We start from the raw sequence: 56,269 nt of genomic DNA on the forward strand, positions 1-56,269 counted from the left end.
GTATTGCCAGCCCTTGGCTTCGCCGAACATTTGCAGCCAGGCGGTGACATCGAGGTAGCCGGTGCCGCTGGAAGCGGGGTGGGGCATGACGATCTGGCCCTTGTAGACCGGCTTGGCCAGGTCGGCCCAGCTGGTGGGCTTGGGCAGGTTCAGCTTCTTCGCTTCTATCGTGTTGAAGCAGACGGTTGCGCCCCAGACATCCATGCCGATCCAGCTTGGTGGCCGGGCGCTGTCTACGTAGGCGGGATTGAGCTGTTTCATGCCGCTCGGCTCATACGGCAGCAGCATGCCTTCCTGGCCCAGCAGCGCCAGGCTGGTGGCGGCCAGGCCGACTACCACGTCGGCTTGCGGATTGTTCTTTTCGGCCAGCAATTTGGCGGTGACGACGCCGGTCGAATCGCGCACCCAGCGGATCTCCACCGTCGGGTTGGCTTTTTCGAAACCGTCCTTGTACTGTTTCATGGCGTCGGTTTCCAGCGCGGTATATACCAGCAGCGCGGTCCTGGACTGGGCATGGCTGCTGGCAGCGGTCAGGGCAAAGGCAGTGCCTAACAGGGCCGTTGCAGCCCCGGCTGCCGCGCTTGCGCGCAGGATTCGTGCAAATTGCTGTTTCATTGTCATCTCCTCAGATGGTGAGCAAATCTTCCACTGCTGCCGATATTGAAACCTGGTCAAGCTTTTACGCCCTGCCGCTTTTTGCCGCGGCTTTTTATTGCATCATGTTTTATGTATTTTGTTGACAATCTACACGTTGTTCAATTAAAGTGCAATCACCAACTCGAAAAAAGATCAGCCATGACTACCAACCGCACCATGAACACCATCGCCCTGGTCCAGAAAAACTCGCTGCCTTCGCTGGTGCAGAAAGAGCTGGAGCGCATGATCCTGACGGGCGACCTGGTCGCCGGCGACAAGCTCAACGAAGTCTCGCTGGCGGAAATGATGGGTGTGTCGCGCGGCCCGGTGCGCGAGGCATTTCGGGCGCTGGAAGAGGCGGGGCTGGTGCAGCAGGAAAAAAACTGCGGCGTGTTCGTGCGCCAGATCTCGGTTGAAGAAGCCGATGAAATCTACGAAGTGCGCGCCGCGCTGGACGAACTGATCGGCCGCAAGCTGGCTGCCACCATCAAGCCGGCTCAGGTGCAGGAACTGCGCACGCTGCTCGATCGCATGGACGGCATGGTGGCGCTGGGCGATGTCGACGGCTACCTGAAGCTGAACCTGGCCTTCCACGATGCGCTGGTGCAGTTCACCGCCAACAAGAAGCTGCTGCATACCTACCGCCGCCTGGTCAACGAGCTCAACCTGTTCCGCCGCTCGGCGCTGGCGCAAAAGGGCAGCCTGCCGACTTCGACTACCGAACATCACAAGATCGTCGACGCCATCGCCGCCGGCGATCCGCAAGCCGCCGGCGACATCATGCGCGAACACGCGGTGGCCGGCCGCAACCGCATGCACAAGGCGCAGGAAAAAGCTGCCTCGGCCGCAGCAATCACCTTGAAGTAAACCTATAAGCCAGTCTGACTCACAGCGAAGGCAATCTCATGTCCAATACCAAAACTCTCAGCGGATCTTTCAACATCAACGGTCGCACATATCAATCGATGCAGCAGCCGCTGGTCGTGGTCTGCGTCGACGGCTGTGAGCAGGAATACATCAACCAGGCGATCCAGGCCGGCGTCGCGCCGTTCCTGAAAAAGATGACGGAACAGGGCACGGTGCTGAGCGCCGATTGCGTGGTGCCGAGCTTCACCAATCCGAACAACCTGTCGATCGTGACCGGGGCGCCGCCATCGGTGCACGGCATTTGCGGCAACTATTTCTACGACCTGGAAACCAAGCAGGAAGTCATGATGAACGACGCCAAGTACCTGCGCGCCGCCACCATCCTGGCGACCTTGGCCGATGCCGGCGCCAAGGTCGCGGTGGTGACCGCCAAGGACAAGCTGCGCGGCCTGCTCGGCCACAAGATGCGCGGCATCTGCTTCTCGGCGGAAAAGGCCGACCAGGCGACGCTGGAACAGAACGGCATAGAAAACCTGCTGGAACTGGTCGGCATGCCCTTGCCGTCGGTGTACAGCGCCGAACTGTCCGAGTTCGTGTTCGCCGCCGGCGTCAAGCTGCTGGCCAGCGAACGGCCTGACATCATGTATCTTTCCACCACCGACTACATCCAGCATAAATATGCGCCAGGCACGCCGGGCGCCAACGCGTTCTACGCCATGATGGACCATTACCTGACCCAGCTCGACGCCTTGGGCGCGGTGATCGGCCTTACCGCCGACCACGGCATGAACGCCAAGACCGACAGCGCCGGCAAGCCGAACGTGATCTATCTGCAAGACGTGCTGGATGCCCGCGTGGGCGTAGAAAAGACCCGCGTCATCCTGCCGATTACCGATCCTTACGTAGTGCACCACGGCGCGCTCGGTTCCTACGCTACCGTGTACCTTGGCGCCGGCGCCGATAGTGCGGCCATCGCCGACAAGATCCGCGCCATCCCCGGCATCGAGCTGGTGCTGACGCGCGAACAGGCGGCGCAGCGCTTCGAGCTGCCGCCGGACCGCATCGGCGACCTGGTGGTGGTCAGCGAACGCCTGACCGTGATCGGCACCGCGGCCAGCCGCCATGACCTGTCAGAACTGAAGCTGCCGCTGCGTTCGCACGGCGGCATCTCCGAACAGCGGGTGCCGCTGATGTTCAACCGCAAACTGTGCGCCATCCCTGCGGACCACCGGCTGCGCAATTTCGATGTGTTCTTCCTCGCTATGAACTGCATTCATCAACACATGCAATAGATTTTCTCCACTCTGACCAACAGACCTGAGGACATGATGCTGACCGAACTGAGCAAGCTCAAGCAAGGCGAGCCTTTACACCAAGACATGCGGATTGCCGGCAAGCTGGTCGGCAACCAGCGCCGCATGGAAATCCGCAATCCTTTCAACGGCGCGCTGGTCGGTTCGGTGCCGAAAGCCACGGTGGAAGACATTCGCCACGCGTTCCAGGTTGCACGCGCATTCCGTTCGCCGCTTACGCGTTACGAACGGTCGCGCATCATGCTGCGGACTGCGGAACTGCTGCGCGCCAATACCGATGCGATTTCCGACCTCATCACAGCAGAAGCCGGGCTGTGCAAGAAAGACAGCCTGTATGAGGTTGGCCGCGCCTGCGATGTGTTCGTGTTCGCCGCCAACCAGGCGCTGGTGGACGACGGCCAGGTGTTTTCCTGCGACCTGACGCCGCACGGCAAGCAGCGCAAGGTCTACACCTTGAAAGAACCGCTGCTGGGAGCGATTTCGGCAATCACGCCGTTCAATCATCCGCTGAATCAAGTCGCGCACAAGGTCGCGCCGTCGATCGCCACCAATAACCGCATGGTGCTCAAGCCGACCGAAAAGACACCGCTGTCGGCCCTGCTGCTGGCCGACATCCTGTATGAAGCCGGCTTGCCGCCGGAAATGTTTTCGGTGGTCACCGGCGACCCGGCCGAAATCGCAGACGAGATGCTGACCAATCCCGATGTCGACCTGGTGACGTTTACCGGCGGCGTGCCTATCGGCAAATACATCGCCGGCAAGGCAGTGTACAAACGCCAGGTGCTGGAACTGGGCGGCAACGATCCGATCATCGTGATGGAAGACGCCGACCTGGAAGAAGCGGCGACGCTGGCGGTGTCCGGTTCGTACAAGAATTCCGGCCAGCGCTGCACGGCGATCAAGCGCATGATCGTGCATCAGGCCGTGGCCGACGAGTTTGTCGATCTGCTGGTGAACAAAACCAAGGCGATCAAATACGGCGATCCGATGGATCCGCACAACGACATGGGGACCGTGATCGACGCCCGTTCGGCGAGCGCCTTCGAAGCCAAGGTCAAGGACGCCCAGCAGCACGGCGCCAAGCTTTTGTTCGGTAACCTGCGCGACGGCGCGCTGTATTCGCCGACCGTGCTCGACCACGTGCCGGCCGATTGCCAGCTGGTGGCCGAAGAAACCTTCGGCCCGGTATCGCCGGTGATCCGCTGCACCGATATCGCCGACGCCATCCGCATCTCGAATTCGACGCCCTACGGCCTGTCGTCCTCGGTTTGCACCAACCGCCTCGACTACATCACCCGCTTTGTGCGCGAACTGCAGGTCGGCAGCATCAACGTCCGCGAAGTGCCCGGCTACCGGCTGGAGCTGACGCCGTTCGGCGGCATCAAGGATTCCGGCCTCGGCTACAAGGAAGGCGTGCAGGAAGCGATGAAGAGTTTCTGCAACACCAAAACCTATTCTCTGCCCTGGAACTAAGTTGGAACTGAATTGGAGTTGAATATATGCTGACCATCCCGCAAATCTGCGAACTGTTCGAACGCGGCGGCCACCAGATGTACAGCGGCGAGCCGGTCAACCAGCTCGAGCACGCGCTGCAATCGGCCACCCTGGCCGAACAGGCCGGCGCCCAGCCGGAACTGGTCTGCGCCGCCTTGCTGCACGATCTCGGGCATTTGCTGAACCCGCAAGGCGAGACGCCGTCGGCGCGCGGCGTCGACGATACCCATCAATATTTTGCAATACCGTATCTGCGCGGCTTATTCAGCCCGGCAGTGCTGGAGCCGATCAGGCTGCATGTCGACGCCAAGCGTTACCTGTGCGCGACCGATGCTGGCTATTGGAGCCGCCTGTCCGAGGATTCCAAGCGCAGCCTCGAATTGCAGGGCGGTGTGTTTTCCGCCGCCGAGGCGGCGCAGTTCATCGCCCGTCCTTATGCTGCCGATGCCGTCAGCCTGCGCCTGTGGGACGACCAGGCCAAGATGGAAGGCATGGCGACTCCCGGCCTGCCGCATTTTTCTACGCTGATGTCCGCCTGCGCGCTGGTCACCGCGTAATCGATAAAACACTGAGCGATAGGATACTGAGCCATGCGCCCATTCTGGCTGGAAGATGCATTGTTCGCCGACGGTGAGTTGGCCCCCGCCTTGCAAGGCCGGCAGAAAGCCGACGTCGGCATCGTCGGCGGCGGCTTCACCGGCTTGTGGACCGCAATCCAGCTCAAACAGCAGGACCCGGCGCTGGACATCGCCATCATCGAAAGCGACCTGTGCGGCGCCGGCGCCAGCGGCCGCAACGGCGGCTGCCTGCTGACCTGGTCGACCAAATTCTTCACCCTGCGCCGGCTGTTCGGCGAGGTCGAAGCCGTACGCCTGGTCAAGGCTTCGGAAGCGGTGGTCGACCATATCGGCAATTTTTGTCGAGAGCACAAGATCAATGCCGAATTCCGCCAGGACGGCACCCTGTATACCGCCACCACCAAGGCGCAACTGGGGGTGCTGGACCCGGTGCTGCAAGAATTGCAGCGGCAGGGCATCAGTTCCTATCATGAATTGCCGGACGCTGAAGTGCAGCGCCGCTCCGGTTCCGCGCGCAATCTCGCCGGCGTATTTTCGCCGATGGCGGCGACCGTACATCCGGGCAAGCTGGTGCGCGGCTTGCGCCGCGTAGCGCTGGAAATGGGCATACGGATCTACGAAAGAACGCCGATGCTGTCGTTCACGCCGGGAACCACAGTCACCTTGCAAACGCCGGCCGGCAGCCTGCAGGCCGGCAAGGTGGTATTGGCCATCAACGCCTGGATGGCCAGCCGTTTCCCGCAGTTCGAACGGACCCTGGCGGTGGTCTCCAGCGATATGGTGATCACGGAAAAATGTCCCGAGCTATTGCAGCGCATCGGCCTGACCGATGGCGTCTCGGTGCTCGATTCGCGCACTTTCGTGTTCTATTACCGCACCACCGAAGACGGCCGCCTGATGCTCGGCAAGGGCGGCAACACCTTTGCCTGGCGCGGCCGCATCCTGCCGGTGTTCGACCAGCGTTCGCCCTACGAGCAGCAGCTAAAACAGAGCCTGCACGAATTTTTCCCGGCGCTGGCCGGCGTGCCGATCACCGCCAGCTGGAACGGTCCGTCCGACCGTTCGGTCACCGGCTTCCCGTTTTTCGGGCGCCTGGATGACATGCCGAACGTATTCTACGGCTTCGGTTATTCCGGCAACGGCGTCGGCCCCAGCTACATGGGCGGCCAGCTGCTGTCGTCGCTGGTGCTGGGCCTCGACAACGCCTGGAGCCGCAGCCCGCTGGCAGCCGGCCCGCGCGGCCAGTTCCCGCCGGAGCCGCTGCGCTATATCGGTTCGCTGGTGGTACGCAACGCTATCCGGCGCAAGGAACTGGCGGAAGACCAGGACCGCAAGCCCTGGCTGATGGACCAGATGCTGAGCAAGCTGGCCAATGCTGCGGGCAAGGCTGACAAGGCTTAGTTGCCCGGGTGTCATGTGCCGTTGGCGCAGGTCGCCGAAAAATATCTTGTAGATTATTTGGCAAGCTGAGCATGCGCCGGCCGGACTTGTATAATGTAAGTCTGCCAAAACAAGCTTGCCCACCATGACCAACACCACGCATTTCGGTTACGAAACCGTCTCCGAGGACGATAAAGTCCACAAAGTCGCCGAGGTTTTCCATTCGGTCGCGCCTAAATACGATGTCATGAACGATCTGATGTCGGCCGGCCTGCATCGTGTCTGGAAGATTTTCACCATCGCCCAAGCGGCGATACGCCCCGGTTTCAAGGTGCTCGATATCGCCGGCGGCACCGGCGACCTGGCCAAGGCTTTCGCCAAGCGCGCCGGGCCCACCGGCGAAGTCTGGCTGACCGACATCAACGAATCGATGCTGCGCGTCGGCCGCGACCGTCTCTTGAATAAAGGCTTGTCCACCCCCACCTTGCTGTGTGACGCGGAGAAATTGCCGTTTCCGGACAACTACTTCGACCGGGTGTCGGTGGCTTTCGGTTTGCGCAACATGACGCACAAGGATGCGGCGCTGGCGGAGATGCGGCGCGTATTGAAGCCGGGCGGCAAGTTGCTGGTGCTGGAGTTCTCGAAAGTGTGGGAACCGCTGAAAAAGCCTTACGACGTTTATTCGTTTTCCGTGTTGCCGTGGCTGGGCAAGAAAATTGCCAATGATTCTGAAAGCTATCGTTATCTGGCCGAGTCGATCCGCATGCATCCCGATCAGGACACCCTGAAGCAGATGATGACGGATGCCGGCCTGGCGCGGGTGGAGTATTTCAATTTAACTGCCGGTGTGGCAGCCTTGCATACCGGCATAAAACTGTAGGAGCTCGCATGAAGAGATTTTTGCTGGTATTGCTGATGGTTGCAACTACCTTGTCGTTGACCATGTTGACAATATCGAACGCCGACGCGCGCCGCCTGGGCGGCGGCGGTTCTTTCGGCAAGCAGTCGTCGGGAATTTCGCGCCAGGCGCCAAGCCAGCCGACCCAGAATTTCGGCAATGCCAACCAGGCCCGTCCGGCCACGCCGGCCGCCACGCCGCAAGGCGTTCCGCCTAAGCCGGCCAGTCCATGGAAGGGCATCCTCGGCGGCGCCTTGCTGGGTCTCGGCCTGGGGGCGCTGATGTCGCATTTCGGCATGGGCGGCGCTTTCGGTTCTTTCCTGATGATGGCGTTGCTGGCAGTCGCGGTGATTTTTGTTGTGCGATTGCTAATGCGCAAGAGCAGCAATACCCCGGCGCCGGCCGCTTATTCCGGCGCGAATTCTCCTGCCGCCAGTTTTGACAGCAACTCTTCCGGTTTCACGCCGGAAATCGGCTCGCGCATCAATTCCGGCCCGTCGTTCCAGTCTTCGGCGCCGGCGGGGCATAGCGCGCCCTGGGGCATTCCCGACGATTTCGACGTGCCGGGCTTCGTGCGCAGCGCCAAGACTTACTTCATCCGCCTGCAAGCCGCCTGGGACAAGGCCGATATCAACGATATCCGCGAATTCACCACGCCCGAAATGTTCGGTGAGCTGCGCCTGCAACTGCAGGAACGCGGCGCATCGCCTAACAATACCGACGTGGTGCAGCTGGACGGCGAGCTGATGGGCATCGAAACCATAGGCAGCGATTACCTGGCCAGCGTCAAGTTCACCGGCCTGATCAAGGAAGTGCCGGAAGCGTCGGCGGAACCGTTCACCGAAGTCTGGAACCTGTCCAAGCCGCAAACCGGACAGGGCGGCTGGGTTTTGGCGGGGATCCAGCAGATCAATACATAAATGCCAAGGCTGTAGCAGGCTTTAAGCCTGACAAACTGATAAACTTGGGACCGCCCGTGAATAATCACGGGCGGTTTTATTTTATGACGATGACTCCTTCAATCAATTTCACGCCGATCACCGCCGCCGTCAACCATCTGCTGGCGCAAGAACCGTGGGCGCAGCGCATCCTGGCCGCGCATGCGGAGAAGGTCGCGTGCTTCGACGGCGGCGCCGTCAAGCTGGCCTGGCAGGTCAGCGCTGACGGCCTGCTGCAGGCGCCGCCGCCGGACACGGCGGTGAACGTCACGATCCGCGTCAACCTGGCCGACCTGCCGCTGATTGCGCAGAACCGCGAACGCGCTTTTTCCTACGTGAAGATCGAGGGCGACGCCGATTTCGCCAACGCCATTTCGCAAGTCAGCCAAGGAATACGCTGGGATGCCGAGCACGACCTGAGCAAGCTGGTGGGCGACATCGCCGCCGTGCGCATCGTCGGCGGCGGCAAGACGCTGGTCGCCGGCGCGCTGGCGACCCACAAGAAGCTGGCGGAAAACGTCGCCGAATATTTCCTGGAAGAGCAGCCGATGCTGGTGCGGCCGCAGGCGGTATCCGATTTTACGAATGATGTCACCAGGCTGCGCGACGACCTGGAACGGCTCGCCAAACGCATCAACAAACTGAAGACTCCATGATCCTGAAATTCCTGCGCCTGTTCAAAATTGTCCGCGTCGCCGTGCGTTACGGCCTGGACGATATCGCCATGTCGGGCTTCGACACGCCGCGCATTTCCAAGCTGATCGATACCCTGATTTTCTGGCGCGACATTTCGGCGCCGCGCGGCGAACGCTTGCGCATGGCGCTGGAAGAACTGGGACCGATCTTCGTCAAGTTCGGCCAGGTGCTGTCGACCCGCCGCGACCTGCTGCCGGGCGACATGGTCGACGAACTGGCGCGCCTGCAGGACCGGGTGCCGCCCTTCAGTTCCGACCTGGCGATCGCGCAGATCGAAAAATCGCTGAAAGCCCATCCGGACCAGCTGTTCGCCAGCTTCGAGCGGGTGCCGGTGGCTTCCGCCTCGATCGCCCAGGTGCATTTCGCCACGCTGAAGAACGGCAAGGAAGTGGCGGTCAAGGTGCTGCGTCCCGGCATGAAGAAGTCGATAGACGAAGACGTCGCGCTGATGCATATCGCCGCCGGCCTGGTGGAAAAACTGTGGGCCGACGGCCGCCGCCTGAAGGCGCGCGAAGTGGTCGGCGAATTCGACAAATACCTGCACGACGAACTGGACCTGATGCGCGAGGCCGCCAACGGCAGCCAGCTGCGCCGCAATTTTGCCAATTCCGATCTGCTGGTGGTGCCGGAAATGTACTGGGATTACTGCTCGTCGTCGGTGATCGTGATGGAGCGCATGCACGGTATCCCGATCTCGCAGCTGGACCGCCTGCGCGATGCCGGCGTCGATCTCGGCAAGCTGTCGCGCGACGGCGTCGAGATCTTTTTCACCCAGGTGTTCCGCGACGGTTTTTTCCATGCCGACATGCATCCCGGGAACATACTGGTGTCGGTGGCGCCGGCTACCTTCGGCCGCTACATCGCGCTCGATTTCGGCATTGTCGGCACCCTCAACGATTTCGATAAAGACTATCTGTCGCAAAACTTCCTGGCGTTTTTCCAGCGCGACTACAAACGCGTGGCCGAAGCCCACATCGAATCCGGCTGGGCGCCCAAGGAAACCCGGGTCGACGAGCTGGAATCGGCGGTGCGCGCCTGCTGCGAACCGATCTTCGACCGGCCGCTGAAAGACATTTCCTTCGGCCAGGTGCTGCTGCGCCTGTTCCAGACTTCGCGCCGCTTCAATGTCGAGGTGCAGCCGCAGCTGGTGCTGCTGCAAAAGACCTTGCTTAACGTCGAGGGCCTGGGCCGCCAGCTCGATCCCGACCTCGACCTGTGGAAAACCGCCAAGCCGCACCTGGAACGCTGGATGAGCGAGCAGATGGGCTGGCGCGGCCTGATCCAGCAGCTGAAGATCGAGATGCCGCGCTACAGCAAGCTGCTGCCGCAGCTGCCGCGCCTGGCGCACCAGGCGCTGACGCAAGCGGTCGAACCCAAAAACGAGCAAAACAATGAACTGATGTGGAAGCTGATCGCGGAACAGCGCCAGACCAACCACTTCCTCGGCGTGCTGGTATACGTCGGCGGCGGCCTGGCGGCAGGCGTGCTGCTGACGCTCCTGTACCTGCGCTTTGCACACAGGATCTGGTGGTAAGCCGTGGCGACGCCGGATAAGGCTCCCAAGTTCGCCAGCCGCGATCCCTCGCACCCCGATTTCTGGAGCGATCGCTTCGAGCAGGACTTCATGCCCTGGGACATGGGCGGCGTGCCGCAGGCGCTGCAGCAGTACCTGACGCGCAGCCGGCCGGTCGCGACCCTGATTCCCGGCTGCGGCAGCGGCTACGAAGTGGCTTTATTGTCGGAAGCCGGCTGGGACGTGACCGCCATCGATTTTTCCGGCGCCGCCGTGAACGCCGCCCGCACTGTGCTGGGCAAATGGTCGGAACGGGTGCTGCAGGCCGATTTCTTCACCTACCGGCCGCCGCGGCCGCTCGGGCTGATTTATGAGCGCGCCTTCTTGTGCGCGCTGCCGCCGGCCAAACGTGCCGATATCGTCAGCCGCTGGGCCGAGCTGTTGCCGGCGGGGGCCACATTGGCCGGTTTCTTCTTTTTCGACGATAATCCGAAGGGACCGCCGTTCGGCATCGGCCGGGCCGAACTGGAACGCTTATTGCATGCCGGTTTCGAACTGGCCGACGAGCGCGAGGTAGACGATTCGATCCCGGTGTTTGCCGGCAAAGAGCGCTGGATGGAGTGGCGGCGGCGTGCGTAGGGTGGGCACCCGTGCCCACGCGTAACCGTGATGGCCGGAGTACGGACTCGAGGCTCCAAATAGGCATGTGCGTGGAGTGAATGCCCGCGTGGGCACGGGGGTGCCCACCCTACATGGCTCGGACCGTTGTTTTTACCGAAGCTATAGGCCGGCTTTTTTCACATAAATGACGGACGCCTTGCTACAATTGGCGGTTTTTCGCACCCCCTGGACCTGAAGACATATGGCGCTGCTCGAAATCCGTAATGTCAGTCGTCGTTTTGGCGACTTTGCCGCAGTTGACAACATCAGCCTGTCGATTGAAGCCGGCGAATTCTTTACTTTGCTGGGACCTTCCGGCTGCGGCAAAACCACTTTGCTGCGCATGATCGCCGGTTTCGACCTGCCGGATTCCGGCCAGATCCTGCTGGACGGCGTCGACCTGGTAGGCATTCCACCGGAACAGCGGCCGGTCTGCACCGTGTTCCAGAATTATGCGCTGTTTCCGCACATGACGGTCTCGGCCAATATCGCGTTCCCCCTGAAAATGGCCAAAGTGCCGGCCGACCAGATCCGCAGCCGGGTCGAAGAGGCCCTGGAAGACGTGCGCCTGACCGGTTTCGCCGCGCGCTTCCCGCATGAATTGTCTGGCGGCCAGCGGCAGCGGGTGGCGGTCGCGCGGGCGCTGGTGTCGCGCCCCAAGCTGCTGCTGCTGGATGAACCCCTGTCGGCGCTGGACGCCAAGCTGCGCGAGCAGATGCAGATCGAGTTGATCAATTTGCAAAAAGAAGTCGACATCACCTTTATCTACGTCACCCACGACCAGGGCGAAGCGCTGGCGCTGTCGCACCGGATCGCCGTCATGAACCGCGGCAACGTCGAGCAGCTGGACGAACCTTCGCGCATCTACAGCTATCCGCGCACCCGTTTCGTGGCCGATTTCATCGGCACCTGCAACCTGCTGGACGGCGCCATCGCCAGCGTCGACGGCGCCTCCATGAAACTGGATGTGCCCGGCCTGGGCCTGGTCAAGAGCGCTTTGCCGGCAGACGCCGCGGTCGGCCGCAAGGGCACGCTGGCCTTGCGCCCTGAAAAAATCCACATCAGCGCCGAGATCAGCACCGACACCGCGGAAAACCACTTCAAGGGTTTCGTCAAGGAGCTGTTGTACCTGGGCGACGTTACCGTCTATATCGTACAGACCGAGGGCGGCACCACTATCGAGGCCTTGCTGGCCAATTCGGCGGCCGGCCGCGCCAAGTTCTTCGAAGTCGGCGACACGGTCGACATTGCCTGGCAATTCGACGCAGGGCATTTCTTGTATGAGTAAGTCGCCCAACGTCGCAGCCAAACGCGGCCGCATGGCGCGTTGGCTGATCAGCGGCCCGCCGCTGTTCTACCTGCTGCTGTTCTTCGCCATCCCGAGCCTGATCATGGTGTTCGCCTCTGTGCGTTATGCTGGCGATTACGGCGGCCTGGCGCCGGTGTTCGACGAGGCCGGCAAGCTCAACCTGACGCTGGAGAATTTCCAGCGCTTCACTTCCGATTTCATCTACACCGCGATCTTCCTGAAATCGTTGATGTACGCGTTGATCACCACTTTCTGCTGCCTGCTGATGGCTTATCCGTTGGCGCTGCTGATCGCGCGCAGCCCCAAAAAATACCGCGACCTGCTGATCCTGCTGGTGATCCTGCCGTTCTGGAGCAACTTCCTGATCCGCGTCTATGCCTGGATGATCATCCTCGGCCCGCAATCGGGCCTGACGCAAGCGGTCAACTATATATTGGGGCTGGCCGGGATTGAACCGGTGCGCCTGTTGTTTACCGGATTTTCGGTGATCGTCGGCCTGGTCTATGTACACTTGCCGTTCATGGTTCTGCCCTTGTACGCCAACCTGGAAAAACACGATCCGGCCCTGGTCGACGCCGCCCAGGACCTGGGCGCCTCTGCCTGGCAGCGCTTCTGGCGCATCACGTTTCCGCTGTCTTTGCCTGGCGTCTACGCCGGCGCCGCACTGGTATTCATCCCGGCGCTAGGAATTTTTGCGGTGTCCGACATCCTGGGCGGCACCGGCAGCGACATGATCGGCAACGTCATCAAACAGCAGTTCCTGGAAACCCGCGACTGGCCGTTCGGCAGCGTGCTCTCCATCGTGCTCACGGTGGCGGCCCTGATCGCCGCCGGCATCGCGGTGCTGGTGGCACGGCCGAAGAGGGAAGCATGACCAACGTAATCCGCCGCCCTCTGGGCCTGTGGCTGGTGGCGCTGGCCGTCTACGCCTTCCTGTATGTGCCGCTGATCATCGTGGTGGTGTATTCCTTCAACGACTCGCAGCTCAACGCCGAGTGGGTGGGCTTCACGCTGGACTGGTATCGCAAGCTGTTCCATAACGACGAGATGCTGCGCGCCGCCGGCAACTCCTTGCTGATCGCGCTAGTTGCCAGCGCCGCCTCGACCTTGCTGGGCACCATGGCCGGTTTTGCCATGCACCGCTACAAGCTCAAGCTGCTGCCCTTGCTGGTGCTGACGCCGATCGCCATTCCGGAAATCCTGGTCGGCGTTTCGCTGCTGATTTTCTTCGTGATGCTCAACATCACCCTGGGACTGGTATCGATCGCCCTGGCGCATATCGCTTTCTGCATAGGTTTCGTGGCGATCGTGGTGCGTTCGCGCCTGTCCGGCATGGATGAGAGCCTGACCGAAGCGGCGCGCGACTGCGGCGCGACGCCGATGCAGGCGTTCCGCCTGGTGACGCTGCCGCTGATCATGCCGGGCGTGGTGGCAGGGGCCCTGATGGCGTTTACCTTGTCGATCGACGATTTCGTGATCACCTTCTTCACCGCCGGCGCCAATGCCTCCACCTTGCCGCTGCAGATCTATTCGATGATCAAGATTGCCGTCACGCCGGAAGTCAATGCCGTTTCGACCTTGTTGATGGGCTTGACCTTGCTGCTTATAATCATCGCGTCCAAGCTTGCGCCCAACGCCCTCCGTTCTTCCTAATCGCCTATCAGGACAGCCATGAAAAAACTGCTCGCCATCGCATCGCTGCTGCTTGCCAGCTTCTCTGCCCACGCCGCCGACGAACTGCGCCTGTATAACTGGAACAACTACATTGCGCCGGAAACCGTGCAGCGCTTCGAGGCTTTCTGCAAGTGCAAGGTGGTGCAGACCTATTACGGCGACAACGAGGAAATGCTGGCCAAGCTGGCCGCCGGCGCCAAGGGTTACGACATCATCGTGCCGACCGGCAATGCGCTGGATGCGCTGATCAAGCAGCAAGCCTTGCTGCCGCTCGACAAGAGCCAGCTGCCGAACCTGAAAAACGTTAACCCGGCCTACCTCAACACCGATTTCGACAAGGGCAACAAATATTCCGTGCCTTACGCCTACACCGTGACGGTGATGGGCTACAACGACCAGAAGATGAAGGAACTGGGCATCGCGGTGGACAGCTGGGCGGCGATTTTCGATCCGAAGATCCTGGCCAAGATCAAAGGCAAGGTGACCGTGCTCGACTCCGCCAATGAACTGATGGCCGCGGCCCTCAAATACCTCGGTTATTCCGCCAACGATACCGACGAACAGCACTGGCAGCAGGCCAAGGACGTGATCATCAAAGCCAAGCCTTACTGGGCAGCGTTCAACGGCAGCAGCTATATCAAGGAACTGACTGTCGGCAATATCTGGCTGGCCCACGGTTATTCGAATGACATCTTCCAGGCCGACGTCGATGCGCAAAAGGCCGGCCGCAAATTCCATATCCGCCACGGCATGCCGAAAGAGGGCGCAGTGCTGGCGCTGGACAGCATGGTGATCCACAAAGCCGCGCCACGTCCCGACCTGGCGCTCAAGTTCATCAATTTCATGCTGGACGGCAAGAATGCCGCCGAGCTGAGCAACCTGATCGGCTCGGGTAACCCGAATGCCGACGCCGCCAAGTACATCAAGCCTGAAATCGCCAACAACCCGGTGATTTTCCCGGACAAGGCCGGTTTCGCCAAGCTGGAGATGCTGAAAGACCTGAACAGCAAGCAAAGGCGCGCCATCAACCGCATCTGGACCGAGATCCGGGCACGCTGAGCCTGTCGGCTTGCTGTTTTGATATGATGCGAATGTGGCGCCGCGGGCAATTCTGTGCTGCGCCGCCACAAGCTATTGCCGAAGCCGGTGTACACTGCAAAAAAACCTTTATAATTCAGGGTTTTGTACTGTTTTTGTACTGATTTTTGCGGAGTTTCACCATGCCGATTTATGCGTATCGCTGCGAAGCCTGTGGTTTCGCCAAAGATGTGCTGCAAAAGATGTCCGACGAGCCGCTGACGGTCTGTCCGACCTGCAGCAAAGCCGCGTTCAAGAAGCAAGTCACTGCGGCTGGTTTCCAGCTCAAGGGCACGGGCTGGTATGTAACCGATTTCCGTGGCGGCGCAGGCGCGACAGTGCCGCCGGCAAATGCGGCCGAACCGGCAGCAGCCGGCAGTACCGCTGCCGCCGCACCTGCGGCCACCGTCACTACCGCGGCGCCGGCCGCCAGTACGGCAGCTCCGGCCACCGCCAGCAGCACCAGCGGTGGCGGCAGCACGCCGGCCGCGGCGACATAATGTCATCCATGTAACCTGCAGGCGCGCGTACCCGGTACGCGTCGTCCGACAAAGAAAGCCATGCGTAAATATTTCATTACCGGTCTACTGGTTCTCGTGCCCCTGGCAATCACGCTGTGGGTGCTGAACCTGGTCATTGGCACGATGGACCAGTCGCTCTTGCTGCTGCCCGAACAATGGCGGCCGAAAGCATTGCTGGGGCATGACATTCCCGGCCTCGGCACCATCCTGACCTTGCTGGTGATTTTCCTGACCGGCCTGGCGACGCGCAATTTCATCGGCCGCCAGATCGTCTCGGTATGGGAAGGCGTGCTGACTCGGATTCCGGTCGTCAGCTCGATCTATTCCAGCGTCAAGCAAGTCTCGGACACCCTGTTTTCCTCGTCCGGCAACGCCTTCCGCAAGGCCCTGCTGGTGCAGTACCCGCGCGAAGGATCGTGGACCATCGCCTTCCTGACAGGGGTTCCCGGCGGCGACGTCAAGAACCACCTGTCCGGCGATTACGTCAGCGTCTACGTGCCGACCACGCCGAATCCGACTTCCGGTTTTTTCCTGATGCTGCCGCGCGCAGACACCATCGAGCTCGACATGAGCGTCGACGAAGCTTTGAAGTACATCGTGTCCATGGGCGTGGTCGCGCCCGAGCAGCAGTCCGGCAGGAAACTGGTGATCGATTCGCCGCCCGGCAGCAATTGAGGCTGATCCTCTGCACGACCGCCTGCTTATAATTAATTCATACCTACAACATCTGAACTGCGAAAACCTGAACATGTCCATGCGAACCCAATACTGCGGCCTCACTACTGAGGTACTTCTCGGCCAAACCGTCAGCCTGTGCGGCTGGGTCCATCGTCGTCGCGACCATGGCGGCGTCATCTTCATCGACCTGCGCGACCGCGAAGGCCTGGTGCAGGTAGTGTGCGATCCGGACCGCGCCGAGGTATTCAAGAACGCGGAAGCGGTGCGCAACGAATTCTGCCTGCGCATCACCGGCGTGGTGCGCCTGCGCCCGGACGGCACCAGCAACAGCAACCTGAAGTCGGGCAAGATCGAAGTGCTGGCGCACGAACTGGAAGTGCTGAACCCGTCGGTCACGCCGCCGTTCCAGCTGGACGACGACAACCTGTCGGAAACCACCCGCCTGACGCACCGCGTGCTGGACCTGCGCCGCCCGCAGATGCAAAACAACCTGCGCTTGCGCTATAAGGTGACCATGGAAGTGCGCAAATTCCTGGACGCCAACGGCTTCATCGATATCGAAACGCCGATGCTGACCAAGTCGACCCCGGAAGGCGCCCGCGATTACCTGGTGCCGTCGCGCGTCAACGCCGGCCAGTTCTTCGCCTTGCCGCAATCGCCGCAGCTGTTCAAGCAGCTGCTGATGGTGGCCAACTTCGACCGTTATTACCAGATCGTCAAATGCTTCCGCGACGAAGACTTGCGCGCTGACCGCCAGCCCGAATTCACCCAGATCGATTGCGAAACTTCCTTCATGTCGGAACAGGAAATCCGCGACATGTTCGAAGGCATGATCCGCCTGGTGTTCAAGAACGCGCTGGACATCGACCTGCCTAACCCGTTCCCGGTGATGGACTTCGCCACAGCGATGGCCCTGTACGGTTCGGACAAGCCGGACATGCGCGTCAAGCTGGCCTTCACCGACCTGACCGCAGTGATGAAAGACGTCGACTTCAAGGTCTTCGCCGGCGCAGCCAACATGGAAAACGGCCGCGTGGTCGGCCTGCGCGTGCCGGGCGGCGCCGCCATGCCGCGTTCCGAGATCGATGCCTACACCCAGTTCGTCGCCATCTACGGCGCCAAGGGCCTGGCTTACATCAAGGTCAATGAAAAAGCCAAGGGCCGCGACGGCCTGCAATCGCCTATCGTCAAGAACCTGCACGACGCCGCGCTGGCGCAGATCCTGGCGCAGACCGGTGCAGAAGACGGCGACCTGATTTTCTTCGGCGCCGACAAAGCCAAGGTAGTCAACGACGCCATCGGCGCGCTGCGCGTGAAGATCGGCCACAGCGAATTCGGCAAGAAGGTCGGCCTGTTCGACGACACCTGGCGTCCATTGTGGGTGGTCGACTTCCCGATGTTCGAATACGACGAAGACGGCGACCGCTGGAACGCCTTGCACCATCCGTTCACGTCGCCGAAAGACGGCCATGAAGATTTCATCGAGACCGATCCGGGCAAGGCTATCGCCAAGGCCTACGATATGGTCTTGAACGGCTGGGAACTGGGCGGCGGTTCGATCCGTATCCACCGCGCGGAAGTGCAGAGCAAAGTGTTCCGCGCCCTGAAGATCGATGCCGAAGAAGCGCAGCTGAAATTCGGCTTCCTGCTCGACGCCCTGCAATACGGCGCGCCTCCGCACGGCGGCCTGGCGTTCGGCCTGGACCGTATCGTCACCATGATGTGCGGCGCCGAATCGATCCGCGACGTCATCGCCTTCCCGAAAACCCAGCGCGCGCAATGCCTGCTGACGCAAGCGCCGTCGGCGGTCGACGAAAAGCAGTTGAAAGAACTGCATATCCGCCTGCGCCTGCCGGACGCCAAGGTAGTCTGATTTCCAGGTAAAAAGCAGTAAAAGAAAAAGCGCGGGGTTTAGTTCACCTCGCGCTTTTTTTATGCTCGGGCCAAACAGGTTTATAGTAATGCTTTATGACGCCAAGGCGTTTTTCGATTTCTTGCCGACTTTTTTGCATGTATAAAATTCCCGAATCGGTGCTGGTTGTCATCTATACGAAAGATCTCCAGGTCTTGCTGATGGAGCGCGCCGACAAGCTGGATTACTGGCAGTCGGTCACCGGCTCCAAGGATTTCCCGGAGGAAGCCCTGGCGGCGACGGCGATGCGCGAAGTGCAGGAAGAAACCGGCATCGTGGTGTCCGCCGAAGCAGGCGCCGTGCCGCTGTCCAACCTGCACGACTGGGGCGTCGCCAACGTGTACGAGATCTACCCGGTCTGGCGCCACCGTTATGCGCCCGGCGTCACAAAAAACACCGAACATGTGTTCGGCCTGCTGGTGCCGGACGAGATCCCGGTGACCCTGGCGCCGCGCGAACATCTGCAATACAAGTGGCTGCCGTACCGGGCGGCTGCGGATGCGTGTTTTTCGCCATCGAACGCCGAGGCCATCCTGCAGTTGCCGCGCCACCTTGCCACGCATTTTGCCAAATAAGCTGAAGAGTCATGAAACTGCGCATCGCAACCTACAACATCCACAAAGGCGTCTCGTCGCTGGGCAGCCGCCCGCGCGTGCACGCCTTGAAACAGGCCTTGAGCCGGATGGAGGCCGATATCTTTTTCCTGCAGGAAGTGCAGGGCCGCCACGACCTGATGGCGGCGCGCCATGCGGCGCACTGGCCGGAGCAGGCGCAGCACGACTACCTGGCCGGCGATTCGCACCACGCCGCCTACGGCATGAACGCTGTATACGACCACGGCCACCACGGCAACGCCTTGCTGAGCCGTTTCGAAATCGGCTGGCAGAGCAACCAGGATGTGTCCGACCACGCCTACGAGGCGCGCGGCATCCTGCATTGCGTCCTCAAGACCGAATTCACCGATATCCATTGTTATGTGGTGCACCTGGGTTTGTTCGGCGGCGGCCGCCGGCGCCAGACCGCGGCCCTGATCGAGGCGGTGCGCAGCTCGTCGCCGCCGGACGCGCCGCTGATCATCGCCGGCGATTTCAACGACTGGGGCAACCGCCTCAGCGAATTGCTGCGGGCGCGGCTCGATGTCACCGAAATATTCGATGAGCGGATCGCAGCGCGGAGCATGATGCAAGGCGTCGGCTCCTACCTGCAGCAACTGATAGGACGCACGCCGAAACTCAAGCCGGCGCGCACTTTCCCCGCCGCTTTTCCGTGGCTGCGGCTGGACCGGATTTACCTGCGCGGCTTTACGGTAGAATCGGCGGAAGTCCTGCATGGCGCGGAATGGGCGAAACTGTCCGACCATGCGCCCATCGTGGCGACGCTCAAGCTGCGATAATTTGCTGTATCAACCATGACCACAGAAGGACCGGCCGGATGTCGTCTCTCCTCTTTTCCATCGCATGCGCGCGGTAAATCTTTGCGCCGATAACCACATCACGCTGTTGCACAACGGCGCTGCCTTTTTTCCGGCGCTGATTGCCGCCATCGATGCTGCCCGCATCGAAATCTACCTGGAAACCTATATCTTCGCCGACGACCAGACCGCGCAGCTGGTGCAGCAGGCGCTCACGCGCGCGGTGCAGCGCGGCGTCGCGGTGCGGGTGATCGCCGACTGGCTGGGCACCGGCCGCCAGCGCTCGGCATCGCTGCAGCAGGAGTTCGCCGCGAGCGGCGTCATGTACCGCAGCTTCAATCCCTGGTTCCGGCGCGGCGTGGCGCGCATGCACCGCAAGATCTGCGTGGTCGACCGCCAGGTCGGGTTTGTCGGCGGCCTCAACATCATCGACGACATGGTGTCCGACGACGACCTGCGCCTGCCGCTGCCGGCGCCGCGCTGGGATTTTGCGGTCGGCATCAGCGGGTCGCTGGTGGACGTGATCCATATCGAACTGGAAGCGCAATGGCTGCGCCTGGGCGAGATGAAACTGCTGGCGCGTTTCCAGCAATTCAAGCGCACCCGTTTCAAGGGCGGCGGCGTGGTCCATGGTCCGGCATCGGCCGGGCTGGTGCTGCGCGATAACCTGCGCAACCGCCGCACCATCCAGCGCGCCTATCTGCAAGCCCTCGGCCATGCGCGCCAGAGCGCCTTGCTGACCAGCCCCTATTTCGCCCCGAGCCGGAAACTGCGGCGCGGCCTGGAACAGGCAGCGCTGCGCGGGGTCGATGTTACGTTGCTGCTGGGAGTAGGACAGTTCCGGCTGCAGGATGCGGTCAGCCATTCGTATTATCCGAAGCTGCTGAAAGCCGGCGTCAAGATCGTTGAATACCGCAAGACCGCCTTGCATGCAAAAGTGGCGGTGATCGACGACGACTGGGCCACCGTCGGCTCCAGCAATTTCGACGGCTTCAGCCTGCTGGTGAACCAGGAAGCCAACGTGGTGGTGATGGACGCCGATTTTTCGCGCGCGCTGCGGCAGCAGATAGCCAGCGGCATCGCCGACGGCGAGCCGATATCGGTCGATGCCTTCAGCCACCGTTCCTGGCGCGCGCGGCTGTGGCACGGCACGGCTTTTTTCCTGTACCGCTTCCTGATGCGCATCATCACCATCGGCAACGGCGAGCGCTGACAGCGGTTATATCCGGACCCAGGCGCCCTTGAACAGGATCGGGCCGGTCGGCCCCTTGGGATCCGGCGATCCGCCTTTCGGCTCGAGCGTCACCGCCAGCAGCGGCACGGTCTGCGGCGTGGCGTCGGCCGGCAACGCCAGGCTGATGCTGCCGTTGGCTTCCAGCAGGCCGAGCGAACGCGGCGCTCCTTCCTTCGGCACCGCCCACAGCTCCAGGCTCTTGTCGGCCGCGATCTTTTGCGGGATCACCAGCTTGACCAGCAGGCGGCCGCCCGGCGCATCGCCGGTCACTACGGCGATCGGCTGCGCCTGCTCGTTGCTCAGCATGGCGACATACGATACGGCCGGCGCTGCAGGGACAGGCGGCAACTGCTGCCGGGACAGCAGCAGCGAGGTCAGGATGATGGCGGCAGTGGTCGAGACCAGGCCCAGGCCGCGCCAGAAGCTCAGGTCCTCGCGCAGCTCGAACCAGATCGAGCGCTTGCGTTGCGGCTTGCGCGGCAAGTCGAGCTTGGTTTCGATGGCCGACCAGACTGCTGCGGGCGGTAGTTCCGGTGGCGCCAGTTCGGCCATCGGATGCAGGCGGTCCTGCCATTCGGCGACGGCCTGGCGCAGCACCGCATGGCGGCGCAGCAGGGTTTCAAAACGGCGCAGGGCGCCGCCGCGCAAGGTGCCGAGCACGTATTCGGCCGCCAGCTTGTCCACCAAAACTGGATTGCGTTCGATATCCATCAGGCGCTCCCCAGCTTGCCGAGGCAGTTCTTGAGGCGTTCCAGCCCGCGCCGGATCCAGGTCTTGACGGTGCCTATCGGCAGCTGCAGCTGCGCCGCCACTTCGCTATGCGAGAGATCGTGATAGAACGACAGGGCAATCGCTTGCCGCTGCATGGCTTCCAGGCGCGCCAGGCAATGCGCCAGCGCCTTGGCGTCGGCAGTCAGCTGCAGCGCCTCCAGCGGCGTCGGATCGGCGCTTTCCATGGCGTCCATGACTTCCTTGTCAAATGTGTCGGCATCGATCTCTACCGCGCTGTCCGTGCGCCGCAGGAAATCGAATGCCTTGTTGCGCACGATGGTGGTGATCCAGGTCATCGGCGCCGCCAGGCTGGCCTGGTAGCTGTCGGCGTTGTTCCAGATGCTGACGAAACTCTCCTGCAGCACTTCTTCCGCCCACTCGTGCTTGACTAGTATACGCAGCGCGAAGCCGAACAGTTTCGGCGAGGCGGCGTCGTAGAGGGCGCGGAAGGCGACGGCGTCCTTGCGCACGACTGCGGCAAGCCAGATTTTCAATTGTTCCGGTTGCAAGTGTTGGGAGGGCAATTCGGCTTCCTTTGCGCGCAGTGCCGCTGTTGTGCCGCGCCTGGATTTTGTTGTTGCGGAGCCAAGCCGGTTATTGCGCAGATTACCCCATGGTAACTTGCGCCGCAACCGGCAAATCCGCTATAGCCGGCCGCCAAAAACAAAAAGCCCGCTGCAGGCAGCGGGCTTTGGCGACCAACGCAGGCGACGGTTATTTTTTTAGCGAGTCGCGGATCTCGCGCAGCAGCACGGTGTTTTCCGGATCGGCGGCAGGCGCCGGCGGTTGTTCGCCGCGCAGCTTGTTGATCACGCGCACCATCTGGAAAATCACGAAGGCCAGGATGACAAAATTCAGTGCAATGGTAATGAAGTTGCCGTAGGCCAGCACAGCGCCGGCTTTCTTGGCTTCCGCCAGCGTCAGCTCGGTGCTCTGGCCGTTCAGCGGGAAGTAGTGGTTGGCAAAATCCAGGCCGCCGAAAATCTTGCCGACCACCGGCATGATGATGTCCTGCACCAGGGAATCGACGATCTTGCCGAACGCGCCGCCGATGATCACGCCGACTGCCAGGTCCATCACGTTGCCTTTGAGTGCAAAGGTCTTGAATTCTTGCATCATGCCCATGTGTTGTTTCTCCATAACTAATGTTGACAATCGGGAAGATACTGCGATCCCAGCCGGATTAAAAGGACAAATTTGTCAATTCTTGTTATTTTCCATCCCCGGACTTGCTTGCTGCAGTGCAAGAATCAGCTTCTGAAGGGAATTGTGCCAGGTTTAGCAGCAATTTCCATGGATTTAGCTGATTTTGTACCTGCGTGCATGTATTTCCTTTAAAACAGGCCTCAGCTTCGATATAATCTAGGGTTGCTAGAAGTTCCGTGCAAGTTTCGTATTTTGACTGATTGGGGTTGGTATGAGTATCGAAAAGCAGGTCGACTCCGGTCGACGTGGATTGCTCGTGGCTACATGCGCGGCAGGCGGTGTGGCCGGTTTGGCGACGGCGGGGGCCTTTGTCTCCACTTTCCAGCCATCCGAACGCGCAAAAGCCGCGGGTGCACCAGTGGAAGTGGATATTTCCGGCATTAAACCCGGCGAGATGCAAGTGTTCGAATGGCGCGGCAAGCCGGTCTGGATCATGAAACGTACCCCGGAACAGCTGAAGGGGCTGGAACATACCGCCTCCGAAGTGGCCGACCCCGAGTCGCTCAAGCCCTACACCATGGACTTGCCCGACTACTGCAAAAACAAGTCGAACAACCGCGGCCGCGCCGGCCACGAAGAAACCCTGGTGCTGGTAGGCATCTGCCCGCACCTCGGCTGTTCGCCATCCTCGAAATTCGCCCCCGGCGCCCAGCCTTCGCTGCCGGACGACTGGCAAGGCGGCTTCCTCTGCCCCTGCCACGGTTCGACTTTCGACCTGGCCGGCCGTGTTTTCAAGAACAAGCCGGCGCCAAACAACCTCGACGTGCCACGCTACATGTACCTGTCCGATACCAAGATCGTCATTGGTAAAGACGAGAAAGGTGAGGCTTAATCATGGCATTCCACGAAAAACAGCTGCCGGCCGATGCTCCCATCGCCGACAAGGCGCTGAACTGGATCGATGCGCGTTTCCCCGTCACATCGACCTGGAAAGCCCATCTGTCCGAGTACTACGCGCCAAAGAATTTCAACTTCTGGTACGCCTTCGGTTCGCTGGCGCTGCTGGTGCTGGTGATCCAGATCGTCACCGGCATCTTCCTGGTCATGCATTACAAGCCGGATGCCGCCCTGGCGTTTGCTTCCGTCGAATACATCATGCGCGACGTGCCTTGGGGCTGGCTGGTGCGCTACATGCACTCGACCGGCGCTTCGGCTTTCTTCATCGTGGTCTACCTGCACATGGTGCGCGGCCTGCTGTACGGTTCCTACCGCAAACCGCGCGAACTGGTATGGCTGTTCGGCGTCGGCATTTTCCTGTGCCTGATGGGCGAAGCATTCATGGGCTACCTGCTGCCATGGGGCCAGATGTCTTACTGGGGCGCGCAAGTCATCGTCAACCTGTTCGGTGCGATTCCTTTCATCGGCCCTGACCTGTCGCTGTGGATCCGCGGCGATTATGTGGTCTCCGACGCTACCCTGAACCGCTTCTTCTCGTTCCACGTGATCGCGATCCCGCTGGTCCTGATCGGCCTGGTGGTTGCTCACATCATCGCCCTGCACGAAGTGGGTTCCAACAACCCGGACGGCGTGGAGATCAAGGAAAAGCTGGACGCCAAGGGCGTGCCGCTGGATGGCGTGCCGTTCCACCCTTACTACTCGGTGCACGACGTGATGGCGGTTGCCGTATTCCTGATCGTGTTCAGCGCCGTGGTGTTCTTCGGTCCTGAAATGGGCGGCTACTTCCTCGAGTACAACAACTTCGTCCCAGCCGATTCGCTGAAGACGCCGCCGCACATCGCACCGGTCTGGTATTTCACGCCTTACTATTCGATCCTGCGCGCAGTCACTTCGGACTTCATCGTCTACCTGCAGGTTGGCGTGGCCGCTTTTGTCGCCTTGCTGTGGCTGAAGTCGAGCCTGAACAGCATGCTCAAGATCGCCGCTTTGGTCATCGGGCTGGCCATCATCGGCGCCATGTTCGTGTTCGACGCCAAGTTCTTCGGCGTAGTGCTGATGGGCGTCTCGGTCGTCATCCTGGCCGGCCTGCCTTGGCTGGATCATTCCAAGGTGAAGTCGATCCGTTATCGTCCGAGCTGGCACAAGTACATCTACATCCTGTTTGCGATCACCTTCGTGGTGCTCGGCTACCTCGGCGTGCAGCCGCCTTCGGCGATCGGCGGGCTGGTGTCCAAGGTCTGCACATTCATCTACTTCGGCTTCTTCCTGCTGATGCCATGGTGGAGCGCCGCGGGTACATTCAAGCCAGTGCCGGACCGTGTTGTCTATCACCCGCACTAAGCCAGAGGATAAGAACATGACATTGCTGAAAAAATTAGTGGCAACTCTGGTACTGCTCCCGGCGCTGGCTTTTGCCAGCGAAGAGGGCGGTTATCCGCTGGATACCGCGCCGGAACAGAGCAACGACCTGTCCGCGCTGCAAAACGGCGCCAAGCTGTTCGTCAACTACTGTCTGAACTGCCACTCGGCATCGTCGATGCGCTACAACCGCTTGCACGATATCGGCCTGAGCGACGAGCAGATCAAGAACAACCTGCTGTTCACCGGCGACAAGGTGGGCGACCTGATGACTATCGCCATGTCGCCGAAAGACAGCAAGGCATGGTTCGGCGCCGCGCCGCCGGATCTGTCGGTGATCGCCCGCGCCAAGGCATCCGGCGCAGGCAGCGGTCCGGACTGGCTCTACACTTATCTGCGTACTTTCTACAAGGATGACACCCGGCCAACCGGCTGGAACAACATGGTCTTCCCTAACGTCGGCATGCCGCACGTGCTGTGGGAACTGGAAGGAATTCGTACTGCCAAATACGAAGACGTGAAGGATCCGCACGAAGAGGGCAAGACCGAACACAAGTTTGTCGGTTTCGAGCAGGTCAAGCCGGGCAAGATGAACAAGGTCGAATACGACGTTGCAGTCGCCGACCTGGTGTCCTATCTTGCATGGATGGGCGAACCTGCCCAGAACACCCGCAAGCGCCTTGGCGTCTGGGTCCTGCTGTTCCTCGGCATGTTCTTCGTTCTGGCATGGCGTCTCAACGCGTCATACTGGAAAGACGTCAAGTAGTTTTCATGCCCGCGATTTTGCGGGTATGCGTTTTGGGGTGAGCCGTATCGGGTCTCACCCTTTTGTTTCTAAGGAACTATAAAAATGATGGTTCTCTATTCGGGTACAACCTGCCCATTTTCACAACGCTGCCGTCTCGTTCTGTTCGAGAAGGGCATGGACTTTGAAATTCGCGATGTCGACTTGTTCAACAAGCCGGAAGACATCTCGACCATGAATCCATATGGTCAAGTGCCGATCCTGGTCGAGCGCGACCTGATTCTGTACGAATCCAATATCATTAACGAATACATCGACGAACGTTTCCCGCATCCGCAGCTGATGCCGGCCGATCCGCTGATGCGCGCCCGTGCGCGGCTGATGCTGTTCAACTTTGAGAAAGAACTGTTCATCCACGTGCACACGCTGGAGAACGAGAAAACCAAAGCAGCAGAGAAGAGCCACGAAAAGGCACGCTCGGAAATCCGCGACCGCCTGACCACGCTGGCGCCTTTGTTCCTGAAGAACAAATACATGCTGGGCGACGAGTTCTCGATGCTGGACGTAGCCATCGCGCCGCTGCTGTGGCGCCTGGATCACTACGGCATTGAGCTGTCGAAGACAGCTGCGCCGCTGATGAAGTATGCTGAGCGTATATTCTCGCGCCCGGCCTACATCGAAGCGCTGACGCCTTCCGAAAAAGTCATGCGTCGTTAAGATCGTGTAGATTACCGGTATGCACTGCCGTTGCGGCAGTGCATATTTCCCCATGCTTTTGTACCGTTGCTTCCCATGTCAGAAACTTCTACCAAACCGTATTTGTTGCGCGCCATTTATGAATGGTGCACCGACAATGGCTACACCCCGTATCTGGCGGCCAGGGTAGATGCGCACACGCGCGTGCCGATGCAGTTCGTCAAGAACGGCGAGATTGTATTGAACGTCAGTTTCGAGGCCACCAGCGGCCTGAAGATGGACAACGAGTTCGTCAATTTCAGCGCCCGTTTCGGCGGTGTCTCGCGGGAAATTTCGGTGCCGGTGGAAAACGTGATCGCCATCTATGCGCGCGAGAACGGCCAGGGCATGGCGTTCGAACCATCGGCCACGGCCGCTGAAACGGACACTGAAGCCGCCGCCGAGCAAGAAGCCAATCCAGAGCCGACCGCCACGGTAACGCCGATCCTGAGCTCGGTGCCGTCGTCCAGCAGCGACACAAAACAGAATTTGTCCGGCACGGATCCCGAAAAAGATCCGGAACCGCCAAAAAAAGGCGGAAGGCCTACCCTAACTCGAATTAAATAGGTATAATTGCGGACTTCGCAGTTTAGCTGGCTTAGCTCATCTGGTAGAGCACCTGACTTGTAATCAGGGGGTGGCGGGTTCAAGTCCTGCAGCCAGCACCAATATCTAAAAGGCCCATCGTTCGATGGGCCTTTTTCTTTTGCTCCGCAAAAATCATTTTGCAGGTTTGACTAGCTTCTCCTGCGATGTCGAACATGGTGCGCAGTCATTGTCGCGGTTGCTTGGTCTCAATTGGTTTTGTGCCGCAGAAATACCATCAATTTTCTCTTTGTCGGCCCCTGCTTTTACCCGTAAATCACGACTTCAAGCTAAAGCGCTCCACCACGAAATCGACGAAGCTGCGTAACTTGGGCGACATGCGGTGATCACGCAGGTAGATGAGGTTCAACGGCCGGATCGGAGGCGTGTATCCAGGCAGTAGGCGAACGAGAAGGCCATCCTCGATGTCCTTTGACAGCATTATCTCAGGCAGCATGACAATCCCCATGCCAGCGAGCGCAGCTTGGCGTAACCCCTGGGCGCTGTCGACTTGCATCCGGCCCGAAATCGGCACGCTGATTTCGCCCTCTGGACCAGTCATGCGCCAGGATGCCTGTGCCGATCTCCACTCGGACCGCGAGGAATAGGTATAGGCCAAACAATTGTGCTGGGCAAGATCCTCCGGTCGTCGTGGTTCACCGCGCTTCGCCAGATAACTCGGTGCGGCGCAAATCATCAATCTATACGGTGCAAGCGGGCGCGCAATCAGATCGGAACCCTGAAGATTGCCAAGACGGATCGCCGCCTCGAATCCGTCCTCAGCCAAATCCACGACAGTGTCGGTGATGACCACGTCGAGATCCACTTTGGGATAACGCGCCGTATAGTCGGCGAGCGCGGGTATCAATCGCTCCGTGCCAAAAGTCGCAGATGCGGTAACACGAAGCCGCCCTTTGGGACTGGTCTGTGTCTCGAGTGCGAGGGCATCAGCATCTCCAACGAGATCGAGGATCTCAATGCATCGTTCGTAATAGGCCTTGCCGAATTCGGTCAGATTTTGCCGCCGCGTGGTCCGATTGATGAGCCGTGTACCGAGACGATCCTCTAGCGCCTGCAAATGGTTGCCCACCATGGTTGGCGACAGGTCGCATTCCGCTGCTGCCGCCGTCAGACTCCCCGTGTCAACTACACGGATGAAGATAGCCATGGCCTTGAAGATGTCCATTACCAATATTTCCTAGGTAGTCATCAAACAAAATGGCAGTTTATATAATTTTTCAAGGCAATACAATGAGATTGGAATTAGTCAGCGGTTTTCGTGACGATCATTTTTCAACAAGAAAACAATCTCTGGGACTCTCCTCTCATGCCTTATCTGAAACCGAATCAATCAACATCGCCGCGCCTGACCTTGATAGCCACCAGTCTAGGCTTAGTCCTTGTCACTCTCGACGTCACTGTCGTGAACGTTGCGCTGGAAAGGATCCAAGCGTCGCTCAGCACCAACGTGACCGGTTTGCAATGGATCATTAACGCTTACACGTTGGTCTTTGCGAGCCTGCTGTTAACGGCTGGTGCCATTGGTGACCGCTTCGGTGCCAAACGAATCTTCGTCATAGGTTTTGCGTTGTTTACCATTGCGTCACTGGCCTGCGGCATGGCGGGCACAATCGGTACCCTCATTGCCGGCCGCGTCGTCCAAGGAGTGGGGGCGGCACTTTGTGTCCCAGCCTCGTTGGCGTTGCTTAGCGCCAGCTTTCCGGAAGCGGCCTCTCGTGCCCGAGCCGTGAGCATATGGGCTGGCGTTGGCGGCTTGGCGCTTGCGGCCGGGCCGGTTGTCGGCGGCATCATGGTGGATCGCTTCGGTTGGCCGAGCATCTTCTTCCTCAACCTGCCACTTGGGCTCTTAGGCATCTGGTTGACTTTATCCTATGCGCCGTCGGGTTCAAAGACACCCAACCAGGGATTAGATCTCGCCGGACAAGTGTTGGCGATTCTCGCGCTAGGTGGGCTCACCCTCGGCTTCGTCGAGGCCGGCGCACTCGGCTGGACGCATCCGCTAGTCCTGTCAGGTTTTACCTGTTTCCTGGTGGCCGGCGCGTTGTTCCTACTGGCAGAAGCCCGTGGCGCGGATCCTATGCTGCCGCTGTCGTTGTTTCGCTCGTCAGTGGTGAGCGCCTCCTGCGTCGTTGGACTCCTCACCAACTTCGCCTACTATGGACTGATGTTTGTGCTCAGTCTATTCTTCCAGGCGACGAAGGGGTATTCGCCTTTGATGACTGGGCTAGCTTTTCTACCGATGACGGCACTAGTAACCATCGCCAACTTGGTTTCTGGTCGACTGACCGCGCGCTTCGGGCCGCGGCTACCAATGGTGATAGGGCAAGCGCTAGCCGCATGCGGCTACCTGACTCTGGCTGGCATTGACGGCAGAACCCCATATAGCGTCATCGTCGGCCCACTGTTAGCGGCGGGCATCGGTGTGGCGCTGACGGTCCCCGCAATGACGGTCGCCGTTCTCGCCAACGCCGATAGACAACGCACAGGTATTACCTCTGGAGCGTTAAATGCCGCGCGCCAGACGGGGGGCGTCATCGGCGTCGGGGTATTCGGATCGTTGGTCGCTGGAGGGCCGGAAAAACTCCTTGCGGGCATGCATGTCGCGCTAATTCTGGCAGGTCTCGCACTCGGCATTGGCGCCATCATCAGTTTTGTAAGCATCAAGGCAAGATTGATTACGAAATCAAATTCACTCCCCGTTGAAATGATTACCAAGGGCGAAACCAATTGAAGGTTTGAGTTCGAATGCCTGTTCGAAGGGCATGCTGCGATGGTTTCTGGCCGATGTGATTCGCGCAGCATCTAAAATATAAAAAAATAGGTGACCTCATAGTTCCGCAATGTCATGTGAACCTGCGCCGACATTGCGTTCGCAGACTACCGGAGTTGCTAAATTGCGGAACTGAAAACTTAGTAAGACGCGGACATCTCTGCGACACCCTCGGATGACACTCGCACATCCGGCTTACAATATCTTCATTCATTAACGCCACCTGACGACAGGTGCCATGCCATGAGGTATTGCCATGAATAACGCTTTGAAAATCGATTTCGTCTCCGATGTCGTCTGCCCCTGGTGTGCGATCGGGCTGGCGGGTCTCAATATCGCGCTCGAACGCCTCACTCCGGAGACGCACGTCGACTTCACCGTCCACCCGTTCGAGCTCAACCCTGATATGCCCGCAGCCGGGCAGGAGCAACTTGAACATATCACCGAAAAATACGGCATCACCGCCGATCAGGCGCGCATCAACCGTGAACAGATCCGGGCCAGGGCGGCTGCCGTCGGTTTCACCATGAACCGCGATGACGCCAGCCGTGTCTACAACACTTTCGACGCGCATCGTCTGCTTGCCTGGGCGAAAGAGAAGAATGCGCAAGCAACGCTCAAACTGGTCTTGCTCAAAGCCTATTTCAGCGACGGGAAAAACATCGCGGACAGGAATGTGCTGGCGGAACTTGCCAGGCAAGCCGGCCTGGATGGCGCCGAAGCCGACGAAGTACTGGCATCGGATCGGTTTGCTCAGGAAGTGAAGGAAGAAGAAGCGCTGTGGGCCCAGCGCGGCATCAGCAGCGTGCCCGCAGTCATCGTGAATGATCGCTACCTGATCTCGGGCGGCCAGCCGCCGGAGGTATTTGAAGAGCAGCTTCGAGCCATCCTGGCGAGCGACGAGCGGGAGTGATTGTCGCGGGGGGTGTTCACGAACTGGCGCTGACATTGGTGCTGACCAGGAATGGCCGGCGCCGGCCGAGGCCGTGTAAAAACGCTGAATCCATCAAGGGAGCCGAGATCCACGTCATTTTAACGCGACATTGTTGATAATAGAGAGCCCTGCAAACGCGGCGGCTATTTCCCTTGGCCGAGTAAATAGCCGTCTCCAAACATATCTCCTGACGCTAAAAGCGCCTATGCGCTCATCACCTTCATCAAGGTTCCCACGCCCAGCACGTTGATCATCCGCTTCATGTTGTAAGCCAGGACATGCAAGCTCATCTCGGTGCTCACTCGGGCCTTGGTTTTGGTGAGGAAGTGCGTAGCACCCATCCATGCCTTGATGGTGCCGAATGGATGCTCAACCGTTTGCCGGCGTATTCGCATCGCCTTCGGCGTTCGTTCCAACCGCTCCTGCATGGCCTCCAGTACAGACTCATGCTCCCATCGTGTCACGCGCCGTTGAGGACTTGGCGTGCATGCGGATTTGAGTGAGCACTGCTGGCAATTCGAGCTCCAATAGCGGTGCAAATTCAAGCCTTTCTCTTTGCTCGTGAAACGCCAGATCAATCGCTCTCCGGCGGGACACTGATATTCATTGGCGCGTGCGTCGTAAATGAAATCCGCTTTGCCAAACCGACCTTCAGCAGAGGCATTGGAGGTCAGGTTCTTCGGGACGATCACGTTGATGCCGGCTTGTGTGCACGCCAGGATCTCTTCTCCTTTGAAGTAACCACGATCAGCAACTACGGTCAGCGATGCGGCGCCAATCGCTTCTTGCGCTTGCCGGCTCATCGAGTGCAGTTGATCCCGGTCGCTCCCGATGTTGGTCACCTCGTGCGCCACAATCAGATGATGCTTTGCGTCGACCACCGTTTGTACGTTGTAGCCAACGACGCCTGTACCACGCGTCTTCATCGACCGTGCATCAGGATCGGTTTGGGAGACTTGTTGATCCGGCGTCTTCTGGAGTTTTAATTGGATGTCTTCAAGCTCTCGCATCTGCGCCTTGAGCGCTGCGATATTCTCATGCAGTCGAGTTGTCGTGAGTTGCTTGCGGTCCGGCTCTTGGCGATCCGCCGTGTCGAGGGCTGTCAGATAGCGATCAATGCTCGCTGCGATCTCTTCCATGCGCCGTTGCAGTTTGGCGCTGGTGAAGTTGCGGTCGCGGTTGTTGACGGCTTTGAATTTGCTGCCGTCAATAGCGACCAGCGCTTCAGAGAACAGGCCAAGTCGCTGACACAGCACGACGAACTGCTTGCATACATTGGAGATGGCACGGCCATTGTCTTTGCGGAAGTTGGCGATAGTCTTGAAGTCCGGCGTCAAATGCCCTATCAACCACATCAGTTCAACGTTACGCTGCGCCTCTCGTTCCAGGCGACGGCTTGATTGGAGTCGATTGAGATAGCCGTAGATGTAAATCTTGAGAAGAACCGATGGGTGATAGGCCGGACGTCCTGTTTGTGCAGGCATTGTTCCTTCGAAACCCATTTGCACCAGGTCCAGTTCATCGACGAAAACATCGACTACCCGCACTGGGTTGCTATCGGCAACGTAGTCGTCCAGTTGCTCGGGAAGCAAAATGCGTTGACTGCGATCCCGCCCTTCAATGAAGCGTTTCATAGGTGTACCTCGAACAGAGTCATCTGTCCGTGTGACATGGATCGCCGCAAATCGTTTACTTCCGATTAAAATTAGCGCTCGACAGCGTTTTTACACAGCCTCGGCCAATAGCGGACGCGTAATCGCCATCGAAAAAAATGTTAGCGCACACGGCCTTGCAGACAATCAAAGAAATTAGGAAATGCTAATCAAAGAATCGCACCTACCGATAGAAAGGTTCGACCGTGCCTTTTACTTTAGTCATTAAGGGGTTGCCCTTCCGATCTAGCGCCTTTCCGGCCGGGATTTTAATCCATCCCTCGCTGATGCAATATTCCTCAACTTCGAAGCGCTCTTTATCGTTAAGTTTAATACCAATATCATGCTCAAATATGGCGGCATTATAGTAAGGGCTACGAAGATCGACTGAGAGTCGATCGGGAAGCGGGGGGCGGTTTTGGATATCGGTCATGGCTGCAATTATCAATTATAAGATTAACCAAAACAAATTTTTTGCGTGGCTTCGCTAAATCGCTTGCTTGACCGCACTCGGCCAATTGCCGCCGGTCGAAAGTGTCTGCCAATTTGATACCGATTCAACAGACTGTGCAATAGACACATTGATCGACGACTGGACTTGCACCTCAAATATTCGTTGAATACTCTTTGTGTATTGTTCAGAATCTACGTTCTTATTTAATCGTTGGATTCTCTGATGAAACGCCTACTTTCGACGGTAATTAATATTGCTTTAATGCTTATACTTCCCATTTGGGGCTGGCTTTTTTACCTGGATTCGTCGCGCCACACTGATTGGGCAAAGCCAATTTATTCAAGAACCGTTTGTGCATTGTTAATCTTGATAGCGCTCATAGGAGTACAGCGACTAACCGTGCGGTGGTCATTGAACAGCAGAGTCGGTCTTGGTGCTTTGTATTCACTTTTTCTATTTTTTGTACTTTTTTATCTTGGTTTTGCATCTGCGTTGGTTGGTGCAAATCAAATGCCGTAGGCGACAGGCGGAAATCGGCCAAAATCGGACGGTCGAAGACGCCCGCTAAACTGATGACGATGTTGGAGGAATTTGTTCATGAAATTTGATTGGCACGGCGGAGTAATTTCGCGAACAACGTTGGTCGATTCTGCCTACAAAAATACGCAGAACGTCCGGCGCTTTCTTTCACATCAGTGTGGACCGGAGTTCAAATTTGACCGCGATCTGATGGCATGGATACGAAACGGTGTTGAGAAGAGCATGGGCGACGTTGTGGACGAGTGGACGCGTCGACGTACAATGGCGCAAGACTAGCAAATGACTCGTTCCGGCCAATAGCCGTCCTTCAAGTGCGAGCTCGAATTAATGTTGCTTTGCCAAATTTTCCATGGCAGGATTCATAATCGCAAACTCACCCGTTTCGTCGTTCAATATGCCATTTCAATTCAAATGCAATTCATGCGACGATATTCACGAAGGTATGCCGAGCTTTGGCGCCCATGCTCCGCTTAGTTACTACGAGATTCCTGAAGGCGAGCGTGCGACCCGGTGCGATTTGGGTAGCGACGATTGTGTTATAGATAAACAGCATTTCTTCGTTCGCGGATGCATTGAAATCCCAGTCAGAGGAGAAGCGGAACCATTCAGTTGGGGTGTTTGGGTCTCACTTAGTGACGCCAATTTTATTGAATGGCTCAAATGTTTTGAGCAGGATAAGCGCTCCCAGGTTGGACCATTCTTTGGCTGGCTTAACGCGTGGCTGAAGCCCTATCCAGACACAATAAATCTTAAAACGATGATTCATTTACGAGACGATGGTATCCGTCCGTATATTGAACTTGAGCCAACTGACCACCCACTTGCAGTGGAGCAGCGCAACGGAATCACAGTGGAACGGGTTGCTGAACTTTATTCTGTAATGATGCACCCGATGGGAAAATAGCTGCATAGGCTAGCCAGTGATTCAGCGACGGTATTACGTTATAGCAGCAGAAGCGCCAAAATTGATATCCAATTCGCTTGAAATTTCATCGCACAATGACACAACCCGCTGAACCTACCCTGGAAATTAACGGCAATCCACCCAAGCTAGCAGGAAAAACATGTGAAGGATTCATCTGCGAGCAATTCATATGTTCCGGTGAGCCTGTGGCGTCTGCCAATGTTACATACTTGAGATTTGACGGCATTTGGTACCGCCTTTACTTTGAGTTTCAGCTAGTTTTTTGGCGAGTGTTTGGTGGGGAGCCAAAACCATGGGAGGTTGCAGAGAAATCCTGGGCATATCCTCACACGAATGTTGGGGAGATGTTCGGAATTCTTGGTCAGCGACTGTTGTCGTATGAAATGCTGCTAACCCCAAAAGGTAGCAGAGTTATTTTTATTTTCGCCAACAATCAGAGTGTTCTAATTGAGGATGCAGATGACTGTAGCTCTTTTAGAGTCGGTGATTCCGAAGCTGTTCGATAGTTCGTTAATGATTTCGATGAAACAGTATTTTGAACGTCCGCAAAAGGTTGTAAGCAGCCAATCGGCAACTGCCGGCCACAAGCGGCCCGTCACATGCGAAGGAATCGCGTTATGGTTTTAAAAAATTCAAAGAAATTAGTGCCGCGTCTATGAGCAAGCCAGATTTTAAAGAAATATTTTTTAGTACTTTTAAGAGCGAATCTGCAGGGATTCACTACAGCGTACGGAGTGACTCAAATTTCCAACATGACATTCATTTCCTGGACAGTCTACTCAAGGATTCAAGATTTCTTTTGGGGCATATCAAACATACGAAGCAGACGTTAGTAATTCCCCTGACCCGCGCGCGCTGGGAGCTACGCGACGAAGTGACACAACACAATCTCGTTGAAATTGAAAGTGAGTTGAAGTTTACCCGTGTTAAAAAACTTCAATGGATTGCAAAAAATGTGACACTCAGCGCGCCGTACGAAGGAAATTTATTCGAGCCTGGGGACGCTATCACAGACAGTACAAGATGTGAGATTGATTCTCTTTTTATCGGCGAGTCAACATATATTGGAAAGAATCGGAGCGTTGAAATTGTAATAGCCGGATACCCGGGGAGGTGGCAACTTAGAGTATCTTTAGCGCTGGAATCATGGTCTATTTCTGTTAAAGATAACAAGGTGCCGCCCATGATTAGTGTTTCGTAAATGTACCTATTAACTTTGCCTCGCCAAGGTCTGCTTCGGGGTGGAATCAGCTTGTCGCGACCGGCTCAAAACGGCCAATAGCAGGCATTAAAAACTTCCCTTCGCTAGCATTTTTTTAAAATTTAAAATTACGAAAGGGCCCGATTGTGCAATATCCTCCCGTACTCGAACCTTCCAAAGTAGGTACGTACCCAGCCGTTGCAAAGGCTGGTGGTGGTTTTGTTTGGGATGCTGTTCTCGAATACAGAGTGTGGTGTCACCCGGAACGAGGGGCGCCCGATGATAAGGATGGATCTGATTATTATTACGCCTTCGCCAGTTACGAAGATGCCGATGCATTTTCCAGAACTAATAACGGAACAGAGGAGCCGCTGGCGTTAGTCTTGCAACGTGAGTACATTGACGAATCAAATCCTGGACAATATGTGCATGTTCAGGAACAGCGAATTACTGAATGGCCTGTGGGGTTTCTATCCAGGCCGCAGCGCGACACAATGACTATTCCAGAGTTCTTTGCTTCTAATGCTCCGGCGAATCGTTTAGAGATTCTACGAGGGCTCGCTCCGAGAAAGAATCGTGAAATCTAGTTTATATGAACAAATGATCTGGGTACGGGCAATAGCAGACGGCAGTAATCGGCCGAGGCTGTGTAAAAACGTAGAAATTTTTAACCGATTTAAAAATCGTCCTCTCAGATCGAGCTGTATTCGATTTTCTCGGTATCGGGAAGGGTCTCCCTACCCACGATTTTTTTGCGGATTTGAGTTTTTACACAGCCTCGGCCAGCAGTGGACGTTCGCGGCCAGAAAATACCGACAACTATGGTCAACAAAGGGGACTCAGAATGGCATCACCGCTGCAGCATGAAATGGATGAGAAATTACGCAAAGCTAAAGAAAGTGTTGTCGATGAAAAGACATTCACCCAATTTTTGGCTGTGTTATCAACAGATTGGTTTGTTGAAAAAGAAATAGAAGAGGCCACTCCGTCTTCGCCATACTCCAGCGGTGCATTAGGATGGGAAAATAGCTCTATTGGTGCATTCTTGGACTCGTCCTTCCGTTGGGCCATATGTTCGCAATCGGGCCTCCAACACTATGATGTACCAACTAACCCTTGGCGTAGAGCTGCCGATATTCTGGCGATGGGAAAAATCTACGAATAAATTTTTTGGCCGGCTGCACTCGGCCAGAAGCGGGCGTTCAACTATATTTCACGGAGCTTGGGAGTGATAACTAAGTCTGATCAGGAGGTTTCTATTGCTGACGTGAAGCTGTTTCGTGAGGCGACAGGTTGTCCGTTTTCAGAATGCGTCTCTACTCTAAACTCTATGGATTTACTACTCCGCGAACGCGTTCTTCTGGCAGCAAAGACACAACAGAGGATTTTTTACGATCCAATTGAAGACGAACCAGAATATGCCACAGCATTCGCAACCGCAGCTGATGAAGCGAAGGCTTCTGTTCAAATTCAAGGTCTTGCAAATCGACGAGGTTCTAGTCATTTACTGTGGGCAGAGAAAGCAAAAATTTTGCGAGAACGCTTTGATATTCAGTGGTTCTCTCCAAGAGAAATGAATCCATTCGTCACTTTTGATTGACCCATATCGGCCAAATGCAGACGGTCGAAAGTGCCTGCTAAACTGATGGTGATTCATTATAAAAAAAGACTCCGATAGCAATGTGGAAGACAGCATGAGCGATCAACATTATGTAGGGTGCTGCACCGATGGCAGACAAGCCGCCACTTATGTTTGCCAGCACATTCTTCAAACGCTGCAGGATAGCAAGCCGCGTGGCTTTTGGTCTGCGGAGGTTGAGGCAGGTGAGTTGTACCCAGATTCTTGGTGTAGTGAGTGTGAAGCTATGGTCAATGCTGCCGGTGAATGGAATGATGAAACTGAAGCTAAAGCTGGCATTTCGCTGATTTGTAGTGTTTGCTATGAGAGAGCAAGAGATATCAACCAAAGCCGATAGTCAATTATCGGCCAGAAGCGGGCGATTTCAAGAAATTCTAATAATATGAACCGACTAGCGATAGAAGACCTTCCTGACCCGGACAATTCACAGACTGTCTTTGCCTTTGCAATGTCATTCAATGGCTACGAGCATTACGGTTCGTTTTCCGCTTCTATGGCAGCTGCCAAGCAACACAAGCGCGCAACATTGATTGATGTTCGGAATGAGCTTTTCACCGCAGCCCGTGCATCGCGACACATGGAGAACGACGCTTACTTAAACAGCTACCGTGAGTTGCTGCCGATATTGGGTGAATTGATTGCTTTGGACGCGTGAGTCCGCAATCGGGCAGGAACGATAGATACTTAATTGAAGACGCATAACCTGTTCAAAACCGATATCAGTCGTTATTCAAATTGTGGGGTGAATCCATATGCGTTCGGTTCTGATGATAATTCTACTTACCGCAGCACTACTTGGCTGTCGCGAGGGTATTCCCCCAATTGTGTCTGGCAATGTAGTTGATGGTGGATTATTCATGGGGACGTTCGTACTGGCTCGGACCGGCCATCCAGCCAAGGAATGGGAACTCACAAAACCACAGATTGACCAGGTCAATCTGTGGTTGCAAAGTCACCGTGACGGCTGGCAAACCATAGTTGCATCGCCACCTCCACCTAGTTTTTCAATACTGCTAACCCATGCCGATAAAACTCAGTCACGAGTCGACCTTTTTGACATCAATAACAACTGGAGAGAAGCAATGGTCATTCATGCGGCGAACGCAAGTAACAACGGCATTCGCCACATAAGTGTTCAAGAGCGCGAAGAATTGCTGGCTATCGTAGGGAAGAATCCATAACGGGCGTTTTGGGGAGGGCCTTCAACGATGATGTCAGGGAAGTGGCTGCATTGGGTTGGGTGCTGTCGGTGGCGACTGGCCGCCGTCGGCCAAAATCAGACGTTTGCTGCTAGGGCTTATCTAATTCTGAGAAATCGATGACTATTAAAGAGTTGACTGCGATGCTCCAGCCTCCTGAGTTTCCTATCGAAGCTCCTCCGCCTGGGGGATGGCTTGAGGTTGAGCGAAGACTGAAAACTGCATTGCCGCAGGATTATAAAGATTACGTGGAAATATTTGGTTCGGGGACGGTCAGCAATTTTCTGTGGATTCTTAATCCATTTTCAGCCAACCCGAACCTGAATTTGGAGCAGCAGCTCAAGACTCAAACAGACGTGTTGAAAGACCTTCGAAATTATGGTGAGGACGTGCCGTACAGATGTTTTCCTCAAGCCGGCGGTATTTTCCCCTTTGCTCTCTCTGACAACGGAGACGTCTTGCATTGGCTAACGAATGGTCTGCCAGCGGAACGGACCGTTGTCGTCAACGAAGCTAGAGGACCAGAGTGGCAACATTTCGACTTATCCATGGCGGATTTTGTTACAGGCGTCTTGGCTAAAAAATTCTCCTGTCAGATATTCCCATCAAATTTCCCGGAGCAGTTTCCTAACTTTTCACCTAGACGCTAACTATCAACAATTCTGGCATCGAAAGGGCTACTTCGTATGTCCGCTTTAGAGAAATTTGAGCTTCCGCTTTGGGTCGATAGCGGAAGCCCACATCTAACAATCCCCATCTAATACGGTTTGAGGTCCTAGAATCCTTTCGCAGGAGTTAGCGATTAATGCGACGACACATAGATCGAAGCAGGACCGGCATCAGGCAAGGCAAACGCCTGCTTCATTCTCGTTACTTCCTCAACCGGCGTTCTGCCGAACAGGCGTTTGAACTCGCGGCTAAATTGCGAGGCGCTTTCATAACCAACTTCCACGCAGGCGCTGGCGGCAGTCAGGCCATTTCGCGCCATCAAGAGCCGTGCCTGGTGCAGGCGTGTCGACTTCAGGTACTGCATTGGCGAAGTTGCCGTGACGTTCTTGAAATGAGAGTGAAACGACGGTGCGCTCATGCCAGCTTCCTTGGCAAGCTGATCGACATCGAGTTTTTCGCCATATGAAGCGTGGATCTTCTTGATCGCTTTCGCGATTTTCCCGAATTGTCCTTTGTTCACGAGGGCTGCGCGCATTGACGCTCCCTGATCTCCAGTCAATACGCGCAGATAGATTTCTTTCACCAGTGCCGGGCCTAGAATCTTAGCTTCCATGGGTTCATCCATGGCTTCCAGGAATCGCAGAACCGACGCCGACATTTTGTCGTCCATTGCAGTGGCGAACATGCCCTGAGGAAGTGCATCGCCCGGTTCATCAACTTCCATCTGCAATAATAGGTCGGCCAGCATCTTGAAATCCAGCCGGAAATAAATTGCCAGCAACGGTTTCTTTTCACTTGCATCCGTTTCCATCGTGAACGGCACCGGCACCGATACCGCCAGATAATGCCGTGCATCGTAGACGTAGGTTTGGTCGCCTAAAAATCCCCTTTTTCTTCCCTGGCATACGACCACAATTCCTGGTTCATAGAGAACCGGAGTCACGCTCAGTGGGCGGTTGGAACGGAGAAACCTCACATCCTGCAGATGCGAAAGGTTATACCCCTCGTTTGGCGCGAGTTTTGTCAGCAGGCTCACCATGCGCTGTTGCTGCTGTTTGCTGTTGGTCGTCAACTCGATCATCTGTTATGGATTGATTGAAAATTGAAGGTCAAAATTTCAGGGCTAATAGGTTTAGGCAAGAACCGCATAAAAACCGGTATTTAGATATTTTGCGTTCGCCCTCAAGATTACATCAAGCCAAGACTGACTTGGGTGATTGATCCGCTCCGTCAGATTGTTCGCAAATAAACCGTAAAGGACTAAATCCATGGGAGAGCCAACTGAAATGAAGTTTCTGATTACCGGTGTCAGTTCGGGCTTCGGCCGGGCCTTCGCTGTGGCGGCACTGGCCGCCGGGCACACAGTAATCGGAACAGTCAGAAATGCATCGGCAAAAAAGGATTTTGAGGATTTGGCTATCGGCCGCGCGATTGCGGTCGTGCTCGATGTGACCGATTTTTCTGCAATCGACGCGAAAATTACGGCAATAACGGAAAAAGTCGGGCCGATCGACGTTCTGGTCAACAACGCCGGTTACGGACATGAAGGAACGCTCGAAGAGTCGCCGCTGGAAGAGATGCGCCGTCAGTTCGACGTCAATGTGTTTGGCGCGGTTGCCATGATCAAAGCCGTGTTGCCGTCCATGCGAGAACGCCGGAGCGGTCACATCATCAACATCACGTCAATGGGAGGCTTCATTACCATGCCAGGCATCGCCTACTACTGCGGCAGCAAGTTTGCACTGGAGGGCATTTCGGAAACATTGGCAAAAGAAGTCGCAGGCTTCGGCGTGAAAGTGACCGCGGTCGCGCCAGGCTCCTTCCGCACTGACTGGGCCGGCCGTTCAATGGTTCGTTCGCCGCGCCATATCCCGGATTACGATACTTTATTTGACCCTATTCGTGGAGCGCGTCAGGAAAAAAGCGGCAAACAACTTGGCGATCCGGCCAAGGCTGCGGAGATATTGCTGAAGATCGCCAACGCTCCCGACGCCCCTGTACATTTATTGCTCGGTAGCGATGCGGTGACATTGGTGAAAAATAAAATCGCGGCCATGTCAGACGAAATCGAATCATGGGCAAGCGTTTCGACATCGACGGATCACTAAGGAAAGGTATGGAAAGCGGCATTGGAGGTATGAGCCAGGCAATCGGGTCAACGCCGAAAATACGCTGCGGAGCCCGATTATTTCTCGATTGCCTGCCCTCCGCACGCCGTGAAGCACCGGCGATACTGCGGTTCGCATTCGTAAGGATTTACGGATCGGCCGCAATAATTGGCTGATGCCGAGTTATTGCAACTCTGCCTGTCCGCTTGTGAGGATGCCCCGTCAAGGCACCGATCTAGTGCATACGCGCGATTCATTTCACAGGTATGGGATGCACTCTCGGCGGCCCGTTGAGCGTTGGCCATGCACGACTGTTGTCCTATTTCGCAGGTTGCCACACATTGGCGTCCTGCATCTGTGGTTGGGGGAATGTACTGATAGCTGGCGCAGGCTGCCTGAATGAGCGCCAGTCCTAGGCAGCTCAGCAGCCGGCATCGGATGTTCAAGCGGCGAGTGATTCCAAATGCATAATTTAACATTTACTTGAGCTCCTTTACGGTGGCATCAAATTTTATGAGAAAAATTTCATTTAGGCAATTTATTGTATCGCTTGAGCGACTAGTTGCGAACTCGGCACAGGAAAAATTACTCGCGTCTACAGCTGAGAACAGCTCTTCCTATTGGATTTCCTGGTACTAACGGATTCGGCATCCAGGCCGTAAAGACGAGGAGCGTGTCCCCATCAAGCTTGTAGAATCGCTCCTGCTCACTGCCGTTCCAGGCTTCATTCCAAGATGCGTCAACCTTTGTGATGAACCTGTCTCCATCTATTCGATACCGTCCTGTGTAGGCTATCAGAGTACGGAAAAGCGCCACCAGTTTCTCATCTGTATTCCCTGGCTCCCGCGCCGTTGCGGTAATGAATACCATCATTCGCCCGTCAGAGCCGAAAATAAGGTGCCCGTTGGGGGCGGCGCCCCACGGTTGAGTGCGCTCCTTTGAATCCTGAAGTTCAGTATCAAAAGAAACCAACCGCCAGCAGCCGTCGAGCTTAGTGTCGCGTTCAGACATATTCCCTCCTGTAGTAGTTCGCCTAAATGTACCCACCCGCCGAATGTCGGGTAAGTTGCCATGCAAATTGCAATAACACCATCAAATTCGCGGGATGCGCCACGGACCGCAAATGGCCGAATTGCATCATTCGTGAAAATCAGGACTCGCCAGTGGATTCAACCAGTGGATGCAACAGATTGATGAAATCGTTCGGCCGGTGTTTGGTAGTTTAGCGTTTTCCTTGGACGCTCATTCGGTGCAGGCATCGAGCCGTCCCTCTTTGCATCCCGAGACGCCCGTCGTCTATGTCGCCGGCAAGGATTTCGAATTCATGGATGCCGAGGACAACTGGCGCACGCTGATCAGCCTGTCTGTCGACGGCGCGGTGACTGTACGGCCAGATGGATTTGTCCTGTCTCGCTCGGATGACATGCCTGATTGAGAAGGGCGTTTGCGGGCGCGTTGATCAGTCTTCCCTGGCCTCGTGCTGTCTGACCCACGATAGTATCGACGCTTGCATCTTGGCGGCCTTCGCGGATTCCAGTTTGCGGGATTTGTAGGGGGACGAATTGCCAGTGACTCCGGGCGCGAGTAGTGGATTGAATCGGCGATTTACTGTTTTGGGTTAGCGGCACACGTTCCGATTTATTGGCAATGAACGTCGTAGCTGAAAATCCGGTACCTGACTGGAAAGGTACGATACCCTGGAAATATCAATTCGTAGAATAGCCTGGAGAACGCATGCTGAAAACATACCTTTCTATTTCCATCCTCCTGGCGGGCATCGTGTCAATGCATCCCGTCATGGCCGCCGGTACGGCAGCGGCAGCAAAGGAGACGCAAGTCTTGCAAAGAATCCGTGTGCAGGGAACCGATCGCGAAATGGGCATGGGGATTGCCGAATTTCCTCCCAATGCCGAAAAGCCTCGCCACAAGGCGATTGGGCCTGAGATCGTCTATGTGCTCGAAGGGGAAATAACCGTTCTGGTAGATGGCATGCCTGCAAAAGTTGTTCATGCGGGCGAGAGTTACCAGCTTGCCGCGAAAGACATCCATGTCACCAAATCAGGACCGGCCGGTGCGAAAACCATTGCGTCGTGGGTGACCGTGCCGGGCAGGCAATTTAATGTATTTGTTCCAAAATGACTGCCAAAAAGCGAGCGCCGCATATCAACTATTGACCCGGCTGGATAATCAGGCAGCTGCGGCCACTTGCAGCTAGCACCAGCATCTAAAAGGCCTGTCGTTCGGCCCGACACGGCCTTCTAGATGATAGTAAATCAGTGCCCTTTTGTTGTGACGATGGATCCGGGGCTGAGTTCGGTGGAGACGGTCGGCGTGTTAAGGGCTGTGAGCGCTCCCCCTGAGCCGATGGTGTATTGCGAAATGCTAGTGCCTTTAAGGTTCACTACATAGACGTATTTACCCCATGGGTCCACGGCGACGGAGTTCGGCTGACTTCCCGTACTGATCGGTGCGCTCATGGCTGTGAGCATACCGGTCGCACCGATGGTGTACTGCCAAAGGCTGTCGCCGCTATAGCTAACCGCATAAGCATACTTGCCTGTTGGATCAACAGTGATGGCCGCCGAGTAAAGCCCTATATTCACGGTTGGCGGAGTCATAGCAGCGAGCGGACCACTGGGGCCGATGGTGTACTGCGAAATGGTGCCGTCGTAGTAGTTCACTACATAGACATACTTGCCCGTTGGATTCACAGCGAGAGCGCCGCCTCTTCCTGTGCCGACGGTTGGAGGGGCCATGGCTGTAAGCGCACCAGCCGAGCCGATGGTGTATTGCGAAACATTGTTGTCGACAAAGTTCGCTACATAGACATACTTGCCGGTTGGGTCCACGACGATGGAATGCGGAAGGCTTCCCGTGCTGACGGCTGGCGGAATCATAGCGGTGAGCGCCCCGTTCTTGCCTACGGCGAACTGCGAAATAGCTTTGCTGTTAAACATCGACACATATATGTACTTACCCGTTGGATCGACCGTGATGTCAATCGGCCAGTTTCCCGCAGCGCCGACGCTTGACGGCGTCATGGCGGTGAGTGCGCCGGTAGCGCCAATTGTGTACTGCGAAACGCTATTGGTGTCAAAGTTCGTTACATACGCGTACTTGCCCGATGCGTCCACAGCGATAGAGTGCGGGTTGTACTCTGTATCTACAGTTGGTGGCGTCATGGGCGCGAGCGCACCGTTTTTGCCGATGGCGTACTGCGAAACGGTGTTGCTGCCAGAGTTCACCACATAAGCGTATCCAAACGTACATATGACGCTGATATTACTGACGCCAGCATTCACGCCGGCGCCCGATCCGGTACTGTCCGACACTGAGCAACGTTGCCCGGCAGGCTGCGTGCTGACCGTGACGGCGTAGCTGCCGTTATAAGCTACCGGGGTGGCGAAGGAGAAGACGCCGTTGGCGGTCACTGTAACGGGGTCACCGCTGTTATTCATCAGGGTAACTTGTTCGCCGGTAGCCAAGCCGGAGATCGTGCCACTGATGGGGTAGGTGTTTGCCGAGCAGACGATGCCGATATTATTGATACTAGCACTCACGCCGGCGCCGGCGCCGGTACCACCGGAAACCGAGCAACTTTGCCCGGCAGGCTGTGCGCTCACGGTGATGGCATAGCTGCCGTTATAAGCCACTGGGGTGTCAAAGGCGAACGCGCCGTTGGCTTTCACCGTTACGGGGTCGCTACTGTTGTTCATCAGAGTGACTTGTGTTCCCGCGGCCAGGCCCGAGACTGAGCCACCGATGGAGTAAGTGCTGACCGAGCAGACGATGCCGATATTGTTGATATTGGCGGTCACGCCTGCTCCCGATCCCGTTCCGCCCGAGACAGAACACGTCTGCCCAACAGGCTGGGCACTTACGGTGATTGCGTAGCTACCGTTATGGATCACGGGGGTGGCAAAGGCGAAGGTGCCGTTGGCTTTCACCGTAATTGGATCGCTACTGTTGTTCATCAAGGTGACTTGTGCACCGGCGGCCAAGCCCGAAACCGTTCCGGACAGGTTGTAACTTGCCTGGGAATGTCCACTATCGGAGCTTCCCCCGCCACCGCCGCAACCTGCAATTGCCATGCTCAACCCTAACGCTACAATCCGGCGGGGAAGTGTATCGAAAATAGCCATGTTTATTGTCATTGTCGTTATGTCCTCAATTGGGGGGAGTCTGGTCAAGTTTGAAGGGGGGGAAGGATGCCAGGCAAAGAAGTAGCGCTTAAATGAAAGGCATTTGGTAGTAAATACACAACACTATGTATCGATAGTTGTTTGAATTGGTTCAGTTAAGAATCCTTGCCTTGCTGGCGCCGAATAGATTTAATTCACCATTTTTTCATGCAGCATTATGCAACATAATGTAACTTAATATATATCAGCAATATATTATCAAATGAATAACAATTAATGGGGATAGGCATAAGCACTTCTTATCTATGTAATTCGATGTATCACTATGAACACCCTTGAGCAGTAGATGTTATTGCTCAATTTTTTTTGCTCTGAAATGCACGAAGGACAGTCCATGTTCTGCAGCAGGCGATTTGCGATTTTCACGAAATTGTATTTTTTTATTATTAGAAAACGGGGGAGTTCAATTGAAAATATCATCAATAAAAGCAGTTAAATCTGTCAGCTATCGAGCAGTGCCAGTCTTTACCTTTTTGAGTACACTTCTGCTGTCAGGATGTGTAGCTTATTCGCCACTTCCAGTGAACTACGCGCCTAGCTCCATCAAGAGCGCTACGGGTTCTCTTAGCATTGCGGATTTCGGTTATCTTCCAGCGAGCGCGAGTTCGACAAAGCGAATGTTCCCAAATCAAATTCGAAACACTGCTGTGGGCGAATTCAGGATTGATCGTGACGTAAGCGTTTTTGTCCGCGATGCTGTGTTCGCAGAATTTCGCACGATGGGTCTGAAAACAAACGACACCTCTAAGGTTTTATCAGGCGATATTGAAGAATTCTTAATTAGTGATTTCGGTTTCAGCGTAGATTGGACTCTGCGCGTCAAATACACTTTGACCGATTCCGCTTCGAAAAAAATCTTGTACCAAGCTGTAAAGAACACGCAGCGCAATACAGCAAAGTTTGCGAACTCCTTTGGAGCGCTTAATGAGATTATCAAGATTAATTCCGAACAGCTTGTGGAGGATGCCGATTTTATCCAAGCGATTAACTAGCTTGGTATGAGCTTTTCCTGGCGGACCAGTTATCAAAAAAATCCCACAGAAATGTGGGATTTTTTTGCGCTGAGACATTATCTTGGCTCAGCCTTTCGGCATCAGGAACTGCTTCGCAAAGCCGCTGGCGAATCAGGGACAGCAAAGATCCGGGCAGCCCCTGTAGGGAATTTTCCAACCAGAGCAAGGTTTTAGCGTGGGCAACGGCAGTCGACGCGACCCAAAATCCAAACTACGTCAGGCGGTGTCGTAGTGGCGGAAAAGTCGCATTTTGTTAAGAAGATGACGGGTCTTGACTGTTCGTTGTTTGCCGGCTTTCTAAAATCCCAGCGTCAACGCAGTTGTTCTCAGTTGATATATCGGCGCCCTAGGCGTATCGGGTACCGCTGTGCCATCCGTGTGATTCCTGTCACGGCCTCGATGTGAACCTAGAAAGCAACCATGCTAAACAAGAACTCTTCCAGGCGCCAATTCCTATCCGACACACTCAAACTTGTAGGGGCATCCGCCACCGTCAGCCTGCTGCCGGAAAGCATCCTGAGAGCCCAGTCGATAGCGGCGGCAAACACCACCGGGACAATACAAGACGTCAAGCACGTGGTCATCCTGATGCAGGAAAACCGTTCGTTTGATCACTATCTGGGCAGCGCGGCCGGTGTTCGAGGCTTTGGCGATCCGCGTCCGGTTGTCTTGCCGACGACTGGCTATCCGGTCTGGTATCAGCCGTCGTTGTTTTCCTATGTGCTGCCTTTCCGGCCGGCATCTTCGAGCACGAATGGCGATACCTACTACGCAGGTCTTAATCATGACTGGAGCGGCGGCCACTCGGCCTGGAATCTTGGTCGCTACGACAATTGGATACCGGCTAAATCGTCGGCGACGATGACGTACTTCACCAGCCAGGACATTCCTTACTACTACTCGTTGGCGCAGGCGTTTACGGTATGCGACAGCTACCATTGCTCCCAACTCGGCCCGACCAATCCCAATCGCCTTTATTTCTATAGCGGCAGCTGCGGCAACGTCGCCGGATCATCGCCTCAAATCGATAACAACGCAACCCAGAATGCCAACTGGACGACGCTGCCGGAACGTCTCAACCAGGCGGGCATTAGCTGGAAAGTGTATCAGGACAAAGGGCAGGGGCTGGATGCGAACAGCGGTTTCGGGGAATATAAAACGGGGACGACAAGCGATCTTTGGTGGAATGGAAATTACGGCGACAACACGCTGATCAATTTCAAGCAGTACCAGAACCTTGCCTCGACCAGCGCGCTTGTCCCGGCGTTCAACGGAACCCAAGTTGACGCCAGGGGAAATGGCCAGCCCTATGATACGCGCTTGTTCCAGCAACTCAAGGACGACGTCACGAACGACACGCTGCCGCAAGTTTCATGGATAGCCGCGCCTTATGCCTATACCGAACATCCATCCTGGGCGTCGAGCGGCGGCGAATGGTATGTCAGTAATATCCTGAATGCATTGACGTCCAATCCGGCAGTCTGGGCCAGCACAGTCTTCTTTATCACCTACGATGAAAACGACGGTTTCTTCGATCACATGCCGCCACCGGTCCCACCTACACCCGGCAACGGCAAATCAAATGTCAGCACGGCTGCCGAGTTTTACAACAGTGGCAGCACTCAGTCGGCATCGGACGGCTCGAAACAGGGCGATCAGCAAATCGGCCTCGGGGTGCGGGTGCCGATGTTTGTCATCTCGCCGTGGTCGAAGGGCGGCAGGGTCAATTCGGAAGTGTTCGATCACACGTCCATCATCCGCTTCATCGAAGCACGGTTCAACAGCGCGTCGTCGCCGCTGAAGGAAACGAATATAACGGCATGGCGACGGGCCGTCTGCGGCGACCTGACGTCGGCATTCGATTTTTCGGCGCCGCCTCAAACCGGTGCGACGACTACCGTAGCCGACAGCAAGATGGATCCGAATGGTTCGACGGTACCATCCCCTCAGCCACCCAGCCCGCAGAAGTTGCCGACGATATCGGCCAGTCGCCGCACGGCATGTAGGCTGCCATATGCCTTCCTGGCCAAGGGCTCTGCCGACCGCACCGCCAAAGCGGTGGCGCTGACCTTCACCAATACCGGCCGCGCCGGCTTAAGCCTGCAAGTCAGGACAGGAAACAATACCAGCGTCGCACCGCGCCACTACACGCTCGCCCCGGGTAACGTGCAGGCTCAGGTGTTGCAGGATTCGTTGGCGGTCAGCGCCGACGGCAGTTACGATCTTTCGGTCTATGGCCCCAATGGCTTCTTGCAGGAGTTCCGCGGCAGCATCGGCAGTTCAGGCACATCGGGATCCCTGGCGGAGATCCAGCTTGGCTACGACGTTCAGAACGGCAATGTCCGCATTACCCTGGACAACAGCAAGAGCAGCAAGGTCGGTGTATTTCAGCTGACCGACAATGCCTACAAAAAGAATGCGTTCGCCTCCGTCAACGTCGCCGCAGGGGCTACCCAGGATGTAGCATGGCTCGGCGATGCAGGCTGGTACGACGTGGCTATCCGCGTGGCGGACGACGTCAATTACCTGCGGCGCGTGGCCGGTTGCGTGCAACTGCAATCAGGAGCTTTGCTGACCGATTCCGCAATCGGCAATACCACTCAGTTTGTGCCGTCGTTTTCCGTCCAGGGTACGACATCGGCCACGCTTCGCTTTGATTATGTTGCGCCGCCTTGGCAGCATAGTCCGAAGAACTGGATTGGTGTGTACAAGCGGGGCGTCAAGCCTGGCCCGACTCCTGCGCTTGCCTGGGCTTACGCGCCCAAGGGTGTTGGATCGGTAATGCTTGCGAGTCGAAGCGGCAATGCTGTGCTAGCCTCGGGGCAATACGATTTGTGGTATTTGTTTGACGATGGCTACGGTGCGTTGAGTGGGCCGGTGGCGTTGAATTTGTAATCAGGGGAGCGGGTCTTGCAGCTAGCACTAGAATTTAGATGGGCCCTCAGAAATGAGGGCCTTTTTCTTTTCAAATGCTATGTGATTTTCGCGTATGTGTCATTGCAAGACTTGACCCCGCCTTCGCTATCTAACATATGTCCTCCATTTTTTCTGGCGCAAGAAATTTCATTAAGGATAGTAAATTTTTCCGGAAAATTATGCATGATGTCGGATGATATCCGCAAACATGTTAATGCTGACCGCAATACAGCAAGGTATTGGTACGAAATCGAAAGTCCCAGCATCCATCAAATTATTTCAGATCAAGTAAATCCGAAGGGAGGCACAACCAGCTTCTAAACGACTATAGACACGTGTATTCTGTCATTAGATGTTATATAAAGCTAAATAACTCATTTCCTAAGCGGACACCATGGACTTAATCGGATTGAGAGCAGACTATGAGAATAGTCTTCCAACGTACCAAAGAGCTGCGAAAAATATCCGAGAAGCGATAGAGCTTTTTCTCGGGCAGATCGACCTGCAGCCACTGGCCGTGCTTTCTCGGGTTAAGGATTTTGAGTCATTCGCGGAAAAAGTGCAGCGTAAGAACTATTCAGATCCATTTACGCAGACAACTGATTTTGTTGGAATTCGAGTTGTTCTTTATTTTTCAAAAGACATTGAGAAAGTTGAGAAAAAACTTCAGTCAGAGTTCAATGTGCTTGAGAGTGAAAACAAATCAGATAAATTTGAAGCAAACGAATTTGGATATCGTTCGCATCACCTACTCATAAAAATTCCTGCAGCATGGGCTGCAACTCCTAACTATCGCGACTTGGGAGATGTAGCGATTGAGGTCCAGCTTCGCACTGTCATGATGCACGCATGGGCTGAAATTGAGCATAAGCTGCAATACAAATCAAAGGATCAAGTTCCAAAAAATCTTCAGCGGAGGCTGTTTCTTTTATCCGCAAAAGTTGAAGAAGCGGATGATCAATTTGAACAACTGGAAATCGAAATTCGGAAATATCGAAAAACGATTGCAGATAAGGTCGCCCAAACAGGTCATTTTGACAAATCTCTGGAGCTGAATTTAGATGCATTCAAAGAGTTTCTCTCATTTTTTTATCCAGGAAAGTATCTGAATGACAGTATCGCGCAATCGCTTTTTGACGAAATCACTACAAAAAAAATTACATTTGGTGAATTGGAAGATGTTGCTAACGCATTTAAACCTTTTGAGAAAGCTTTAGAATCTCTAGTTGCAGGACCTCTTTCAGCTCCCGGATACTTCGGGTACGCGCTTGACGTTATTTATGAAAAATTTTGGGAACCTAAGCGGTATTCAAACAGCCGCAATCGAATTATTGAGAAAATCAATAAGCAACGCAAGGCATTTGAGTGATCCATCTTTTTATCTAATAAAAAAGGATGGATTTATTGTGATGATGAGGCAACACGATCTGCCTCAATAAACTTCAGGGTCAGGGTCAGGTCTTGCAATGACACATACCTCCTGAGTTGCCTCGATATGGGTAATGTAAAACATTCCAGACTCTGCCTTAACTCTCTGCTTCGCCAACTGCGCGATCAAGATTGGCATTCACGCGCAGCAATAGCGTCATCAACTGATCCCGCTCTTTCTCGGTAAAGCCTGCCAAAGCCTGCCGGCTGGCCGCATCCATCACGGCTTTTCCCTTCGGCATTCGCTCAGAGGCCCCGGCAGTCAACGAAACCAGCTGGCTGCGCTTGTCATCGGGATTGGGAACCCGCTGCACCAGCCCGTCGCGCTCCATGCGATTCAGCAGCTGCGCCATGCTGGGCTGTTCCACCTGCGCCAGCCGTGCCAGCTCGGCCTGCGACAAGGCGCCGCTCTTCTTGAGCGCCACCAGCACCGGCAGCTGCCCCATGGCGAACCCCAGTGCGCGTAGCGGGCCGTCGACCAGCCGCATGGACGTGCGGTAGGCTTGGCCGATGAGTTTCACAGGGTTGTTCGACAGGTCAATTTTCGTCATGTTGACATTTAATAGGTAACTATGTTTATATATATAGGTACCTATTATAACTGATTCAACCTTTTCCGTGAATACAAAATTACGCATCGCCATAGTCGGCGCGGGCCCGGGAGGCCTGACACTTGCCCGTATCCTCCATCAGCACGGCATCGCCGCGACGGTGTTCGAGCAGGAATCCCATTCTCTGGTGCGCCCGCAGGGCGGCACCTTGGACTTGCATGAAGGATCGGGCCTGCAGGCGCTCAGGCAGGCTGATCTTATGGACGAGTTCCTGGCCATCGCCCGCTATGAGGACCAGGGCTCGCGCCTGCTGGACAAGGTTGGCAATGTGCTGTTTGAGGATCAGGACACCAGCGGCGACCGTCCCGAGGTGGATCGCACGGAACTGCGCGCCATGCTGCTGCAGGCACTGCCCGCTTCTTGTGTGCGCTGGGGTTGTTCCATGCGCGAAGTGCAGGCGCGCGACGACGGCCGCTGGGACCTGGTCTTCGATCATGGCAGCGAGGGGCCGTTCGACCTGGTGGTCGGCGCCGATGGCGCGTGGTCGCGGATACGGCCTTTGCTGTCGCCTTACCGTCCGCAATACAGCGGCCTCACTTTCATCGAGTGCGGCATCGACGATGTCGACCGCAGTCATCCCGCGTTATCGCAGCTGGTGGGGCGCGGCAAGATGGGCGTTGAAGCCGATTGCAAGGAAATCATCGCGCAGCGCAATGGCAATGCGCACATCCGCGCTTATGCGATTTTCCGCGTGCCGGCCGACTGGGCGGCGCGGCGTTTCGACCTGACTTCGCCCGTTTCTATGCGCGCGGAACTGATCAAGGAATTCGACGGTTTTGCTCCCGAGATACTCGACCTGTTCCGGGCCAGCAACGACAATTTTGCTATCCGTCCGATTTTTGCGCTGCCGGTGGGCCATTGCTGGGCCAACCGGCACGGCCTTACGCTGCTTGGCGATGCTGCGCATGTCATGTCGCCTTTTGACGGCGACGGGGTAAACAACGCCATGTTCGATGCCGCCGAACTGGCGCGCTTGCTGATCGAACGCAGTGACTGGGCGGAGGCCGTGGCTGAATACGAAGCGCTGATGTTTGCGCGCATTGTCGAATCTGCCGAAGGTGCGGCGGAAGGGGCTGCAACGCAACTGTCGCATGTCGGCCGAGGCTGTGTAAAAACGTAGAAATTTTTAACCGATTTAAAAATCGTCCTCTCAGATCGAGCTGTATTCGATTTTCTCGGTATCGGGAAGGGTCTCCCTACCCACGATTTTTTTGCGGATTTGAGTTTTTACACAGCCTCGGCCAGGAGCTGACGCTGGCAATGTATCGGAGCCATGCTGGCGGCTAGAATCAGAAATATGCCTTTGCGCCCGGCTTGAGGATAGGTTTCAATGCGCGTATCGGCATGACCAACTGCGGTCCCAGGCAAACGCCCATGGCGTGGCCGATGCCGGAAACGACGAAGGAAATCTTGTCCGGTTCGTCAAACTCGAAATCCAGATATTGTGGCAGCACATCGGTGCAATCGATATCTGGATTCAATTTGCCGCGATTCTTCTTTGATTCCACCTTCTCGCTGATGAAGTCTGCAAGAACGGGATCGATATTGGAACCGTCTTTATTCCTTATCCAGACTGGAAACAGGCGGTTGAAATCCAGGTAACCGCCGTGGATGAGGTCAAGTGTAAACGGATCGTAATGGTTGTTCGGATGGGCGCCGCCGCAAAAGGTGCTGCCCTCCTCGACGACACTCATCAATGTTGCCGATAGATAGCGGACCCCAATGGTTTCCGCATCGAAATTTCCCAAGGTGCCGGAGGCAGGTCCATCCATGGTGTAAAGCGTTGCCTTGCATTCCAGTGCCGCCAGGCTCATCTGCCAATGGCGCTGCTCGAGGATCTGATTGATGCTTGCGAGCACCTGGGGATTGGGATGGCGGGTCAGCCGCGGGTAGGCGAACTTGGTTCTCGGATCGGTCATCATTCTGTAGCCGACGTTTTTGCGGATGATTTCAGCTCCAGGCTGGAACGGGATCTGCATTTTCAGGTAGTCGTAAGGAGCATTCTTGAGCGAGATCGCCGTGCCATACGCGATATTGCTGCCTATACCTGGCGTAATGGCGGCAGTAACAGCTTCCACGCCGACTGGCTTGATGGCGTCAGGATCGTAGCGGCCGACCTGATGCAATTCGAACGTCAGGCTCTTCTTTGTTTTAGCGTCACGCCAGGTGCCCTGGTAAGTATCACCATCGATTTTCCCGTGCCAGACACTGCGCGGTTTTTCCGTGGCAGGATCGATGAATATCGGCTGATCACGGTTATCGTCGCCGGCCAGGAGCTCTCCATGTTCATATCTGGGCAGCGCTTCCTTGAGTGATGCAAGGGTGCCATGCAGGGGAATATCTACGCCATGGCGCACATAGAAATAGCGGCCGTCATAGCCATCGGCCACTTTTTCAAGCTCCAGTACGACTTCAGCATTTTTCCCCAGCGTTCCTTTGAAAACGATGCGTTCGCCAGCGAGCGCCACGCCGGTGGCGACATAGACCAACGTACTAAATATCGTCAGATACTGAAAGAAAGTTTTCATTGTTGGGCCGGATAATTGGTAGGGCGGGGAAAACATCTCGGGTTCATGTCGAAAATTCTATCTTTAAATGTTACTGTTTCGTCGCTATCGCAAAAATAATCTGCAGCCAAAACACATGAAAGGAAAACATTCATGATGGTTCAAGGAAAATTCCTGAGGACGTCCACGGTCCTCGGTTCGGCCCTGCTGGGGATGACGCTGCTGTCCGCCGGATGCGGCGGCGGTGGCGAGCTGCATTCAGGCGTCCCCGTCAGCTGCACCCAGCTGAACGGCATGGCCATACCGGCGCAGGCTATCGGCTTGCCCACCAGCGGCGCCATCGTCACCGACGCGCACATTGTGGCGCCAGCCGGCAGCGGCGTAGCGGCAACCGGCGAGTACTGCCTGGTGAAGGGTGAGATCAACCCGGTCGATCCGGCCGCGCCTAAAATCAAGTTCCAGCTCGGCCTGCCGACCGCCTGGAACCACAAGGCGCTGATGTTCGGCGGCGGTGGTTATAACGGCACCGTGCCCGATGTCAGCGGCAACGTCCCCGCCGGCCCGCAAGACAAGGCCAGGCCGCTGGCGCGCGGTTACGCCACCTTTGGCAGCGATTCCGGACACCAGGCCAACCAGATGGGCAGCCGCGACGGTACGTTCGGGAAGAACGACGAAGCCTTGCGGAATTTTGCCGGCGATGCGCTCAAGAAAACACGCGACGCGGCGATCCACCTGATCCAGCAGTATTACGCTCGTGCCCCGCAAAAATCCTATTTCGCCGGCGGCTCGACTGGCGGCCGCGAAGCCCTGGCGGTGGCGCAGCGCTGGCCGCAGGACTGGGACGGCGTGATTGCGCTGTATCCGGCCTGGGCTGCGGCCAGCCTGGACTTGCAGTTCGGCCGCATCACGCGTGCTTTCGCCATGCCGGGCGCTTATCTGAATCCGGCCAAACGCAAGACGTTGTATGACGCGGCGATGGCAAGCTGCGATGCGCTGGATGGCGTCAAGGACGGCTTGATCAGCAATATGGCGGCATGCAACAGCGGTTTTGATCCCGCCAGCGCGACGCTGAATGGCGTGCCGCTGCGCTGTGCCGGCGGGGCGGATAGCGGCGACAGCTGCCTGTCCGATCCACAAATCGCGGCCCTGAAAACCTACAGCACGCCGATCACCTTCAGCCGTCCTCTCGGCAGCGGAGAAACGCAGTACCCCGGCTTCAATGTGTGGGGCGCCGATCTCGGTCTGGCCGGCGACTCGGTGGCGCAGAAAACGGTCAGGCTGCTGGCCATGGGCGATAGCCAGCCGGCGCAGCCGATGCCGACCGATGCGCCGTACTGGGCGACGTTCTGGGACCAGTGGGTGAAATATTTCGTTACGCGCGATGCGGCATTTGATTCCCTGTCGTTCGATCCGCAGAATGCCGGTCCATGGCAGGCGCGCATCGACCAGCTCACTGTCATGCAAGACATCAACAAGACGGATTTGTCGGCATTCAAGGCCAGGGGCGGAAAGATTCTGATGGCGCATGGTATGTCGGATGCGCTGGTCAGCACTCGTTCCACCGAGGATTATTTCCGGCGCCTGCAATCGACCATGGGCAGCGCTGCGGTCGGCAGCTTTGTCCGCTACTACGAAATCCCCGGCTACGGCCATTCGCTGTCGACCGTCTTCAATGCCGCATGGGATTCGCTGACGGCGCTGGAAAACTGGGTGGAGCAGGGCAGTGCGCCGGTATCGCAGCTTGTCTCGGATACGGCGGGCATCCCGGGCCGCAGCCGCCCCCTTTGCGAGTTTCCTGCATGGCCCAGGTACAAGGGCGCGGGCGATATCAACCTGGCGGCGAGTTTCAGTTGCGCGACGCAGTAGGGGGCTGGCGGGGCGAGCTGCCGGCCATACCGCCGTTGCATGGGAAAGAGCCATTTTCGCCACACAAAGAGGGCTAATTTCGATTGTCGTCTACACGGCAATGAAATTATGGAGACGACAACAAATCCGAGGAATACAATAAAGCCAAGGGGAGGATGCGGCCAGCATAGGGTAGGGTCCCGTGTGGCCGCATTGGCTTATGAGAACCATCAAATACAAGAAAATGACCGGGATGGGCGGCATCGTCGCCCTCGGGTGGCTGATTTTCACCACCGCGGTCGCCGTCAGCCAGCGCAAGCTGATTTTCAAGCCGGTGCGCACCAAGGAAGTCGAACATCCCCATAGCATCGGACACCGTTCCCGCCTCGTCGTTTTGCGCAGCACCGACGGCACCCGGCTCTCGGGATGGCTGCTGACGCCGCGAGTGCCTGGCCCCCATCCCGCCGTGGTGTATTTCGGCGGCCGCTCGGAAGAAGTGTCCTGGGTGGCGCGTGATGCCTGGCGCATGTTCCCCAATATGACGGTTC

58 protein-coding genes and 1 tRNA gene (2 of these 59 only partly in view) are annotated in these 56,269 nt (G+C 56.6%); 47 read left to right on the forward strand and 12 right to left on the reverse strand.

Features of this window, described 5'->3' with window-relative positions:
• On the reverse strand, positions 1–615 hold the 5' portion of the coding sequence (locus CFU_RS03240; RefSeq protein WP_050808458.1) for a putative 2-aminoethylphosphonate ABC transporter substrate-binding protein. 450 nt of this gene lie to the left of the window's left edge; 615 of the gene's 1,065 nt are visible here — the first part of the coding sequence; the start codon lies at positions 613–615; its stop codon lies beyond the left edge, outside the window.
• A 180-nt stretch (positions 616–795) separates the two neighbouring features.
• Here CFU_RS03240 and CFU_RS03245 point away from each other — a divergent pair, with 180 nt between their 5' ends.
• The 20 genes from CFU_RS03245 (at position 796) to CFU_RS03340 (ending at position 20,768) form a co-directional block, all read left to right on the forward strand.
• Positions 796–1,503, forward strand: a complete 708-nt coding sequence (locus CFU_RS03245) for a phosphonate utilization associated transcriptional regulator (RefSeq protein ID WP_041741165.1) — start codon at positions 796–798, stop codon at positions 1,501–1,503.
• A gap of 38 nt (positions 1,504–1,541) precedes the next feature.
• Positions 1,542–2,795 carry a phosphonoacetate hydrolase gene (phnA, locus tag CFU_RS03250; protein WP_014004628.1) on the forward strand — a complete coding sequence of 418 codons (1,254 nt, stop codon included), beginning with the start codon at positions 1,542–1,544 and terminating at the stop codon, positions 2,793–2,795.
• A 36-nt stretch (positions 2,796–2,831) separates the two neighbouring features.
• Positions 2,832–4,289 (forward strand): phosphonoacetaldehyde dehydrogenase, encoded by a 1,458-nt coding sequence (gene phnY, locus CFU_RS03255; protein WP_041742961.1) that lies wholly within the window; start codon positions 2,832–2,834, stop codon positions 4,287–4,289.
• Positions 4,290–4,315: 26 nt separating this feature from the next.
• Positions 4,316–4,867, forward strand: coding sequence for a phosphonate degradation HD-domain oxygenase (locus CFU_RS03260; protein ID WP_014004630.1), 552 nt, complete (start codon positions 4,316–4,318; stop codon positions 4,865–4,867).
• Between the two features lie 33 nt (positions 4,868–4,900).
• A complete protein-coding gene (locus tag CFU_RS03265; RefSeq protein WP_014004631.1) occupies positions 4,901–6,289 on the forward strand; it encodes an FAD-dependent oxidoreductase in 1,389 nt (462 codons plus the stop codon).
• A gap of 124 nt (positions 6,290–6,413) precedes the next feature.
• Positions 6,414–7,148 (forward strand): bifunctional demethylmenaquinone methyltransferase/2-methoxy-6-polyprenyl-1,4-benzoquinol methylase UbiE, encoded by a 735-nt coding sequence (gene ubiE / locus CFU_RS03270; RefSeq protein ID WP_041741166.1) that lies wholly within the window; start codon positions 6,414–6,416, stop codon positions 7,146–7,148.
• A gap of 8 nt (positions 7,149–7,156) precedes the next feature.
• On the forward strand, positions 7,157–8,086 hold the full coding sequence (locus CFU_RS03275; RefSeq protein WP_014004633.1) for a Tim44 domain-containing protein: 930 nt from the start codon (positions 7,157–7,159) through the stop codon (positions 8,084–8,086).
• A gap of 83 nt (positions 8,087–8,169) precedes the next feature.
• A complete protein-coding gene (locus CFU_RS03280; protein ID WP_050808459.1) occupies positions 8,170–8,760 on the forward strand; it encodes an SCP2 sterol-binding domain-containing protein in 591 nt (196 codons plus the stop codon).
• Entirely contained in the window at positions 8,757–10,334 is a 1,578-nt protein-coding gene (gene ubiB, locus CFU_RS03285) for a ubiquinone biosynthesis regulatory protein kinase UbiB (RefSeq protein ID WP_014004635.1), read from the forward strand. Before CFU_RS03280 ends, ubiB begins: the two co-directional genes overlap by 4 nt.
• 3 nt (positions 10,335–10,337) lie before the next feature.
• Positions 10,338–10,952, forward strand: coding sequence for a methyltransferase domain-containing protein (locus CFU_RS03290; RefSeq protein ID WP_014004636.1), 615 nt, complete (start codon positions 10,338–10,340; stop codon positions 10,950–10,952).
• Between the two features lie 223 nt (positions 10,953–11,175).
• Positions 11,176–12,261, forward strand: coding sequence for an ABC transporter ATP-binding protein (locus tag CFU_RS03295; protein WP_014004637.1), 1,086 nt, complete (start codon positions 11,176–11,178; stop codon positions 12,259–12,261).
• Positions 12,254–13,156 (forward strand): ABC transporter permease, encoded by a 903-nt coding sequence (locus tag CFU_RS03300; RefSeq protein WP_050808460.1) that lies wholly within the window; start codon positions 12,254–12,256, stop codon positions 13,154–13,156. Before CFU_RS03295 ends, CFU_RS03300 begins: the two co-directional genes overlap by 8 nt.
• Positions 13,153–13,935: an ABC transporter permease gene (locus CFU_RS03305; RefSeq protein ID WP_014004639.1), complete on the forward strand. Its 783-nt coding sequence runs from the start codon at positions 13,153–13,155 to the stop codon at positions 13,933–13,935. The genes CFU_RS03300 and CFU_RS03305 overlap by 4 nt, the downstream gene beginning before the upstream one ends.
• A gap of 18 nt (positions 13,936–13,953) precedes the next feature.
• On the forward strand, positions 13,954–15,015 hold the full coding sequence (locus CFU_RS03310; protein WP_014004640.1) for an ABC transporter substrate-binding protein: 1,062 nt from the start codon (positions 13,954–13,956) through the stop codon (positions 15,013–15,015).
• Between the two features lie 161 nt (positions 15,016–15,176).
• On the forward strand, positions 15,177–15,533 hold the full coding sequence (locus tag CFU_RS03315) for an FmdB family zinc ribbon protein (RefSeq protein WP_041741167.1): 357 nt from the start codon (positions 15,177–15,179) through the stop codon (positions 15,531–15,533).
• Positions 15,534–15,593: 60 nt separating this feature from the next.
• Entirely contained in the window at positions 15,594–16,229 is a 636-nt protein-coding gene (locus tag CFU_RS03320; protein WP_014004642.1) for a DUF502 domain-containing protein, read from the forward strand.
• A gap of 73 nt (positions 16,230–16,302) precedes the next feature.
• Positions 16,303–18,105 carry an aspartate--tRNA ligase gene (gene aspS / locus CFU_RS03325; RefSeq protein ID WP_014004643.1) on the forward strand — a complete coding sequence of 601 codons (1,803 nt, stop codon included), beginning with the start codon at positions 16,303–16,305 and terminating at the stop codon, positions 18,103–18,105.
• A gap of 137 nt (positions 18,106–18,242) precedes the next feature.
• Positions 18,243–18,719, forward strand: a complete 477-nt coding sequence (gene nudB / locus CFU_RS03330) for a dihydroneopterin triphosphate diphosphatase (protein WP_041741168.1) — start codon at positions 18,243–18,245, stop codon at positions 18,717–18,719.
• 11 nt (positions 18,720–18,730) lie between these two features.
• Entirely contained in the window at positions 18,731–19,537 is an 807-nt protein-coding gene (locus CFU_RS03335; protein ID WP_014004645.1) for an endonuclease/exonuclease/phosphatase family protein, read from the forward strand.
• Positions 19,538–19,601: 64 nt separating this feature from the next.
• Positions 19,602–20,768 (forward strand): phospholipase D-like domain-containing protein, encoded by a 1,167-nt coding sequence (locus CFU_RS03340; RefSeq protein ID WP_014004646.1) that lies wholly within the window; start codon positions 19,602–19,604, stop codon positions 20,766–20,768.
• Between the two features lie 6 nt (positions 20,769–20,774).
• On the opposite strand, the gene CFU_RS03345 is transcribed toward CFU_RS03340, so the two are convergent.
• From CFU_RS03345 to mscL, 3 genes are all read right to left on the reverse strand, one after another.
• Positions 20,775–21,500, reverse strand: coding sequence for an anti-sigma factor (locus tag CFU_RS03345; RefSeq protein WP_014004647.1), 726 nt, complete (start codon positions 21,498–21,500; stop codon positions 20,775–20,777).
• A complete protein-coding gene (locus CFU_RS03350; RefSeq protein WP_041741169.1) occupies positions 21,500–22,084 on the reverse strand; it encodes an RNA polymerase sigma factor in 585 nt (194 codons plus the stop codon). Before CFU_RS03350 ends, CFU_RS03345 begins: the two co-directional genes overlap by 1 nt.
• Positions 22,085–22,274: 190 nt before the next feature.
• Positions 22,275–22,685: a large conductance mechanosensitive channel protein MscL gene (mscL, locus tag CFU_RS03355; RefSeq protein WP_041741170.1), complete on the reverse strand. Its 411-nt coding sequence runs from the start codon at positions 22,683–22,685 to the stop codon at positions 22,275–22,277.
• A 292-nt stretch (positions 22,686–22,977) separates the two neighbouring features.
• Between mscL and petA the strand changes: the two genes are divergently transcribed.
• From petA to CFU_RS03385, 6 genes are all read left to right on the forward strand, one after another.
• Positions 22,978–23,598, forward strand: a complete 621-nt coding sequence (gene petA, locus CFU_RS03360; RefSeq protein ID WP_014004650.1) for a ubiquinol-cytochrome c reductase iron-sulfur subunit — start codon at positions 22,978–22,980, stop codon at positions 23,596–23,598.
• The gene (locus tag CFU_RS03365) at positions 23,598–25,004 is read left to right on the forward strand and encodes a cytochrome b (protein WP_041741171.1); all 1,407 of its coding nucleotides are present in this window, start codon (positions 23,598–23,600) and stop codon (positions 25,002–25,004) included. The genes petA and CFU_RS03365 overlap by 1 nt, the downstream gene beginning before the upstream one ends.
• Before the next feature lie 16 nt (positions 25,005–25,020).
• Positions 25,021–25,788 (forward strand): cytochrome c1, encoded by a 768-nt coding sequence (locus CFU_RS03370; RefSeq protein WP_041741172.1) that lies wholly within the window; start codon positions 25,021–25,023, stop codon positions 25,786–25,788.
• Positions 25,789–25,872: 84 nt separating this feature from the next.
• Positions 25,873–26,484, forward strand: coding sequence for a glutathione S-transferase N-terminal domain-containing protein (locus tag CFU_RS03375; RefSeq protein ID WP_014004653.1), 612 nt, complete (start codon positions 25,873–25,875; stop codon positions 26,482–26,484).
• A gap of 75 nt (positions 26,485–26,559) precedes the next feature.
• Positions 26,560–27,069, forward strand: coding sequence for a ClpXP protease specificity-enhancing factor (locus CFU_RS03380; protein WP_041741173.1), 510 nt, complete (start codon positions 26,560–26,562; stop codon positions 27,067–27,069).
• A gap of 25 nt (positions 27,070–27,094) precedes the next feature.
• A tRNA-Thr gene (locus tag CFU_RS03385) sits at positions 27,095–27,170 on the forward strand.
• Positions 27,171–27,364: 194 nt separating this feature from the next.
• Here the strand turns inward: CFU_RS03385 and CFU_RS03390 are convergent.
• Positions 27,365–28,273, reverse strand: coding sequence for a LysR family transcriptional regulator (locus CFU_RS03390; protein WP_041741174.1), 909 nt, complete (start codon positions 28,271–28,273; stop codon positions 27,365–27,367).
• A gap of 93 nt (positions 28,274–28,366) precedes the next feature.
• Here CFU_RS03390 and CFU_RS03395 point away from each other — a divergent pair, with 93 nt between their 5' ends.
• Positions 28,367–29,839 (forward strand): MFS transporter, encoded by a 1,473-nt coding sequence (locus CFU_RS03395; protein ID WP_014004656.1) that lies wholly within the window; start codon positions 28,367–28,369, stop codon positions 29,837–29,839.
• A gap of 295 nt (positions 29,840–30,134) precedes the next feature.
• The gene (locus tag CFU_RS03400) at positions 30,135–30,791 is read left to right on the forward strand and encodes a DsbA family oxidoreductase (RefSeq protein ID WP_014004657.1); all 657 of its coding nucleotides are present in this window, start codon (positions 30,135–30,137) and stop codon (positions 30,789–30,791) included.
• A 224-nt stretch (positions 30,792–31,015) separates the two neighbouring features.
• Here the strand turns inward: CFU_RS03400 and CFU_RS03405 are convergent, their stop codons facing one another.
• Positions 31,016–32,446, reverse strand: a complete 1,431-nt coding sequence (locus CFU_RS03405) for an IS1182 family transposase (protein ID WP_014004658.1) — start codon at positions 32,444–32,446, stop codon at positions 31,016–31,018.
• 202 nt (positions 32,447–32,648) lie between these two features.
• Positions 32,649–32,897, reverse strand: a complete 249-nt coding sequence (locus tag CFU_RS03410) for a DUF3297 family protein (RefSeq protein ID WP_041741175.1) — start codon at positions 32,895–32,897, stop codon at positions 32,649–32,651.
• A gap of 618 nt (positions 32,898–33,515) precedes the next feature.
• On the opposite strand from CFU_RS03410, the gene CFU_RS25095 reads away from it, so the two are divergent.
• The 10 genes from CFU_RS25095 to CFU_RS03435 all read left to right on the forward strand — a co-directional run bounded on the left by CFU_RS25095 (position 33,516) and on the right by CFU_RS03435 (position 39,072).
• Positions 33,516–33,734, forward strand: a complete 219-nt coding sequence (locus CFU_RS25095) for a DUF6434 domain-containing protein (RefSeq protein WP_081466394.1) — start codon at positions 33,516–33,518, stop codon at positions 33,732–33,734.
• A 73-nt stretch (positions 33,735–33,807) separates the two neighbouring features.
• A complete protein-coding gene (locus CFU_RS03415; protein WP_238531395.1) occupies positions 33,808–34,362 on the forward strand; it encodes a DUF2199 domain-containing protein in 555 nt (184 codons plus the stop codon).
• Positions 34,363–35,038: 676 nt separating this feature from the next.
• Complete coding sequence (locus tag CFU_RS03420; RefSeq protein WP_041741176.1) at positions 35,039–35,584, forward strand: hypothetical protein; 546 nt, start codon at positions 35,039–35,041, stop codon at positions 35,582–35,584.
• 146 nt (positions 35,585–35,730) lie between these two features.
• Positions 35,731–36,171 carry a GCN5 family acetyltransferase gene (locus tag CFU_RS23640; protein ID WP_238531396.1) on the forward strand — a complete coding sequence of 147 codons (441 nt, stop codon included), beginning with the start codon at positions 35,731–35,733 and terminating at the stop codon, positions 36,169–36,171.
• 257 nt (positions 36,172–36,428) lie between these two features.
• The gene (locus tag CFU_RS23645) at positions 36,429–36,749 is read left to right on the forward strand and encodes a hypothetical protein (protein WP_081466396.1); all 321 of its coding nucleotides are present in this window, start codon (positions 36,429–36,431) and stop codon (positions 36,747–36,749) included.
• Positions 36,750–36,812: 63 nt separating this feature from the next.
• On the forward strand, positions 36,813–37,184 hold the full coding sequence (locus tag CFU_RS24325; protein WP_148264745.1) for a hypothetical protein: 372 nt from the start codon (positions 36,813–36,815) through the stop codon (positions 37,182–37,184).
• A 94-nt stretch (positions 37,185–37,278) separates the two neighbouring features.
• A complete protein-coding gene (locus CFU_RS03425) occupies positions 37,279–37,560 on the forward strand; it encodes a hypothetical protein (RefSeq protein ID WP_148264746.1) in 282 nt (93 codons plus the stop codon).
• Positions 37,561–37,605: 45 nt separating this feature from the next.
• Positions 37,606–37,878, forward strand: coding sequence for a hypothetical protein (locus CFU_RS03430; RefSeq protein ID WP_041741178.1), 273 nt, complete (start codon positions 37,606–37,608; stop codon positions 37,876–37,878).
• Positions 37,879–37,975: 97 nt separating this feature from the next.
• A complete protein-coding gene (locus CFU_RS24330; protein WP_148264747.1) occupies positions 37,976–38,404 on the forward strand; it encodes a hypothetical protein in 429 nt (142 codons plus the stop codon).
• A 137-nt stretch (positions 38,405–38,541) separates the two neighbouring features.
• A complete protein-coding gene (locus CFU_RS03435) occupies positions 38,542–39,072 on the forward strand; it encodes an SMI1/KNR4 family protein (protein ID WP_041741179.1) in 531 nt (176 codons plus the stop codon).
• A gap of 152 nt (positions 39,073–39,224) precedes the next feature.
• On the opposite strand, the gene CFU_RS03440 is transcribed toward CFU_RS03435, so the two are convergent.
• Positions 39,225–40,172: an AraC family transcriptional regulator gene (locus CFU_RS03440; RefSeq protein WP_014004659.1), complete on the reverse strand. Its 948-nt coding sequence runs from the start codon at positions 40,170–40,172 to the stop codon at positions 39,225–39,227.
• A gap of 187 nt (positions 40,173–40,359) precedes the next feature.
• Between CFU_RS03440 and CFU_RS03445 the strand changes: the two genes are divergently transcribed.
• Positions 40,360–41,199: an oxidoreductase gene (locus tag CFU_RS03445; RefSeq protein WP_014004660.1), complete on the forward strand. Its 840-nt coding sequence runs from the start codon at positions 40,360–40,362 to the stop codon at positions 41,197–41,199.
• Between the two features lie 585 nt (positions 41,200–41,784).
• On the opposite strand, the gene CFU_RS03450 is transcribed toward CFU_RS03445, so the two are convergent.
• The gene (locus tag CFU_RS03450; protein ID WP_041741180.1) at positions 41,785–42,210 is read right to left on the reverse strand and encodes a lipocalin-like domain-containing protein; all 426 of its coding nucleotides are present in this window, start codon (positions 42,208–42,210) and stop codon (positions 41,785–41,787) included.
• 169 nt (positions 42,211–42,379) lie between these two features.
• Here CFU_RS03450 and CFU_RS24790 point away from each other — a divergent pair, with 169 nt between their 5' ends.
• Positions 42,380–42,634, forward strand: a complete 255-nt coding sequence (locus tag CFU_RS24790) for a hypothetical protein (RefSeq protein WP_014004661.1) — start codon at positions 42,380–42,382, stop codon at positions 42,632–42,634.
• A 299-nt stretch (positions 42,635–42,933) separates the two neighbouring features.
• Positions 42,934–43,338 (forward strand): cupin domain-containing protein, encoded by a 405-nt coding sequence (locus CFU_RS03460; RefSeq protein WP_014004662.1) that lies wholly within the window; start codon positions 42,934–42,936, stop codon positions 43,336–43,338.
• A gap of 134 nt (positions 43,339–43,472) precedes the next feature.
• On the opposite strand, the gene CFU_RS03465 is transcribed toward CFU_RS03460, so the two are convergent.
• Complete coding sequence (locus CFU_RS03465) at positions 43,473–45,341, reverse strand: lactonase family protein (protein WP_190275220.1); 1,869 nt, start codon at positions 45,339–45,341, stop codon at positions 43,473–43,475.
• A 467-nt stretch (positions 45,342–45,808) separates the two neighbouring features.
• On the opposite strand from CFU_RS03465, the gene CFU_RS24335 reads away from it, so the two are divergent.
• The 3 genes from CFU_RS24335 to CFU_RS23170 all read left to right on the forward strand — a co-directional run bounded on the left by CFU_RS24335 (position 45,809) and on the right by CFU_RS23170 (position 50,699).
• Positions 45,809–46,393: a hypothetical protein gene (locus tag CFU_RS24335; protein WP_148264748.1), complete on the forward strand. Its 585-nt coding sequence runs from the start codon at positions 45,809–45,811 to the stop codon at positions 46,391–46,393.
• A 441-nt stretch (positions 46,394–46,834) separates the two neighbouring features.
• Positions 46,835–49,309 (forward strand): phosphocholine-specific phospholipase C, encoded by a 2,475-nt coding sequence (locus CFU_RS03475; protein WP_014004664.1) that lies wholly within the window; start codon positions 46,835–46,837, stop codon positions 49,307–49,309.
• Between the two features lie 415 nt (positions 49,310–49,724).
• Entirely contained in the window at positions 49,725–50,699 is a 975-nt protein-coding gene (locus tag CFU_RS23170) for a GTP pyrophosphokinase (protein WP_050808462.1), read from the forward strand.
• Between the two features lie 157 nt (positions 50,700–50,856).
• Here CFU_RS23170 and CFU_RS03485 read toward each other — a convergent pair whose 3' ends face one another.
• Positions 50,857–51,309, reverse strand: coding sequence for a MarR family winged helix-turn-helix transcriptional regulator (locus tag CFU_RS03485; protein ID WP_041741182.1), 453 nt, complete (start codon positions 51,307–51,309; stop codon positions 50,857–50,859).
• 67 nt (positions 51,310–51,376) lie between these two features.
• On the opposite strand from CFU_RS03485, the gene CFU_RS03490 reads away from it, so the two are divergent.
• The gene (locus CFU_RS03490) at positions 51,377–52,489 is read left to right on the forward strand and encodes an FAD-dependent oxidoreductase (protein WP_014004667.1); all 1,113 of its coding nucleotides are present in this window, start codon (positions 51,377–51,379) and stop codon (positions 52,487–52,489) included.
• A 169-nt stretch (positions 52,490–52,658) separates the two neighbouring features.
• Here the strand turns inward: CFU_RS03490 and CFU_RS03495 are convergent, their stop codons facing one another.
• Complete coding sequence (locus CFU_RS03495) at positions 52,659–53,897, reverse strand: hypothetical protein (RefSeq protein ID WP_041741183.1); 1,239 nt, start codon at positions 53,895–53,897, stop codon at positions 52,659–52,661.
• Between the two features lie 132 nt (positions 53,898–54,029).
• Here CFU_RS03495 and CFU_RS03500 point away from each other — a divergent pair, with 132 nt between their 5' ends.
• Both CFU_RS03500 and CFU_RS03505 read left to right on the forward strand, forming a co-directional pair.
• Positions 54,030–55,742 carry a tannase/feruloyl esterase family alpha/beta hydrolase gene (locus CFU_RS03500; protein ID WP_014004669.1) on the forward strand — a complete coding sequence of 571 codons (1,713 nt, stop codon included), beginning with the start codon at positions 54,030–54,032 and terminating at the stop codon, positions 55,740–55,742.
• A 199-nt stretch (positions 55,743–55,941) separates the two neighbouring features.
• Positions 55,942–56,269: the 5' end (the start) of an alpha/beta hydrolase gene (locus tag CFU_RS03505; protein ID WP_041741184.1), read on the forward strand. Its footprint extends 587 nt past the window's final position; only the first 328 of its 915 coding nucleotides appear in the window; the start codon lies at positions 55,942–55,944; the stop codon falls past the right edge of the window.

Source organism: Collimonas fungivorans Ter331, from assembly GCF_000221045.1.
Classification (GTDB): domain Bacteria; phylum Pseudomonadota; class Gammaproteobacteria; order Burkholderiales; family Burkholderiaceae_D; genus Collimonas; species Collimonas fungivorans_A.

Excerpts from the sequence above, each read along its gene's own strand:
- CFU_RS03245 (WP_041741165.1), top strand. The coding sequence starts at position 796 with ATGACTACCAACCGCACCATGAACACCATCGCCCTGGTCCAGAAAAAC.
- phnA (WP_014004628.1), top strand. The coding sequence starts at position 1,542 with ATGTCCAATACCAAAACTCTCAGCGGATCTTTCAACATCAACGGTCGC.
- phnY (WP_041742961.1), top strand. The coding sequence starts at position 2,832 with ATGCTGACCGAACTGAGCAAGCTCAAGCAAGGCGAGCCTTTACACCAA.
- CFU_RS03260 (WP_014004630.1), top strand. The coding sequence starts at position 4,316 with ATGCTGACCATCCCGCAAATCTGCGAACTGTTCGAACGCGGCGGCCAC.
- CFU_RS03265 (WP_014004631.1), top strand. The coding sequence starts at position 4,901 with ATGCGCCCATTCTGGCTGGAAGATGCATTGTTCGCCGACGGTGAGTTG.
- ubiE (WP_041741166.1), top strand. The coding sequence starts at position 6,414 with ATGACCAACACCACGCATTTCGGTTACGAAACCGTCTCCGAGGACGAT.
- CFU_RS03275 (WP_014004633.1), top strand. The coding sequence starts at position 7,157 with ATGAAGAGATTTTTGCTGGTATTGCTGATGGTTGCAACTACCTTGTCG.
- CFU_RS03280 (WP_050808459.1), top strand. The coding sequence starts at position 8,170 with ATGACGATGACTCCTTCAATCAATTTCACGCCGATCACCGCCGCCGTC.
- ubiB (WP_014004635.1), top strand. The coding sequence starts at position 8,757 with ATGATCCTGAAATTCCTGCGCCTGTTCAAAATTGTCCGCGTCGCCGTG.
- CFU_RS03295 (WP_014004637.1), top strand. The coding sequence starts at position 11,176 with ATGGCGCTGCTCGAAATCCGTAATGTCAGTCGTCGTTTTGGCGACTTT.
- CFU_RS03300 (WP_050808460.1), top strand. The coding sequence starts at position 12,254 with ATGAGTAAGTCGCCCAACGTCGCAGCCAAACGCGGCCGCATGGCGCGT.
- CFU_RS03305 (WP_014004639.1), top strand. The coding sequence starts at position 13,153 with ATGACCAACGTAATCCGCCGCCCTCTGGGCCTGTGGCTGGTGGCGCTG.
- CFU_RS03310 (WP_014004640.1), top strand. The coding sequence starts at position 13,954 with ATGAAAAAACTGCTCGCCATCGCATCGCTGCTGCTTGCCAGCTTCTCT.
- CFU_RS03315 (WP_041741167.1), top strand. The coding sequence starts at position 15,177 with ATGCCGATTTATGCGTATCGCTGCGAAGCCTGTGGTTTCGCCAAAGAT.
- CFU_RS03320 (WP_014004642.1), top strand. The coding sequence starts at position 15,594 with ATGCGTAAATATTTCATTACCGGTCTACTGGTTCTCGTGCCCCTGGCA.
- aspS (WP_014004643.1), top strand. The coding sequence starts at position 16,303 with ATGTCCATGCGAACCCAATACTGCGGCCTCACTACTGAGGTACTTCTC.
- nudB (WP_041741168.1), top strand. The coding sequence starts at position 18,243 with ATGTATAAAATTCCCGAATCGGTGCTGGTTGTCATCTATACGAAAGAT.
- CFU_RS03335 (WP_014004645.1), top strand. The coding sequence starts at position 18,731 with ATGAAACTGCGCATCGCAACCTACAACATCCACAAAGGCGTCTCGTCG.
- CFU_RS03340 (WP_014004646.1), top strand. The coding sequence starts at position 19,602 with ATGCGCGCGGTAAATCTTTGCGCCGATAACCACATCACGCTGTTGCAC.
- CFU_RS03345 (WP_014004647.1), bottom strand. The coding sequence starts at position 21,500 with ATGGATATCGAACGCAATCCAGTTTTGGTGGACAAGCTGGCGGCCGAA.
- mscL (WP_041741170.1), bottom strand. The coding sequence starts at position 22,685 with ATGGGCATGATGCAAGAATTCAAGACCTTTGCACTCAAAGGCAACGTG.
- petA (WP_014004650.1), top strand. The coding sequence starts at position 22,978 with ATGAGTATCGAAAAGCAGGTCGACTCCGGTCGACGTGGATTGCTCGTG.
- CFU_RS03370 (WP_041741172.1), top strand. The coding sequence starts at position 25,021 with ATGACATTGCTGAAAAAATTAGTGGCAACTCTGGTACTGCTCCCGGCG.
- CFU_RS03375 (WP_014004653.1), top strand. The coding sequence starts at position 25,873 with ATGATGGTTCTCTATTCGGGTACAACCTGCCCATTTTCACAACGCTGC.
- CFU_RS03380 (WP_041741173.1), top strand. The coding sequence starts at position 26,560 with ATGTCAGAAACTTCTACCAAACCGTATTTGTTGCGCGCCATTTATGAA.
- CFU_RS03390 (WP_041741174.1), bottom strand. The coding sequence starts at position 28,273 with ATGGACATCTTCAAGGCCATGGCTATCTTCATCCGTGTAGTTGACACG.
- CFU_RS03400 (WP_014004657.1), top strand. The coding sequence starts at position 30,135 with ATGAATAACGCTTTGAAAATCGATTTCGTCTCCGATGTCGTCTGCCCC.
- CFU_RS03405 (WP_014004658.1), bottom strand. The coding sequence starts at position 32,446 with ATGAAACGCTTCATTGAAGGGCGGGATCGCAGTCAACGCATTTTGCTT.
- CFU_RS03410 (WP_041741175.1), bottom strand. The coding sequence starts at position 32,897 with ATGACCGATATCCAAAACCGCCCCCCGCTTCCCGATCGACTCTCAGTC.
- CFU_RS25095 (WP_081466394.1), top strand. The coding sequence starts at position 33,516 with ATGAAATTTGATTGGCACGGCGGAGTAATTTCGCGAACAACGTTGGTC.
- CFU_RS03415 (WP_238531395.1), top strand. The coding sequence starts at position 33,808 with ATGGCAGGATTCATAATCGCAAACTCACCCGTTTCGTCGTTCAATATG.
- CFU_RS03420 (WP_041741176.1), top strand. The coding sequence starts at position 35,039 with ATGAGCAAGCCAGATTTTAAAGAAATATTTTTTAGTACTTTTAAGAGC.
- CFU_RS23645 (WP_081466396.1), top strand. The coding sequence starts at position 36,429 with ATGGCATCACCGCTGCAGCATGAAATGGATGAGAAATTACGCAAAGCT.
- CFU_RS03425 (WP_148264746.1), top strand. The coding sequence starts at position 37,279 with ATGAGCGATCAACATTATGTAGGGTGCTGCACCGATGGCAGACAAGCC.
- CFU_RS03430 (WP_041741178.1), top strand. The coding sequence starts at position 37,606 with ATGAACCGACTAGCGATAGAAGACCTTCCTGACCCGGACAATTCACAG.
- CFU_RS24330 (WP_148264747.1), top strand. The coding sequence starts at position 37,976 with ATGCGTTCGGTTCTGATGATAATTCTACTTACCGCAGCACTACTTGGC.
- CFU_RS03435 (WP_041741179.1), top strand. The coding sequence starts at position 38,542 with ATGACTATTAAAGAGTTGACTGCGATGCTCCAGCCTCCTGAGTTTCCT.
- CFU_RS03440 (WP_014004659.1), bottom strand. The coding sequence starts at position 40,172 with ATGATCGAGTTGACGACCAACAGCAAACAGCAGCAACAGCGCATGGTG.
- CFU_RS03445 (WP_014004660.1), top strand. The coding sequence starts at position 40,360 with ATGGGAGAGCCAACTGAAATGAAGTTTCTGATTACCGGTGTCAGTTCG.
- CFU_RS03450 (WP_041741180.1), bottom strand. The coding sequence starts at position 42,210 with ATGTCTGAACGCGACACTAAGCTCGACGGCTGCTGGCGGTTGGTTTCT.
- CFU_RS24790 (WP_014004661.1), top strand. The coding sequence starts at position 42,380 with ATGCAACAGATTGATGAAATCGTTCGGCCGGTGTTTGGTAGTTTAGCG.
- CFU_RS03460 (WP_014004662.1), top strand. The coding sequence starts at position 42,934 with ATGCTGAAAACATACCTTTCTATTTCCATCCTCCTGGCGGGCATCGTG.
- CFU_RS03465 (WP_190275220.1), bottom strand. The coding sequence starts at position 45,341 with ATGGCTATTTTCGATACACTTCCCCGCCGGATTGTAGCGTTAGGGTTG.
- CFU_RS03475 (WP_014004664.1), top strand. The coding sequence starts at position 46,835 with ATGCTAAACAAGAACTCTTCCAGGCGCCAATTCCTATCCGACACACTC.
- CFU_RS23170 (WP_050808462.1), top strand. The coding sequence starts at position 49,725 with ATGGACTTAATCGGATTGAGAGCAGACTATGAGAATAGTCTTCCAACG.
- CFU_RS03485 (WP_041741182.1), bottom strand. The coding sequence starts at position 51,309 with ATGACGAAAATTGACCTGTCGAACAACCCTGTGAAACTCATCGGCCAA.
- CFU_RS03495 (WP_041741183.1), bottom strand. The coding sequence starts at position 53,897 with ATGAAAACTTTCTTTCAGTATCTGACGATATTTAGTACGTTGGTCTAT.
- CFU_RS03500 (WP_014004669.1), top strand. The coding sequence starts at position 54,030 with ATGATGGTTCAAGGAAAATTCCTGAGGACGTCCACGGTCCTCGGTTCG.